Annotated in this window: 52 protein-coding genes (1 of these 52 running past the window's edge); 16 read left to right on the forward strand and 36 right to left on the reverse strand. The window is 74.1% G+C overall.

The genetic code is table 11. From position 1 onward, the window contains the following. The first annotated feature begins 10 nt into the window (after positions 1-10). The gene (locus ACI79E_RS12665) at positions 11-1,342 is read left to right on the forward strand and encodes an SLC13 family permease (protein WP_456932900.1); all 1,332 of its coding nucleotides are present in this window, start codon (positions 11-13) and stop codon (positions 1,340-1,342) included. A 28-nt stretch (positions 1,343-1,370) separates the two neighbouring features. Continuing rightward, positions 1,371-2,363: a hypothetical protein gene (locus ACI79E_RS12670; RefSeq protein ID WP_456932901.1), complete on the forward strand. Its 993-nt coding sequence runs from the start codon at positions 1,371-1,373 to the stop codon at positions 2,361-2,363. Positions 2,364-2,647: 284 nt separating this feature from the next. Here the strand turns inward: ACI79E_RS12670 and ACI79E_RS12675 are convergent, their stop codons facing one another. The 5 genes from ACI79E_RS12675 to ACI79E_RS12695 form a co-directional block, all read right to left on the reverse strand. Continuing rightward, a complete protein-coding gene (locus tag ACI79E_RS12675) occupies positions 2,648-3,616 on the reverse strand; it encodes a pyridoxal-phosphate dependent enzyme (protein WP_456932902.1) in 969 nt (322 codons plus the stop codon). A gap of 232 nt (positions 3,617-3,848) precedes the next feature. Further along, positions 3,849-6,713, reverse strand: a complete 2,865-nt coding sequence (locus ACI79E_RS12680; RefSeq protein WP_456932903.1) for a vitamin B12-dependent ribonucleotide reductase — start codon at positions 6,711-6,713, stop codon at positions 3,849-3,851. A gap of 96 nt (positions 6,714-6,809) precedes the next feature. Then, a complete protein-coding gene (gene nrdR / locus ACI79E_RS12685) occupies positions 6,810-7,367 on the reverse strand; it encodes a transcriptional regulator NrdR (RefSeq protein WP_456932904.1) in 558 nt (185 codons plus the stop codon). A gap of 413 nt (positions 7,368-7,780) precedes the next feature. Then, entirely contained in the window at positions 7,781-8,410 is a 630-nt protein-coding gene (locus ACI79E_RS12690) for a hypothetical protein (RefSeq protein ID WP_456932905.1), read from the reverse strand. 172 nt (positions 8,411-8,582) lie between these two features. Further along, on the reverse strand, positions 8,583-8,879 hold the full coding sequence (locus ACI79E_RS12695) for a LysM peptidoglycan-binding domain-containing protein (RefSeq protein ID WP_456932906.1): 297 nt from the start codon (positions 8,877-8,879) through the stop codon (positions 8,583-8,585). A 606-nt stretch (positions 8,880-9,485) separates the two neighbouring features. On the opposite strand from ACI79E_RS12695, the gene lexA reads away from it, so the two are divergent. Further along, positions 9,486-10,235, forward strand: a complete 750-nt coding sequence (gene lexA, locus ACI79E_RS12700) for a transcriptional repressor LexA (RefSeq protein ID WP_456932907.1) — start codon at positions 9,486-9,488, stop codon at positions 10,233-10,235. 168 nt (positions 10,236-10,403) lie between these two features. Here the strand turns inward: lexA and ACI79E_RS12705 are convergent, their stop codons facing one another. The 3 genes from ACI79E_RS12705 to hflX all read right to left on the reverse strand — a co-directional run bounded on the left by ACI79E_RS12705 (position 10,404) and on the right by hflX (position 13,801). Further along, positions 10,404-11,393, reverse strand: coding sequence for a hypothetical protein (locus ACI79E_RS12705; RefSeq protein ID WP_456932908.1), 990 nt, complete (start codon positions 11,391-11,393; stop codon positions 10,404-10,406). A 40-nt stretch (positions 11,394-11,433) separates the two neighbouring features. After that, complete coding sequence (locus ACI79E_RS12710) at positions 11,434-12,183, reverse strand: phosphatase PAP2 family protein (RefSeq protein WP_456932909.1); 750 nt, start codon at positions 12,181-12,183, stop codon at positions 11,434-11,436. Positions 12,184-12,310: 127 nt separating this feature from the next. Next, positions 12,311-13,801, reverse strand: a complete 1,491-nt coding sequence (hflX, locus tag ACI79E_RS12715) for a GTPase HflX (RefSeq protein WP_456932910.1) — start codon at positions 13,799-13,801, stop codon at positions 12,311-12,313. Positions 13,802-13,955: 154 nt separating this feature from the next. Here hflX and ACI79E_RS12720 point away from each other — a divergent pair, with 154 nt between their 5' ends. After that, positions 13,956-14,186: a hypothetical protein gene (locus ACI79E_RS12720; protein ID WP_456932911.1), complete on the forward strand. Its 231-nt coding sequence runs from the start codon at positions 13,956-13,958 to the stop codon at positions 14,184-14,186. 43 nt (positions 14,187-14,229) lie between these two features. Here the strand turns inward: ACI79E_RS12720 and dapF are convergent, their stop codons facing one another. Genes dapF through ACI79E_RS12735 form a run of 3 tightly spaced genes read right to left on the reverse strand, consistent with a single transcriptional unit; the run spans position 14,230 to position 16,735 of the window. Continuing rightward, complete coding sequence (dapF, locus tag ACI79E_RS12725) at positions 14,230-15,099, reverse strand: diaminopimelate epimerase (RefSeq protein WP_456932912.1); 870 nt, start codon at positions 15,097-15,099, stop codon at positions 14,230-14,232. Next, entirely contained in the window at positions 15,096-16,019 is a 924-nt protein-coding gene (gene miaA / locus ACI79E_RS12730) for a tRNA (adenosine(37)-N6)-dimethylallyltransferase MiaA (RefSeq protein WP_456932913.1), read from the reverse strand. The genes dapF and miaA overlap by 4 nt, the downstream gene beginning before the upstream one ends. After that, a complete protein-coding gene (locus ACI79E_RS12735; RefSeq protein ID WP_456932914.1) occupies positions 16,016-16,735 on the reverse strand; it encodes a hypothetical protein in 720 nt (239 codons plus the stop codon). Before ACI79E_RS12735 ends, miaA begins: the two co-directional genes overlap by 4 nt. 40 nt (positions 16,736-16,775) lie before the next feature. Between ACI79E_RS12735 and ACI79E_RS12740 the strand changes: the two genes are divergently transcribed. Beyond that, a complete protein-coding gene (locus tag ACI79E_RS12740) occupies positions 16,776-18,311 on the forward strand; it encodes a DUF349 domain-containing protein (RefSeq protein ID WP_456932915.1) in 1,536 nt (511 codons plus the stop codon). A gap of 16 nt (positions 18,312-18,327) precedes the next feature. Next, positions 18,328-19,032, forward strand: coding sequence for an alpha/beta fold hydrolase (locus ACI79E_RS12745; protein ID WP_456932916.1), 705 nt, complete (start codon positions 18,328-18,330; stop codon positions 19,030-19,032). 46 nt (positions 19,033-19,078) lie between these two features. Here ACI79E_RS12745 and miaB read toward each other — a convergent pair whose 3' ends face one another. Then, complete coding sequence (miaB, locus tag ACI79E_RS12750; RefSeq protein WP_456932917.1) at positions 19,079-20,545, reverse strand: tRNA (N6-isopentenyl adenosine(37)-C2)-methylthiotransferase MiaB; 1,467 nt, start codon at positions 20,543-20,545, stop codon at positions 19,079-19,081. Positions 20,546-20,668: 123 nt separating this feature from the next. Here miaB and ACI79E_RS12755 point away from each other — a divergent pair, with 123 nt between their 5' ends. The 5 genes from ACI79E_RS12755 to ACI79E_RS12775 all read left to right on the forward strand — a co-directional run bounded on the left by ACI79E_RS12755 (position 20,669) and on the right by ACI79E_RS12775 (position 24,578). Continuing rightward, positions 20,669-21,424 carry an amino acid ABC transporter ATP-binding protein gene (locus tag ACI79E_RS12755; protein ID WP_456932918.1) on the forward strand — a complete coding sequence of 252 codons (756 nt, stop codon included), beginning with the start codon at positions 20,669-20,671 and terminating at the stop codon, positions 21,422-21,424. Between the two features lie 22 nt (positions 21,425-21,446). Then, positions 21,447-22,337 (forward strand): glutamate ABC transporter substrate-binding protein, encoded by an 891-nt coding sequence (locus ACI79E_RS12760; protein ID WP_456932919.1) that lies wholly within the window; start codon positions 21,447-21,449, stop codon positions 22,335-22,337. 70 nt (positions 22,338-22,407) lie between these two features. Beyond that, positions 22,408-23,058 (forward strand): amino acid ABC transporter permease, encoded by a 651-nt coding sequence (locus ACI79E_RS12765; protein WP_456932920.1) that lies wholly within the window; start codon positions 22,408-22,410, stop codon positions 23,056-23,058. Then, positions 23,055-23,957, forward strand: coding sequence for an amino acid ABC transporter permease (locus ACI79E_RS12770; protein ID WP_456932921.1), 903 nt, complete (start codon positions 23,055-23,057; stop codon positions 23,955-23,957). Before ACI79E_RS12765 ends, ACI79E_RS12770 begins: the two co-directional genes overlap by 4 nt. A gap of 198 nt (positions 23,958-24,155) precedes the next feature. Beyond that, positions 24,156-24,578, forward strand: a complete 423-nt coding sequence (locus tag ACI79E_RS12775) for a hypothetical protein (RefSeq protein WP_456932922.1) — start codon at positions 24,156-24,158, stop codon at positions 24,576-24,578. A 118-nt stretch (positions 24,579-24,696) separates the two neighbouring features. Here the strand turns inward: ACI79E_RS12775 and ACI79E_RS12780 are convergent, their stop codons facing one another. The 6 genes from ACI79E_RS12780 to ACI79E_RS12805 form a co-directional block, all read right to left on the reverse strand. Further along, positions 24,697-25,269, reverse strand: a complete 573-nt coding sequence (locus tag ACI79E_RS12780; protein ID WP_456932923.1) for a regulatory protein RecX — start codon at positions 25,267-25,269, stop codon at positions 24,697-24,699. Between the two features lie 151 nt (positions 25,270-25,420). After that, on the reverse strand, positions 25,421-26,455 hold the full coding sequence (gene recA, locus ACI79E_RS12785; protein WP_456932924.1) for a recombinase RecA: 1,035 nt from the start codon (positions 26,453-26,455) through the stop codon (positions 25,421-25,423). 177 nt (positions 26,456-26,632) lie between these two features. Beyond that, the gene (locus tag ACI79E_RS12790; protein WP_456932925.1) at positions 26,633-26,827 is read right to left on the reverse strand and encodes a DUF3046 domain-containing protein; all 195 of its coding nucleotides are present in this window, start codon (positions 26,825-26,827) and stop codon (positions 26,633-26,635) included. 159 nt (positions 26,828-26,986) lie between these two features. Then, positions 26,987-28,261, reverse strand: coding sequence for an MFS transporter (locus ACI79E_RS12795; protein ID WP_456932926.1), 1,275 nt, complete (start codon positions 28,259-28,261; stop codon positions 26,987-26,989). Between the two features lie 24 nt (positions 28,262-28,285). Further along, the gene (locus ACI79E_RS12800) at positions 28,286-29,431 is read right to left on the reverse strand and encodes an acyl-CoA dehydrogenase family protein (RefSeq protein ID WP_456932927.1); all 1,146 of its coding nucleotides are present in this window, start codon (positions 29,429-29,431) and stop codon (positions 28,286-28,288) included. 48 nt (positions 29,432-29,479) lie between these two features. Continuing rightward, complete coding sequence (locus ACI79E_RS12805) at positions 29,480-30,283, reverse strand: glycoside hydrolase family 16 protein (RefSeq protein WP_456932928.1); 804 nt, start codon at positions 30,281-30,283, stop codon at positions 29,480-29,482. Between the two features lie 55 nt (positions 30,284-30,338). On the opposite strand from ACI79E_RS12805, the gene ACI79E_RS12810 reads away from it, so the two are divergent. Next, entirely contained in the window at positions 30,339-34,946 is a 4,608-nt protein-coding gene (locus ACI79E_RS12810) for an ATP-dependent helicase (RefSeq protein ID WP_456932929.1), read from the forward strand. A gap of 8 nt (positions 34,947-34,954) precedes the next feature. On the opposite strand, the gene ACI79E_RS12815 is transcribed toward ACI79E_RS12810, so the two are convergent. Next, positions 34,955-35,539 carry an antibiotic biosynthesis monooxygenase gene (locus ACI79E_RS12815; protein ID WP_456932930.1) on the reverse strand — a complete coding sequence of 195 codons (585 nt, stop codon included), beginning with the start codon at positions 35,537-35,539 and terminating at the stop codon, positions 34,955-34,957. 88 nt (positions 35,540-35,627) lie between these two features. Between ACI79E_RS12815 and ACI79E_RS12820 the strand changes: the two genes are divergently transcribed. Then, complete coding sequence (locus ACI79E_RS12820) at positions 35,628-36,482, forward strand: DNA-formamidopyrimidine glycosylase family protein (RefSeq protein ID WP_456932931.1); 855 nt, start codon at positions 35,628-35,630, stop codon at positions 36,480-36,482. Between the two features lie 9 nt (positions 36,483-36,491). On the opposite strand, the gene ACI79E_RS12825 is transcribed toward ACI79E_RS12820, so the two are convergent. The 3 genes from ACI79E_RS12825 to ACI79E_RS12835 all read right to left on the reverse strand — a co-directional run bounded on the left by ACI79E_RS12825 (position 36,492) and on the right by ACI79E_RS12835 (position 38,742). Further along, positions 36,492-37,112 carry a hypothetical protein gene (locus ACI79E_RS12825; RefSeq protein ID WP_456932932.1) on the reverse strand — a complete coding sequence of 207 codons (621 nt, stop codon included), beginning with the start codon at positions 37,110-37,112 and terminating at the stop codon, positions 36,492-36,494. Positions 37,113-37,177: 65 nt separating this feature from the next. After that, complete coding sequence (locus tag ACI79E_RS12830) at positions 37,178-37,720, reverse strand: cupredoxin domain-containing protein (protein WP_456932933.1); 543 nt, start codon at positions 37,718-37,720, stop codon at positions 37,178-37,180. Positions 37,721-37,902: 182 nt separating this feature from the next. After that, positions 37,903-38,742: a PspA/IM30 family protein gene (locus ACI79E_RS12835; protein ID WP_456932934.1), complete on the reverse strand. Its 840-nt coding sequence runs from the start codon at positions 38,740-38,742 to the stop codon at positions 37,903-37,905. A gap of 141 nt (positions 38,743-38,883) precedes the next feature. Between ACI79E_RS12835 and ACI79E_RS12840 the strand changes: the two genes are divergently transcribed. Next, positions 38,884-39,900, forward strand: a complete 1,017-nt coding sequence (locus ACI79E_RS12840) for a carbohydrate kinase family protein (RefSeq protein ID WP_456932935.1) — start codon at positions 38,884-38,886, stop codon at positions 39,898-39,900. Continuing rightward, entirely contained in the window at positions 39,897-40,364 is a 468-nt protein-coding gene (locus ACI79E_RS12845; protein WP_456932936.1) for a GNAT family N-acetyltransferase, read from the forward strand. The genes ACI79E_RS12840 and ACI79E_RS12845 overlap by 4 nt, the downstream gene beginning before the upstream one ends. A gap of 29 nt (positions 40,365-40,393) precedes the next feature. On the opposite strand, the gene ACI79E_RS12850 is transcribed toward ACI79E_RS12845, so the two are convergent. The 10 genes from ACI79E_RS12850 to ACI79E_RS12895 form a co-directional block, all read right to left on the reverse strand. After that, on the reverse strand, positions 40,394-41,671 hold the full coding sequence (locus ACI79E_RS12850; RefSeq protein ID WP_456932937.1) for an ABC transporter ATP-binding protein: 1,278 nt from the start codon (positions 41,669-41,671) through the stop codon (positions 40,394-40,396). A gap of 45 nt (positions 41,672-41,716) precedes the next feature. Then, positions 41,717-42,550, reverse strand: coding sequence for a carbohydrate ABC transporter permease (locus ACI79E_RS12855; protein WP_456932938.1), 834 nt, complete (start codon positions 42,548-42,550; stop codon positions 41,717-41,719). Continuing rightward, on the reverse strand, positions 42,550-43,506 hold the full coding sequence (locus tag ACI79E_RS12860; RefSeq protein WP_456932956.1) for a carbohydrate ABC transporter permease: 957 nt from the start codon (positions 43,504-43,506) through the stop codon (positions 42,550-42,552). The genes ACI79E_RS12855 and ACI79E_RS12860 overlap by 1 nt, the downstream gene beginning before the upstream one ends. Positions 43,507-43,508: 2 nt before the next feature. Further along, positions 43,509-44,783, reverse strand: a complete 1,275-nt coding sequence (locus tag ACI79E_RS12865) for an extracellular solute-binding protein (RefSeq protein ID WP_456932939.1) — start codon at positions 44,781-44,783, stop codon at positions 43,509-43,511. Positions 44,784-45,036: 253 nt separating this feature from the next. Beyond that, a complete protein-coding gene (locus ACI79E_RS12870; RefSeq protein ID WP_456932940.1) occupies positions 45,037-46,269 on the reverse strand; it encodes a DUF4032 domain-containing protein in 1,233 nt (410 codons plus the stop codon). 102 nt (positions 46,270-46,371) lie between these two features. After that, positions 46,372-46,860 carry a TetR family transcriptional regulator gene (locus ACI79E_RS12875; RefSeq protein WP_456932941.1) on the reverse strand — a complete coding sequence of 163 codons (489 nt, stop codon included), beginning with the start codon at positions 46,858-46,860 and terminating at the stop codon, positions 46,372-46,374. 165 nt (positions 46,861-47,025) lie between these two features. Then, the gene (locus ACI79E_RS12880) at positions 47,026-47,415 is read right to left on the reverse strand and encodes a helix-turn-helix domain-containing protein (RefSeq protein WP_456932942.1); all 390 of its coding nucleotides are present in this window, start codon (positions 47,413-47,415) and stop codon (positions 47,026-47,028) included. Positions 47,416-47,606: 191 nt separating this feature from the next. After that, positions 47,607-48,272: a CDP-diacylglycerol--glycerol-3-phosphate 3-phosphatidyltransferase gene (gene pgsA, locus ACI79E_RS12885; protein ID WP_456932943.1), complete on the reverse strand. Its 666-nt coding sequence runs from the start codon at positions 48,270-48,272 to the stop codon at positions 47,607-47,609. Further along, entirely contained in the window at positions 48,269-49,696 is a 1,428-nt protein-coding gene (gene rimO / locus ACI79E_RS12890) for a 30S ribosomal protein S12 methylthiotransferase RimO (RefSeq protein ID WP_456932944.1), read from the reverse strand. Before rimO ends, pgsA begins: the two co-directional genes overlap by 4 nt. Positions 49,697-49,799: 103 nt before the next feature. After that, positions 49,800-52,337 carry a DNA translocase FtsK gene (locus tag ACI79E_RS12895; protein WP_456932945.1) on the reverse strand — a complete coding sequence of 846 codons (2,538 nt, stop codon included), beginning with the start codon at positions 52,335-52,337 and terminating at the stop codon, positions 49,800-49,802. Positions 52,338-52,411: 74 nt separating this feature from the next. Here ACI79E_RS12895 and ACI79E_RS12900 point away from each other — a divergent pair, with 74 nt between their 5' ends. Further along, complete coding sequence (locus ACI79E_RS12900) at positions 52,412-54,358, forward strand: prolyl oligopeptidase family serine peptidase (RefSeq protein WP_456932946.1); 1,947 nt, start codon at positions 52,412-52,414, stop codon at positions 54,356-54,358. Positions 54,359-54,415: 57 nt separating this feature from the next. On the opposite strand, the gene ACI79E_RS12905 is transcribed toward ACI79E_RS12900, so the two are convergent. The 4 genes in view from ACI79E_RS12905 to ACI79E_RS12920 are tightly spaced (at most 13 nt apart) and all read right to left on the reverse strand, a layout consistent with a single transcriptional unit that may run on beyond the window. Continuing rightward, complete coding sequence (locus ACI79E_RS12905) at positions 54,416-56,116, reverse strand: ribonuclease J (protein WP_456932947.1); 1,701 nt, start codon at positions 56,114-56,116, stop codon at positions 54,416-54,418. Next, positions 56,113-57,009, reverse strand: a complete 897-nt coding sequence (dapA, locus tag ACI79E_RS12910) for a 4-hydroxy-tetrahydrodipicolinate synthase (RefSeq protein ID WP_456932948.1) — start codon at positions 57,007-57,009, stop codon at positions 56,113-56,115. Before dapA ends, ACI79E_RS12905 begins: the two co-directional genes overlap by 4 nt. A gap of 9 nt (positions 57,010-57,018) precedes the next feature. Beyond that, on the reverse strand, positions 57,019-57,540 hold the full coding sequence (locus ACI79E_RS12915; protein ID WP_456932949.1) for a dihydrofolate reductase: 522 nt from the start codon (positions 57,538-57,540) through the stop codon (positions 57,019-57,021). Positions 57,541-57,553: 13 nt separating this feature from the next. Further along, positions 57,554-57,671: the final stretch of a thymidylate synthase gene (locus ACI79E_RS12920; protein ID WP_456932950.1), read on the reverse strand. 701 nt of this gene lie beyond the right edge of the window; only the last 118 of its 819 coding nucleotides appear in the window; its start codon lies off the right edge, out of view — the gene reads right to left on this strand; it ends in the stop codon at positions 57,554-57,556.

Consider the following 57,671-nt stretch of genomic DNA (forward strand, 5'->3'; position numbering starts at 1 on the left):
CGGAGGCAACGTGTCCATCGACGTCCTCGCTGTCGTCGTGCTGCTCGCCGTGTTCCTCGTCGGCACCGTCAGCACGGTCAACATCGGCGCACTCGCGCTCGTCGGGGCCTTCGCCCTCGGCACGCTGGTGCTCGGGGAGGACCTCCCCACGATCCTGTCGGGGTTCCCCGCCAACCTGTTCATGCTGCTGTTCGGCATCACCTACCTGTTCTCCGTCGCCGCGGCCAACGGCACGACGGAGTGGCTGGTGATGTCGATGGCCCGGCTGGTGCGCGGCAACGCCCGCGTCGTGCCGCTACTGCTGTTCGCGGTGACCGCCGCGGTCACCTCGGCCGGCGCGCCGGGTCAGGCCGCTGCCGGGATCATGGCGCCCATCGGCATCAGCCTGGCCCGTGAGTTCGGCATCCGCCCGCTGCTGGCCGGCCTCATGGTGGTCACCGGGGTCGGGGCCGGGACGTTCTCGCCCCTGTCGACCCTCGGCATCATCGCCAACGAGGCCGTGGCCAGCGAGGGCTTCGACGTCGGCCCGGTCACCCTCTGGCTGGGGACCCTGGCGTTCAACGTCGTCCTCGCCGTCGCCGTGTACCTCGTCCTGGGCGGGCTGCGGGCCACCGGCGAGCGACTGGACGACGCGGTCCGCGCCGCCGACGGCGGCGGGACCCCGCTGGAGTCCGCGCCGTCCGCCGGCACGGGCGGCGGAGGGGCGGCGACGGCCGTCGGGACGGCGCCGGTGTCGGTGCGCCCCCGGCTGGACGCCGCGCGGGTCACGACGCTGGTCGCGATCGCGCTGGTGGCGCTGGGCTCGCTGGTGTTCGACCTGGACATCGGGATGCTGGCCATCGTCGCCGCCGTCGTGGTGCACACCGTGTTCCCGCGCAAGGAGAACACCGCGCACATCAGCTGGAACGTCATCCTGCTGGTCTGCGGCCTGGTCACGCTGATCGAGGTGCTCGACCGCGCCGGCACGATCACGCGCATCGGTGAGGGCGTCGCCGGCGTCGGCTCCCCGGTGGTCAGCGCGCTGCTGCTGTGCGGGGTCGCCGCGCTGGTGTCGGCGTTCGCCTCCAGCACCGGGGTGATCGGCGCGATCGTGCCGCTGGCCATCCCCCTCATGGCGCTGGGGCACCTCTCCCCCACCGCCCTGCTGATCGCCATCGCGCTGTCCGCGACGGTCGTCGACGCCAGCCCGTTCTCCTCGGTCGGCGCCCTGGTCGTGGCCAGCGCACCCGAGGACCAGCAGCGCGCGGTCTCGCGCAAGCTGCTCACCTTCGGCCTGGTGATGATCGTCGTCGCGCCGCTGGCCTCCGTCCTGCTGTTCGTCCTGCCCGCCCAGCTGGGCTGATCCCACCCCCGAGAGAGGAGTGCGCACCATGGCCGCACCCGTGTTCACGATGGCCTGCCAGGCCTACGACCGCATGCAGGCGCTGCGCGACGGCAGCGTCCGCGTCGGCGGCGCGGAGCTGAACTTCCTGGACCTGCCGGTCGAGGAGACGTTCTTCCGGATGCTGAAGTTCGGTGAGTTCGACATCGCCGAGCTGTCGCTGTCCAGCTACGTGATGACGCTGAGCCGGGGGGCGCCGTACGTGGCGGTGCCGGTCTTCCCCTCGCGGGCCTTCCGGCACAGCGGCATCTACGTGCGGGCGGACTCGCCGATCAAGGACCCGTCCGAGCTGGCCGGTGCGACCGTCGGGGTGCCCGAGTACCAGATCACCGCGTCGGTGTGGATCCGCGGGACCCTCGCCGAGCACCACGGCCTGCCGGTGGAGTCGGTGCGCTACCGCACCGGCGGCCTGGACGAGCCGGGCCGCACGGAGAAGGTCCAGCTCGAGCTGCCGCCCGGTGTCGAGGTGACCCCGATCGGCCCGGCCGACACGCTGTCCCAGCTGCTCCTCGACGGCGAGCTGGACGCCGTCTACAGCGCCCGCAACCCCGGGCCGTTCAACACCCCGGGTGGCGGCGGCATCCGCCGGCTGTTCGGCGACGCCGCGGAGGTCGAGGGGCAGTACCACGCCCGCACCGGCATCTTCCCGATCATGCACACCCTGGTGATCCGCCGGGAGGTCTACGAGCAGCACCGCTGGCTGGCCCGCGAGCTGGTCAAGGCCTGCGGCGCGGCCAAGGACGTCGGCCTGGCCGGCATCGGGGAGACCGCCGCGCTGCGCTACGCCCTGCCGTGGCTGTGGGCCGAGGTCGAGCGCACCCGCGCCGCCCTCGGTGAGGACTGGTGGCCCTACGGCCTGGAGACCAACCGGACCACGCTCGAGACGTTCCTGCGCTACCACCACGAGCAGGGGCTCTCGCCGCGGCGCTACGAGCCCGAGGAGCTGTTCGCGCCGGAGTCGCTGGCCGCCGTCGTGGTCTGAGCGCCCGGACCGGTGCCCCGGTCCCGTCGTGGGGCCGGGGCACCGCGGTTCCGGGCGCTCCCGTCGTCGCGGTCAGGCCGCGCTGGTGAGCACCGCCCGGGCGTTGCCGGGGCGGACGCGGGCCGCACCGGGCCGCCCCGGCCGGATGTCGACGACCGGGGCGAGCGGCGCCGCCGTCCACCTGGTGCCGTCCTTGACGCGGGTGCGCAGCGGGCCGGCCAGGGCGGTGCCGTCTCCGCTGTCGATGCCGGACTCCGGCCGGGGAAGGCGGGACCGGCCCGCGCTCAGCCGAGCATCGCCTCCGCACGCCGGACCGCCGCCGCCGAACCGAAGAGGCCGGGCAGGCCACCGGAGTGCAGGAACACCGTCAACTCGCCCCGCCGCACGTCCCCGGCGGCGACGGCGTCCACCAGCCCGGCCAGCGCGCGCCCGGTGTAGACGGGGTCGAGGACGACACCCTCGCACCGGGCGGCGCTGACCAGCGCGGCCACCACCGGCTCCGGCAGCGTCCCGTAGCCCTCGCCCACCTGGTCCAGTCGCAGCCGGAGGCCGCCGGGGTCGCAGTCCGCACCCGTCAGCTCCGCCACCAGGCCCGCGACCGTCCGCGCGGGGTCGGCGACCGCGCCGACGTGCACGCCCAGCACCCGGTCGGCACCCAGACCGGCGACCAGGCCGGCCATCGTGCCGCCCGAGCCGAGGGCGGTGACCACGGTGCGCAGGTCCGGCGCCTGCGCCAGCAGCTCCGTGGCGCACTCCCGGTAGCCGCGGGCGCCGACGGCGCTGGAGCCGCCGAAGGGGACGACGGCGGGCCGGCGGCCGGCGCGGACGAGATCGGCGACGACCTCCTCGGCAGCGGCGGACAGTCCCACGTGGTCGGCCTTCCCGGCCCAGACGACGCGGACCCCGAGCAGGCCGTCCAGCGCCAGGTTGCCCGACGTGGCCGCCCCGGCCTCCCCCGCCAGCACGAGGACGACGTCGAGGCCCAGCCGGGCCCCGGCGGCCGCGGTCAGGCGGGCGTGGTTGCTCTGCGCAGCACCGGTGGTCACCAGGACGTCGGCGCCGTCGTCCAGGGCCGCGCCGATGATCCACTCCAGCTTGCGCACCTTGTTGCCCCCGCCGCCGAGGCCCACCAGGTCGTCGCGCTTGAGCCACAGGTCGCTCTCGGCCAGCCCGATCGCACGGGCCAGGCGCGGCGCGGGTTCCAGCGGCGTCGGCCAGGTCGCCAGCCGCACGCGGCGCGATGCGGACGTCATGCGGTGATCATGGCACCTCACCGCCTCGGCCCCGCTGAGTCGGGACGGCAGCGGCCCCCGCCGGCCCACTCCGCGCCGGACACGACCAACGGCCCGGTCCCTCGAGGAGGGACCGGGCCGTTGGACGGATCGGGCTGACCAGGAGTGTCCCGATGACCGCACCCCGGACGATGCCGACGGAGGTCAGGACATCGCCGACCGTGCCGACGGGGACATCTCCTGGCCGTCCACGTCAGCTGCAGCCGCTGGTGGAGCCGCACCCCTCGCACACGTAGCAGCTGCCGGCGGGACGCATCTTCGTGCCGCAGGTCATGCACAGCGGCGCGTCGGTGGCCGTCCCGGTGACGAGCTCGAGCAGCTCGGCCGAGGAGTGGGCCTCCTTGACCGACTTCCCCGCCTTGGGCTCGGGCTTGGCCGGGGCCTCGGTCGGCGCGGAGCCACGCAGCGCCTCGAGGTCGACCTCCTCCTCCTCGACGACCGTGGCGGTCGACGCGGAGGTGTCGTAGCCGGAGACCTGGGCGGCCCGCTCCTCGGCGCTGAAGATGCCGAGGTTGGCCCGCTTGTCGACCGGCAGGTGGTCCAGCGCCAGGCGACGGAAGATGTAGTCCATCACCGACTGGGCGATCCGGATGTCCGGGTCGTCGGTCATGCCGGCCGGCTCGAAGCGCATGTTGGTGAACTTCTGGATGTAGGTCTCCAGCGGCACACCGTGCTGCAGCGCGATGGACAACGAGATCGAGAAGGCGTCCATGACACCGGCCAGGGTCGACCCCTGCTTGCCCAGCTTGAGGAAGACCTCACCGAGGCTGCCGTCGTCGTACATGCCGGCGGTCATGTAGCCCTCGGCGCCCGCGACGCTGAAGGAGGTGGTGACGCTGGTCCGCTTCTTCGGCAGCCGCTTGCGCACCGGGTGCGCCAGCAGTGCCGGGGCGGCCACCTCCACCTCGGCCTTGGCCTCGGCCTTCTTGGCCTTGGCGTCGGACAGCGGCTGGCCGACCTTGCAGTTGTCGCGGTAGATGGCCAGCGCCTTGAGCCCGAGCTTCCAGCCCTGGAAGTAGATGTTCTCGACGTCCTCGACGGTCGCCGTCTCCGGCATGTTGACCGTCTTCGAGATGGCGCCGGAGATGAACGGCTGGACCGCGGCCATCATCCGGACGTGGCCCATCGGGGAGATGGCCCGCTCGCCCATCGCGCAGTCGAAGACCTCGTAGTGCTCCGGGCGCAGGCTCGGCGCGTCGACGACGTGGCCGTGCTCGGCGATGTACTCGACGATCGCCTCGATCTGCTCGTCCTGGTAGCCCAGGCTCTTCAGCGCCCGCGGGACCGTCTGGTTGACGATCTGCATGGACCCGCCGCCGACCAGCTTCTTGAACTTGACCAGCGAGAAGTCCGGCTCGATGCCGGTCGTGTCGCAGTCCATCATGAAGCCGATGGTGCCGGTGGGGGCGAGCACCGAGGCCTGCGCGTTGCGCCAGCCGAAGTCCCCGCCGATCTCCAGGCACTCCTGCCACTGGGCGGTCGCGGCCTTGAGCACGTCGGCGTCGTCGGCCCCGACCGGGCGGATGGCGTCGTTGGCCGCGGCGTGCTTGCGCATGACCCGGGCGTGGGCGTCGGCGTTGCGGGCGTAGCCCTCGTACGCACCGACGATGCCGGCCAGCTCCGCCGAGCGGCGGTAGGCGGTGCCGGTCATCAGCGAGGTGATCGCCGCGGCCAGCGTCTGGCCGCCGCGCGAGTCGTACGCGTGGCCGGTGGCCATCAGCAGGGCGCCGAGGTTGGCGTAGCCGATGCCCAGCTGGCGGTAGGCGCGGGTGGTCTCACCGATCGGGTCGGTCGGGAAGTCGGCGAAGCAGATCGAGATGTCCATCGCGGTGATGACCAGCTCGACGGCCTTCACGAAGGTCTTCGCGTCGAACGTGCCGTCGTCCTTGAGGAACTTCATGAGGTTCAGCGACGCCAGGTTGCACGAGCTGTTGTCCAGGCTCATGTACTCCGAGCAGGGGTTGGACGCGTTGATCCGCCCGGTCTCGGGGTTGGTGTGCCAGTCGTTGATCGTGTCGTCGTACTGGATGCCCGGGTCGGCGCACTCCCAGGCGGCCTGGGTGACCTTGCGGAACAGCGACTTGGCGTCGACGGTCTCGATGACCGTGCCGTCGAGGCGGGCCCGCAGGCCGAAGTCGGTGCCGTCCTCCACCGCACGCATGAACTCGTCGGAGACCCGGACGGAGTTGTTCGCGTTCTGGTACTGGACGCTGGTGATGTCCTTGCCGCCGAGGTCCATGTCGTACCCGGCGTCGCGCAGCGCGCGGATCTTGTCCTCCTCGCGCGCCTTGGTCTCGATGAACTCCTCGATGTCGGGGTGGTCGATGTCGAGGACGACCATCTTCGCCGCACGCCGGGTGGCGCCGCCGGACTTGATGGTGCCGGCGGAGGCGTCGGCGCCGCGCATGAAGGAGACCGGGCCCGAGGCGGTGCCGCCGGAGGACAGCAGCTCCTTGGAGGAGCGGATGCGGGAGAGGTTCAGCCCGGCGCCGGAGCCGCCCTTGAAGATCAGCCCCTCCTCCCGGTACCAGTTGAGGATCGAGTCCATCGTGTCGTCGACGGCGAGGATGAAGCACGCGCTGACCTGCTGCGGCGCACTGGTGCCGACGTTGAACCAGACCGGCGAGTTGAAGCTGAAGTACTGGTGCAGCAGCATCCAGGTCAGCTCGTGCTCGAAGATCTCCGCGTCGCCCTCGGTGGCGAAGTAGCCGTGCTCCCGGCCGGCCTGGCCGTAGGTGAGCACCACCCGGTCGATGAGCTGGCGCAGGCTGCTCTCCCGCTGGGGCGTGCCCACGGCACCGCGGAAGTACTTCGTCGTGACGATGTTGGTGGCGTTGATGCTCCACTCGGCGGGGAACTCCACGCCGCGCTGCTCGAAGTTGATCGAGCCGTCCCGCCAGTTCGTCATGACGACGTCCCGGCGCTCCCAGGTCACCTCGTCGTACGGGTGCACACCGGCGGTGGTGAAGACCCGCTTGACCTTCAGGCCCTTCCCCCTGGTCGGCGCCTTGGCGGCGCGACGCGTGCGGCCCGACAAGCGGTCCTCGGTCTCGGTCACGGAGCTCTCCCTGTGTTGTGGGCCCTGGTTCGTGGGCAGTCGCGGCGGCTGGGGAAGAGAGCCGCACTCTGTTCTAACGGGTGGTGCTGACAGTTCTCAGGTGCCGGCGACGCTGCCGTCGGGGGCGGCCTGGGCCCGCCCCGCACCCCGCCGGCGGACGACCGGCGGGTCGTTCTGCATCCCAGGGAGCGGCAGGGTGCCGGCGGCGATGTGCCGGGCCCGCAGCTCGGTGATCTCCTTCTCGAAGTCCTCGAGCGAGGTGAAGGCGCGGTAGACGCTGGCGAACCGCAGGTACGCGACCTCGTCGAGCTCGCGCAGCGGTCGCAGGATCGCCAGGCCCACCTCGTTGCTGGGCACCTCCGCGGCCCCGGTGGCCCGGATGGCGTCCTCCACCTGCTGGGCGAGCTTCTGGAGCTGGTCCTCGTCGACCGGTCGGCCCTGACAGGCCCGACGGACGCCGGCGATGACCTTCGTGCGGTTGAACGGCTCGCTCACGCCGCTGCGCTTCACCACGGCGAGGACGGCTTCCTCGACCGTCGTGAACCGCCGGCCGCAGGCCGGGCACGACCGCCGACGACGGGTGGTCGCGCCCTCGTCGGCCTCGCGCGAGTCGATGACCCGGCTGTCGGCGTTGTGACAGAAGGGGCAGCGCACCGCTCCTCCCCCTCTCCGGCGCGGCTCTCACCCGCCCCGCCGACGAACCGCGGCACGGGCGGCCACCACGCCTCCCCGGACCGGCTGTGGACCCTCCTGGGGACATCCGGTGGACGCCGCGGGGAGAACCTGAGGACCGGTCTGTGGACGGGCTTACATCCGTGCAACTACTAGATGTAGGGGAACCCTAGGACCACCCCCACTAGATGTGCAAGCCGGGACACGCCCCGCGTGTTCCGGTCCGGCTCGCGCGTGACCAGCAGCGTCCTCCTGTCCCAGCCGTCACCGGGACACGCCGCGACACACCGCGCGACGCTCACGCAGTGGCAGGGAATGGGTGTATGGCGGGTCGCCGCGCGGTCGGTCGCGGTACCGGTCGACCGCTCCCGTCTCTGGCGACAGGGCGACGAGGGTCAGGCGCGGATCGAGCCGTCCGGCCGCGGGATGCGGGGGCGGGCGATCCGGTCACCCAGCCGCATGGGCCGGGTCAGGCAGTCGGCCTCGGCGCGCTGCAGCGGCATCGCCGCGGTCCCGCCACCCGGGTGGGACCCCGGCTCGTCGCCCCTCTCGTCGGCGGCGCGGTGCCGGCCGGTGACGGCGGGAGCACGGTGCCGGCCGGTCACGTCCGCGCGGACCGCGGGCTGCTCGGCCGTCACGTCGCCGCCGTGCCGCCGCCGCCGACGCGGCGGCTCGGCACCGGTCGCGACGGCACCGTCACCGGCGGGCCGGAGGCCGGCGACCAGCCGCTCGCGGGCGGCGGCGCGCGTCCAGGACACCGTCGGCGACGCGGCGGCGACGGTGGGCTCCGGGCGCGAGGTGGCGGCCGGCGCGACCGCCTCGGGGAGGCGCAGGTCGGCCAGGTCGGTCCACGACTCCCGGACCGAACCGGCGACGGTGACGCGCACCCGGACCTCGCAGGCGCCGCCGGAGTCGTGCCGCCAGCCCAGGATCACCCCCGGCCGCCAGGCGCCGTCCACGTGGACCTCGACACCCGGCGACTGCTCGGCGAAGACCGCTTCCCGGCGGACCGACATCCCTGACACGCCCCAGACCGTAGGTCGCCGGACGACCACTGACCGTGAACGACCGGGCGCACAAGCTTGACGAACATGGGCCGCGGGTCTTGTCGCTCCCTGGCCCCACGGCAGCGTCCCCGCAGGTGGACGGGCCACCCTGGGCAGCACCGCACCCGGGCCGGCTCCCGGCGCCGCTCACTCAGGGCAGCCGCAACACCTGGCCGGGGATGACGACGGCGCCGTCGAGACCGTTCAGCTCCTCGATGGCGTCGACCACGGCGCGCACGTCCTGCTCCCCCCCGGCCACGTCACCGGCGATGGACCACACGGTCTGCCCCGGCTGCACGACGACACTGCGCTCGCCCACCAGCCGGAGGTCACCGGACCCCCCGTCCAGCAGCGGGGCGACCCACGAGCCCAGGGCCAGCCCCACCCCCAGCGCCAGGACCACCGAGAGGCGGCGGGCCCTGCGGGTCAGCCGCACCCCGGGGCGCACCGGCCGGCCCGCCGGGCCACAGCCACCCCGTGCCGGACGGCCAGGTGCCGACGAGGCCCCACGGCCGGGCACGGGCCGCGTCGGCCGCGCGCCCGGACGGACGCCGCCCGCCGCGCCGGAGCGCCCCCCACCGGCCGGGGCCGGTCGAGTCGGCACCACGGCCGGTCGAGTCGGCACCACGGGCGGACGGGCCGGACCCGCCGCGGGCCGGACCGGCCCCGCCGATCGCGCCGCGCCCGCCACGGATCGAGCCGCCCCGGCTCGCGACGGGGCGGGACCGGCCGCGGAGCGGTGCGGCGGGCGCGGCGAGCCGTGCCCGCCCGGCGCGGGGACCGCCCGGAGGCGGGGCCGCCAGGGCACCTGCACCGCGTCGTCGAACTCCAGGACCGCCTGCTGCACGCCTGCCACGACCGCTCCTCTCACTGATCCGGACCATCGAACAGGTGTTCGACCCGGATGTCTGTGCGATGTCTACCGGATGGCTCCGACGAAAGCCACCGCACCCACCGGCCACTTCGAACACGTGTTTGATCCGATGCGTCCGGCGCGCTACGGTCGCCCGGAAGGACGAGACGCGCTGCGCGGGCAGCCGGCGAGGAGGCGACGGTGGCGGAGAAGAGTGGTGCGTCGGGGAGCCGCCGGAGGGCGGCGGGCCGGCCCGCGACCACCGAGACGGCAGCCGTGCGCACGTTCCCCGACCGGGGCGAGGCCGGCGACGGTCTCACCCAGCGTCAGCGGCGCGTGCTGGAGGTCATCCGCGACTCGATCGAACGCCGCGGCTACCCGCCCTCGGTGCGGGAGATCGGTGAGGCGGTCGGGCTCTCCTCCGCGTCCTCCGTCGCCCACCAGCTGACGGTGCTGCAGAAGAAGGGCTGGCTGCGCCGTGACCCGAACCGGCCGCGGGCCCTCGACGTCCGCCTCCCCGGCGACACCTCCGGAGAGGCCCCGCAGCCGGCCGCGACCGGCTCCGACGAGACCCCGGCCCCGACGTACGTGCCGCTGGTCGGGCGGATCGCCGCCGGTGGTCCCGTCCTGGCCGAGCAGGCGGTCGAGGACGTCTTCCCCCTCCCCCGCGAACTGGTCGGCGAGGGCACGCTGTTCATGCTCAAGGTCGCCGGCGACTCGATGGTCGAGGCCGCCATCTGCGACGGCGACTGGGTCGTCGTGCGTCAGCAGCCGACCGCCGAGAACGGCGAGATCGTCGCCGCGATGCTCGACGGGGAGGCGACGGTGAAGACCTACAAGCGCCGCGACGGGCACGTGTGGCTGCTGCCGCACAACCCGGCCTACGAGCCCATCCCCGGCGACGACGCCACCATCCTCGGCCGCGTCGTCACGGTGCTGCGCCGCGTGTGACGCCCGGCTCGGACCGGTCTGCCGGAGCCTGACGGTCCCGGCGGACCGGCACCCGCGTCCCACCCGGGCAGCCGGGGTCCGGGCCACCGTCCTCGCGGCCCCGACCGGCGCCCGCGGTCGACCCGATCGACGGGTGCCGTGCACGCCGGCCCACCCGCCGGGAATGGGTCAGGTGCGGCGGCGCAGTCTCCCGCCCACCCACACGAGGGCCGTGGCGACCAGCGCGGCGACCACCGCGGCCGGGACCAGCGGGATGCCTCCGTCCGACGTGGTCAGCAGCCCCGGCAAGCCGCCGTCCGACGCCGATGCCGCAGCCGGACCGGCGGAGGCGCTCCCCTCGGGGATCGGGACGACCGTGACGTCGGTCGGCACACCCTCGCCCGCGACGACGACGCCGCTGCCGTCGGCGGTGAAGCTGATCGCCTCCCCCTGGGGCGCGTCGGGCAGCGCCATGCGCACCGGCTCCCCCTCCAGGGCCCCGGCGACGTCCGAACCCGACAGCGGCCACACGTAGGCGTCGGTGTAGGTGCGCAGCGCCACCCGGCTCCCGTCGGCCGACACCGCTCCTCCGGTGACCATGAGCTGCCCGGCGCGACCGACCGGCCCACCGGTGGTGCCGGTGAGCGTGAACTCCACCCCGGCCACCTCGGTGAGCGCCACCGTCCCCGACTCGACCAGCGCGGTCACCGGTCGGTAGACCTTGCTGGCCCCCAGGACCTCCTTGGAGACGAGGTGGGGCGTGCCGTCGGGTGCCAGCAGGAGCGCCTCGACGTCCCGCGGGCCGTCGGGATGGGCCAGCCGGTAGAGCCCCGTGCTGCCGTCGGGCCGCAGCGCGAGCAGCGCCACCGTGTCGCGGGTGCCCTCGTTGTCCCCGGTGTCGGCCAGCCACACCGTGCCGTCCGCGCCGACGGCGAGGTCCTCGGGGTCGTAGGGGTCCACCGGCGCGCTGCGCACCGTGAGCACCCGGCAGGTGGCGTCCAGGACGAACACGTCGATCTGCTGGCCGCCGTCGTTGATCGCCAGCATCCGGTCACCGACCACGACCAGCCCGGACAACTCGGGCAGGCGGGGGTCGGTGATCTGGCACTGCGTCGACGGGCCGGACTGCGCCGCGTCCTCGGCGGACGCCGGCAGGGCGGTACCGAGGACGAGCGCCACCGCGAGGGCGGCCCCCGCCGGACGTCGCCCTACGGCACCGCTACGCGGACGGCCGGCCAGCTCGGGCACCCACCCAGCGTGACAGCACGACTGCGTCCAGCCCGTGAACCACGCCCAACAGCAGGATGCCGACCGACGCACCCACGACGGCGTCGGTGACCCAGTGGAAGTCCAGCGACACCATGGCCACCCCGGTCGCCACGGGGCCCGCGACGCTGAGCAGCCGGAACGTGCGCTGGACGGCGGGGGCGAGCCGGAACTCGACGGCCTGCCAGCGGGCCACGCCCCACATGAGGACGGCGTTGGCCACGTGCCCGGAGGGGTAGGACGCGCCGTCCCGGTAGAAGAACGACCCGGGGTAGGCCGGCGCGGTGCGGCCGGTGCCGTACTTGAACCCGTAGACCACGACGGTCAGCAGGGCGAGTGCGACCAGCACGCGCAACAGCGGGACGACGGTGCGCCGGCGCCAGACGAGGTGGCCGACGAGGACGGCGAGGACGATGAGGATGAAGCCGCGCCCACCGAGCTGGGTCACCGCCCACACCGGCCAGTAGGCGGCGGAGTCCTTGAGGTCCCAGGCGCTGACCACCTCGGAGACCCGCAGGTCCATCCGCTCCAGCGTGCCGCGGCTGAGCAGGTCCACGGTCACGCCCACGGTCACGAGCAGGGCGGTGGTGAGCAGCCACCACGGTGGGCGCCCGGGCGCGACGACGCGCGGGTGCGGCGCGGGCCGGGCGCCGTCCCCGGACAGCTCGGCCCCGGGCCGCCGCTGTACCGCGCCGCTGGTCACGCGCCTCACGGTACCGGCCCGTGACGTGTTCGTGACCTCGCCCGACCGGGCGAGGCGCGCCGGCCGAGGGGCCCCGGACACGCCCGTGGCACCGGCCGGGCGGCCGGTGCCACGGGGTGGGCGACGGTCAGGCGACCGGCGCGCTGAACTCCTCGAGGGCGGCGGAGAGGGCGCCGTCCACCCGCGCGGTCAGGCGGGTGCCCCCGTCCTCGTGCTGCTCGCTGAGGACCTCGCCGTCCCGGTGCACCCGCGCGACCAGGTCGCCGCGGTCGTACGGGACGAGCACGTCGACCTCGACGTCGGGGTGCGGCAACCGGGCGGCGACGATCTCCCGGAGCTGCTCGATCCCCTCGCCGGTGCGCGCCGAGACCCACACCGCGCCCGGCAGCGCCCGCCGCAGGGTCAGGACGTCGTCCTCGGTCATGGCGTCGACCTTGTTGACCACGATGAGCTCGGGCACCGCGGCGGCGTCGATCTCCCCGAGGACCACGTGGACGGCGTCGATCTGACCCAGCGGGTCGGGGTCGGAGCCGTCGACGACGTGCAGCAGCAGGTCGGCGGCGGCCACCTCCTCCAGGGTCGACCGGAACGCGTCGACCAGCTGGTGCGGCAGGTGGCGCACGAAGCCCACCGTGTCGGTCAGCGTGTACTCCCGGCCGTCGGGCGACTGCGCCCGGCGGACGGTCGGGTCGAGTGTCGCGAACAGCGCGTTCTCCACGAGCACGCCGGCGCCGGTCAGCCGGTTGAGCAGGCTGGACTTGCCGGCGTTGGTGTAGCCGGCGATCGCCACGCTCGGGACGGCGTTGCGCCCACGGCTGGACCGCTGCGTGGCCCGCGCGGTCGCCATGCCGGCGATCTCCCGGCGCAGCTTGCTCACCCGCGCGCGGATCCGCCGCCGGTCGGTCTCGATCTTGGTCTCACCGGGACCGCGGGTCCCGATGCCGCCACCGCCGGCGACGCGGCCACCGGCCTGGCGGGACAGCGACTCACCCCACCCACGCAACCGCGGCAGCATGTACTGCATCTGGGCGAGCTCGACCTGCGCCTTGCCCTCCCGGCTCGACGCGTGCTGGGCGAAGATGTCGAGGATCAGCGCGGTCCGGTCGACCACCTTGACCTTGAGGATCTTCTCCAGCTGGTTGAGCTGGCCGGGCGTCAGCTCGCCGTCGCAGATCACCGTGTCGGCGCCGGTGGCGGCCACGATGTCGCGGATCTCCGCCGCCTTGCCCGACCCCACGTAGGTGCCGGCGTCGGGCTTGTCCCGGCGCTGGCTGACCGCCTCCAGGACCTGCGACCCGGCGGTCTCGGCCAGGGCGGCGAGCTCGGCGAGGGAGCGGTCGGCGTCGGCTTGCGTCCCCTCGGTCCAGACCCCGACCAGCACGACGCGCTCGAGGCGCAGCTGGCGGTACTCGACCTCGGTGACGTCGGCGAGCTCGGTGGACAGGCCGGCGACCCGGCGCAGCGCACCGCGCGCCTCGAGCTCGTAGGAGCCGGTCGTGTCGTCCGGCTCGTCCCACTGGCCGGCGGGTGCGGGACGGGTCGACTCGTCGACGGGGGTGGGCCGCAGGGCCCGCTCCCCGGCGTCGTCCGAGACGGCGCGGTTCTGTGCTGTCGTCATCGTCTCCAGCGTGGCACGGCCCAGCAGACTGGGCACCTGAGTTGTCATCGCCGGGTACAACACCGCGGCGCCCCGGGACCATCCCGGTGCAGGTGACGCGTGGCCGGGGCCGGTCCGGGTAGGGGCGGACGACGACCACGCGAGGAGGCCACAGATGACCGAGAGCGGCAGCAGCAGCCTGGGCGCGAACGAGGAGATCGACGACCCCGGCCGCGACCCCAAGGGCCTCAACCCGCCGCGCAACCCCCTGTCCGGCGGCCTGGGCAGCACCACCGGCGGGCCGGACCAGGACAGCGGCCGCGGCGAGCCCGAGGGCAGCCCCGGCACCGCCGGTGAGTCGATGATGCCGGAGGCGCCGGAGGAGTCGGGGAACACCCGGGGCTGAGGCCGGGCCCCCACGGGGCTGCCGGTGGGCCACCCCGGGGTGGTCAGCTCCGGAGCCACTCCGGGGTGAGCTCACCGGCAGCGACCACGACCGCCGGACCGGTCAGCACCGTCGTCGTCGCGTCGACGGTGACGGTGAGCCGGCCGCCGGGGACGTCGACGGTCACGGTGCCGGTCGCCGCGCCGCCGGCCTCCAGCGCCGCCCACGCCGCGGCGCAGGCGCCCGTGCCGCAGGACCGCGTCTCCCCCACCCCGCGCTCGGACACCCGCAGCCGGACGTGGGCGGCTGGCTCCAGCACGTTGACGAACTCGACGTTGACGCCCTCGGGGAACAGGTCGGCGTCCACGGCCGGCGCGGTCGTGAGGTCGAGGGTGGCCACGTCGACGTCGGTCAGGCACGCCAGGTGCGGGTTGCCCATGGAGACGGCGCGGCCGGGGAACGCCGTCCCGCCCAGCAGCGCCTCCCCCTCACCGAACGGCCGGGCCGGGCCCATGTCCACCCAGTAGCCGCCGTCCGCCGCCGCACCCACCCGGCGCGGGCCGCCGCGGGTGCCGACCCACACGCCGTCGGCGCAGGCCGAGCGGTCCAGCAGGCCCTCGGTGACGAGGACGTGCAGGAACAGCCGGATCCCGTTGCCGCACATCTCCGCGTGCGACCCGTCGGCGTTGCGGTGGTCCATGAACCACTCGCACCGGCCCAGGGCCTCGCCCAGCACGGCGGGGGCGTCGGGCACGTGCACGCTGCGGACGACGCGCAGCACGCCGTCGCCACCGAGCCCGGCGCGGCGCTCGCAGAGCCGGGTGACCATCGCCGCGTCCAGCCGGTGCTCCGGCCAGACGGTGCCGTCGGGGTCGGGCAGGACGACGAAGTCGTTCTCCGTGCCGTGGCCGATGAGCACCCGGTCTGCGTTCACCCGGCGATCGTATGTGCGCCGATCACGGCCTCCGCCGCCTCCACCAGGTCCGGCCGGGCGGCGTCCAGCCACGTCGTGGCCGGGTCCCGGCGGAACCAGGACCGCTGCCGCCGGACGAAGCGGCGGGTCGTGGCCACCGTGCGCTCGCGCGCCTCCGCCGCCGTCACCAGCCCGTCGAACTGGGCCAGCACCTGGGCGTAACCCAGTGCGCGCGACGCCGTCGGCCCCTCCCGCAGGCCGTCGGCGGCCAGCGCCTCGACCTCGGCGACGAATCCGGCGGCCCACATGCGGTCGACGCGGGCGGCGATCCGCTCGTCGAGCTCGGCCGGCTCGCGGTCCAGCCCCACCACCACCGCCGGGTAGTGCGGGCGCGGCTCGGGCAGCGTGGCGCGGAACGGGCCCCCGGTGATCTCCACGACCTCCAGGGCGCGCACGATCCGCCGTCCGTTGCTGGGCAGGACCGCCGCGGCCGCGGCGGGGTCGACGGCGGCGAGCCGGGCGTGCAGCGCGGCCGGCCCGACGTCGGCCAGCTCGGCCTCCAGCCGGGCCCGCACCGCGGGGTCGGTGCCGGGGAAGTCCAGGTCGTCGAGGACGGCGCGCACGTAGAGCCCCGACCCGCCGACGAGCAGCGGCACCGTGCCGGCGGCCCGGAGCCGGTCGATCTCGGCGCGGGCCAGCCGGCGGTACTCGGCGACCGAGGCCGCCTCCCGGACGTGCCACAGGTCCAGCAGGTGGTGCGGCACGCCGTCCCGCTCGGCGGCGTCGGGCTTGGCGGTGCCGATGTCCATGCCGCGGTAGAGCTGCATGGAGTCGGCGTTGACCACCTCGCCGCCCAGCCGCTTGGCCAGCGCGACGCCCAGCGCCGTCTTCCCGGTCGCGGTGGGCCCCACCAGGGCCACCACCGGGGGCGCGGCCGTCACGGCGCGAGCCAGTCGGCCACGAGGTAGCCGACCCCGAACGGCGCCTCGTGGGCGTGCAGCCGCGCGCGGACCGTCCGGCCGGCCAGCACGGCCCCGACCGCCCGCCACGTCGGTACGCCCGCGGCGAGCAGCCGTTCCCCCTCGGCGGCGTCCAGCGCGGCCAGCGCGGCGGCGTCCCCGGCGGCCAGCGCGGCCGCCACCGCCTCGTCGAAGGGGCCGGCGGCCTCGTCCAGGTAGCCCGGCGCCTTCACCGTGCGCCGCGCGGAGCCGTCGCCCATCGCGAGCACGGCGACCGGTCCCGCCAGGCCGGCGAGGGCGTCGGCGAGGTCGGCGGGGGCCACGCCCAGCCGGAGGCCGGCGTACCCCACCTCCTCCAGCAGCCAGGCGCCCACGGTGTGCGGCAGGGGCGTGCGCCGTCCGTCCGGCTGCACCGGTCCGGCGAACGGCACCTCCAGGTCGACGCCGAACCCGCGCAGGTCCCCGCCGTCGCCGGGACCGAAGCGGCCCGCGGCCCCGTCGCCGACCACCACGACCGCCTCGGGGCGGGCCGCCAGCGCCGCGTCGAGGGCCTCGGCACAGGCGGCGCGCAGGCCGGCGGTGTCCGCGGCGGCGCGGCCCGCGACCGCGGGGAGCAGCAGCGGCGGGCACGGGCAGAAGGCCACCGAGACCGCTCCGCGGGGCCCCGGAGTGCGCGGCTCGGCCGCGGAGGTGCTCACCGCAGCAGTGTCCCGGATGCGGCGTGGGACACTGCGGTGCGTGTCGAGCACGGAGAACGCCGCAAGCACCTCCCAGCAGGTCCCCACGCCGGAGACGGCCGGGTCCGAGGCGGTCACCCCCGAGGCGGGGACGGCGGCCGCGCCCTCCCCCGGTGACGCCGCGCTGGCCGATCCGACGGCGGGGGCCACCGGGTCCACCGACCAGCCGGACGTCGTGCCCCCGGAGGCCACCACCCCCGAGGTGGTCGCGCCGGTGCCCGACCTCCCGGCGCCCGCCGCGGCCGAGGCCCCCGCACCGGCCGAGGCCCCCGCGCCGGCCGAGGCCCCCGCACCCGCCGTGGCCGAGCAGCCCGCCGCCCCGGCGTCGGACCCCGCCGAGTGGGGTCGGGTCGACGAGGACGGCACCGTGTACGTCCGCACCGCCGACGGCGAGCGGGCCGTGGGCTCGTGGCAGGCCGGGGAACCGGCGGAGGGCCTGGCCCACTACGCCCGGCGCTACGACGACCTCGCCACCGAGGTGTCGCTGCTCGAGGCGCGGCTCAGGGCGCACACCGGCAACCCGAGCGAGATCAAGGCCAAGGCGCAGGCCCTCGCCGACTCCATCCCGACCGCCACCGCCGTCGGCGACCTCGAGGGGCTGGCCGCCCGCGCCCGCGCGATGGTCGAGACCGCCGACTCCGCGGCCGCCGAGTCCCGGGCGGAGAAGGCCGCGGCCCGCGCGGCGCAGATCGCCCGCAAGGAGACGCTGGCGGCCGAGGCCGAGCAGATCGCCGCGGAGTCGACCTCCTGGAAGGCCGCCGGCGACCGGCTCAAGGCCATCGTCGAGGAGTGGAAGACCATCCGCGGCATCGACCGCAAGACCGACGAGGCGCTGTGGTCGCGCTTCGCCGCGGCGCGGGACGCCTTCGGCCGCCGCCGGGGCGCGCACTTCGCCGCACTCGACGCCCAGCGCAGCGAGGCCCGGGCGGCCAAGCAGGAGCTGATCGCCGAGGCGCAGCGGCTGTCGTCCTCGACCGACTGGGGCGCCACGAGCGCGGCGATGCGCTCGCTGATGGACCGCTGGAAGGCCGTCCCCCGCACCGGCCGGGACGGCGACGACGACCTCTGGAAGCAGTTCCGCGCCGCCCAGGACGTCTTCTTCACCGCCCGCTCGGAGCAGGACAAGGCGCGCAACGCCGAGCAGGTGGCCAACCAGCAGGCCAAGGAGGAGATCCTCGCCGAGGCCGAGAAGCTCGACCCGTCCACCGACCTGCGCGGCGCCCAGAACGCGCTGCGCAAGCTGCAGGAGCGCTACGACGCCATCGGTCACGTGCCGCGCGGCGTGATGCGGCAGCTGGAGGACCGGATGCAGGCCGTCGAGCAGCGGGTCCGGGGCGCGGTCGACTCCACGCGGGCCCGCGTCGCACCGGAGAACCCGATGGTCACCTCGATGCGGCAGGCGGTCACCAAGGCCGAGGAGCAGCTGGCCAAGGCCGAGGCCGCCGGCGACGCGCGGCGGATCGAGGAGGCCCGGGCCAACCTCGCCACCCGCCGCGAGTGGCTGGCGGAGGCGGAGAAGACGGCGTCGCGCCGCTGAGCACCGGGACGGCGCCGTGACGACGTTCGTGCTCGTGCACGGCGCCTGGGGTGGGGCGCACGGCTTCCGCCACGTCCGGCGGCTGCTGGGCGCGGCCGGCCACGAGGTGTTCACCCCGGCCCTGACCGGGATCGGCGAACGGTCGCACCTCGCCAGCCCGCAGGTGGACCTCACGACCCACGTCACCGACGTGGTCCACCAGGTGCTCTACGAGGACCTCGACGACGTCGTGCTGCTCGGCTTCTCCTACGGCGGCATGGTCGTCACCGGTGCGCTCGACGCGATCGGCGACCGGGTCCGGTCGCTGGTCTACCTCGACGCCTTCGTGCCGGCCGACGGCGACTCGCTGTACGGGCTGCTCGGGGTGCCGGTGCCGCCCCGCACCCTCGGGGCGCCGTGGCTGGTCGAGGGTCCCGTGCGCGTGTACGAGGACCCCGCCGAGGAGGCGTTCAGCACCCCGCGCCGCACGCTGCACCCCGTCGGCTGCTTCACCGAGCCCGTGCGGCTGTCCCGCCCGCTGGAGGAGTGGCCGTTCGGACGCACCTACGTGCGCGCCACCGTCGACGAACCCGGCATCCCACCCAACCCGGCCTTCGCGGCGGCGGCCGCACGGGCGCGGGCCTCCGAGGCGTGGGTCCACCGCGAGATCGCCACCACGCACCTGGTCCCGCAGAACCGCCCGCGCGAGCTGACCGACCTCCTGCTCGACCTCGCGCCCTGAGGGCCCGCCCGCCCGCGCCCGCGGCAGCCCTGGCCGGCGCCGAGCGCTAGGCCGGGGCGCCGACCCGCGGCATGCCCAGCAGGACGCCGGGCGTGTTGGGGCGGGTGCCGGCCTCGGAGGCGTCGCCGGCCCGGGTGCGCCGGTGCGACAGCAGCGCGCCGTCGGCCACCAGGTGGTGCGGGGCGGCCTGCGTGACGACGGTCTCGACGACGTCGCCGGGCCGGACACCGGCTGCTGCGTCCTCCCCGCCCGCCCGGAAGTGCACCAGCCGCCCGTCCCGGGCCCGACCGCTCATCCGGCCCCGCGCGGCGTCCTTGCTGCCCTCCCCCGCGGCGACGAGCAGCTCCACACGGGTGCCGACCAGCGCCCCGTTCTCGGCCCAGCTGATCTCGTCCTGCAGCGCGGTCAGCCGCAGGTACCGCTCCTGCACGACGTCCTTGGGCAGCTGACCGTCCATCTCGGCGGCCGGCGTCCCCGGGCGCTTGGAGTACTGGAAGGTGAAGGCGCTGGAGAAGCGGGCCTGGCGGACCAGGTCGAGGGTCTGCTCGAAGTCCTCGTCGGTCTCGCCGGGGAAGCCCACGATGATGTCGGTGGTGATCGCGGCGTCGGGCATCGCCGCGCGCACACGGTCGAGGATGCCGAGGAACCTGTCCCGCCGGTAGGCCCGGCGCATCCGCCGCAGGACGTCGTCGGACCCCGACTGCAGCGGCATGTGCAGGGCGTGGCAGACCGCGGGCGTCTCGGCCATCGCGGCGATGACGTCGTCGGTGAACATCGCCGGGTGCGGGCTGGTGAACCGGACCCGCTCCAGGCCCTCGATCCGGCCGGTGGCGCGCAGCAGGTCGGCGAAGGCGCCGCGGTCCCCGAACTCCGCGCCGTAGCTGTTGACGTTCTGGCCGAGCAGGGTCACCTCGAGCACGCCCTGGTCCACCAGCGCCTGCACCTCGGCCAGGACCTCGCCGGGACGGCGGTCCTTCTCCCTGCCGCGCAGCGCGGGGACGATGCAGAACGTGCAGGTGTTGTTGCACCCGACGCTGATGGAGACCCAGCCGGAGTAGGCGGAGTCCCGCTTGGCCGGCAGCGTCGAGGGGAAGACCTCGAGGGCCTCCTTGATCTCCACCTGCGCCTCGGCGTTGTGCCGGGCCCGCTCCAGCAGCGCCGGCAGGGAGCCGACGTTGTGCGTACCGAAGACGACGTCCACCCACGGGGCGCGGCGCACGATCTCGCCGCGGTCCTTCTGCGCGAGGCAGCCACCGACGGCGATCTGCATGCCGGGGTGGGCGTCCTTCACCGGCCGCAGGTGACCGAGGTTCCCGTAGAGCCGGTTGTCGGCGTTCTCCCGCACCGCGCAGGTGTTGAGGACGACGACGTCGGCGTCCTCCCCGTCGGGGGCAGCGGCGTAGCCGGCGGCCTCCAGCAGCCCGGACAGGCGCTCGGAGTCGTGCACGTTCATCTGGCAGCCGTACGTGCGGACCCGGTAGGTCCGACCGGCGCTCTGGAGCTCGGTACCCATGTCGCCTGCGAGGGTACGGCGACCCGGACGGGTGTTCCGCCGCTCACAGGCCCCGCGCGTTCGTTACTGCTTCGTGATCGCCCCGTTCGGCCGCTGCCGCCTCCCGGCCCTAGGGTCGCTCGGGTGACCAGCGCTGCGAAGGGAGAACCTCTCGTCCGCCTCTCCGGCGTCAACAAGTGGTTCGGCGAGCTGCACGTCCTGCAGGACATCGACCTGTCGATCGACCGCGGCGAGGTGGTCGTCGTCATCGGCCCCTCGGGGTCGGGCAAGTCGACCCTGTGCCGGACGATCAACCGGCTGGAGACGATCCAGCAGGGCGAGATCACCATCGACGGGCAGCGGCTGCCCGAGGAGGGGAAGGCCCTGGCCCGGCTGCGCAGCGACGTCGGCATGGTCTTCCAGAGCTTCAACCTCTTCGCGCACAAGACGATCCTGGAGAACGTCACGCTGGGGCCGGTCAAGGTGCGCGGGAAGTCCCGGACCGAGGCGCAGCAGCGGGCCCGCGAGCTGCTGGACCGGGTGGGCGTGGGCGCGCAGGCCGACAAGTACCCCGCACAGCTGTCCGGCGGCCAGCAGCAGCGCGTCGCGATCGCCCGCGCGCTGGCGATGGACCCCAAGGTCATGCTCTTCGACGAGCCGACCTCGGCCCTGGACCCCGAGATGATCAACGAGGTCCTCGACGTCATGACGTCGCTGGCCCGCGACGGCATGACGATGATCGTCGTCACCCACGAGATGGGCTTCGCCCGGCGGGCCGCCAACCGCGTGGTCTTCATGGACGGCGGCCGCGTCGTCGAGTCCGCAGACCCCGAGACGTTCTTCACCCGCCCCCAGTCGGACCGGGCCAAGGACTTCCTCTCGAAGATCCTCAACCACTGAGCCCGCAGGAAAGGACACACACATGCGGATCACCCGATACGCCGCCGCCGTCGCGGCCGCCGGCGTCGTGCTCACCGGCTGCAGCAGCGAGGCCGGGACGCAGGCCGAGGACGCCGCCGACAGCGGCACCGAGGTCGCCGAGGACGTCTCGTTCGAGGCCGGCACCACGATGGCCGAGCTGAACGAGGCCGGCTCGATCACCATCGGCACCAAGTACGACCAGCCCGGGTTCGGCCTGCTCAACCCCGACGGCGTGCCCGAGGGCTTCGACGTCGAGATCGCCAAGATCGTCGCCGCCGAGCTCGGGATCGCGGCCGAGGACATCGAGTGGACCGAGACGGTGTCGGCCAACCGGGAGCCGTTCATCCAGAACGGTCAGGTCGACATGGTCGTCGCCACGTACACGATCAACGACACCCGCAAGCAGGTCGTCGACTTCGCCGGGCCGTACTACGTGGCCGGGCAGGACATCATGGTCGCCGCCGGCAACCCCGAGTCCATCCAGGGCCCCGAGGACCTCGCCGGCAAGACGGTCTGCTCGGTCGAGGGCTCGACCCCGGCCCAGAACATCCGGGACAACTACCCCCAGGCCAACCTGGTGACCTACGACGTGTACTCCAAGTGCGCCGACGACCTGGCCAACGGCAACGTCCAGGCCGTGACGACCGACAACGTCATCCTCACCGGCCTGGTCGCCGGCAACCCCGAGGGCTTCGAGCTGGTGGGCAACCCGTTCACCGAGGAGCCCTACGGCATCGGCCTGGCGCTCGGTGACACCGAGTTCCGCACCTTCATCAACGACGTCCTCGAGGAGTCCTTCGAGGACGGCCGCTGGGCCGACGCCTGGGACCGCACCGCCGGTGCGATCACCGGCGAGGAGGCCCCCGAGCCGCCGACGGTCGACCGCTACTGAGTCCCCGCGACGCCGCCGGGTGGGCGACCACCCGGCGGCGTCGTCCCGTCACTGACGTCGAGAGGGCGCGGTGCAGTTCATCAGCGACAACATCGACCTGCTGTGGCGGGCGTTCCTGACCACGCTGTCGCTCGCGGTCACCAGCGGCGTGTGCGCGCTCGTCCTCGGCACCGTGCTCGTCGGCATGCGGGTGAGCCCGGTGGCCCCGCTGCGCGGGCTGGCCACCTTCTACGTCGAGGTCTTCCGCAACACCCCGCTGACGGTGGTGTTCTTCTTCCTCTTCTTCGGCCTGGTCTACGTCGACCTGCAGTTCCCCAGCCGGTTCATCACCGCGGTGGCGGCGCTGTCGCTGTACACCGCGTCGTTCGTGTGCGAGGCGCTGCGGTCGGGCATCAACGCCGTCCCGCCCGGGCAGGCCGAGGCGGCGCGCGCCCTCGGTCTGGACTTCGGGCAGACGCTACGCACGATCGTGCTGCCCCAGGCCTTCCGCACCGTCGTCCCGCCGCTGGGCAACGTCTGGATCGCGCTGGCCAAGAACACCTCGATCGCCGCCGGCTTCGCCGTCACCGACCTGACCGCGGCCCTGCAGCGGCTGGCCAACGCCAACGCCGACCAGCTCCTGGCGGTCTTCGCCGCCGTCGTCATCGGCTACCTGGTGATCACGCTGCCCTCGGCGTGGCTGATCCGGGTCGTCGAGCACCGGGTGGCGATCGTCCGATGAGCAGCAGCAGCGTCCTGTTCGACCTGCCGGGGCCGCGCGCCCGCCGCCGGCAGCGCATCGGCACCGTGGTCGGCGTCCTGGTGGTCCTCGGGTTGATCGCCCTGGCGCTGTGGCGGCTGGGCATCAACGGTCAGCTGGAGGCCCAGCGGTGGGCGATCCTGTTCGACCCGGCCGCCGGGGTGCCCCAGGCGCTGGGCGAGGCCCTGCTCAACACCCTCGCCGTCGCCGCGGTCGGCATGGTGGCCGCCACCGTGCTGGGCGCGCTGCTCGCCGTGGGGCGGTTGTCCGACCACGCGTGGGTGCGCGGGCCGGTCGCCGTCGTCATCGAGTTCTTCCGCGCCGTGCCGCTGCTGGTGCTGATCCTGTTCTGCCTGCTGTTCCTGCCGACCGTCGGCATCCCGATGACGGCGTTCCGCGCGCTGGCGCTGGGGCTGACCCTCTACAACATGGCCGTCCTGGCCGAGATCTTCCGCGCCGGGATCCTGTCCGTTGACCGCGGTCAGCGGGAAGCGGCCTTCGCCCTCGGCATGCGCAAGACGCAGGTGATGACGCTCGTGCTGCTCCCGCAGGCGGTGCGGCGGATGCTGCCGGTCCTCGTCGCGCAGCTCGTGGTGCTGCTCAAGGACTCCTCGCTGGGCTTCATCGTGGGGTACATCGAGCTGCTGCGGCAGGCGCGCAGCCTGGTGGAGTTCTTCAACTTCCAGTTCGGCAACACCTACACGTTCCAGCTCTACGTCGGCGCCGCGGTGATCTACATCGTGGTCAACGTGCTGCTGTCCCAGATCGCGCGCATGGTCGAGGCGCGCACCCGGCGCAACGCGAAGACCGCGGCCACCGGCAAGACCGAGCTGCCCGCGGACGTCCAGATGGGCGGGGGCGGAGGCGCCGTTCCCGTGTGACCTGGGCGCCGTGCTCCGCGGGGGCGCCGCGCTCCCCGGGGCGTCGTGTGACCGGGGGCGTCGTCCTCCCCCCGGGGCGTCGTCCTCGGGCGACCCGCGGCGTCGCTGCCCTCGGGGGTGGTCTGTGATCTCGGCGCCTCGTGGGACGGCTGGGCCTCGACGGTCACGCCGGCGCTCGCGACTGCCGAGATCACGGGCGTGGACACCGCCCTGCGCCCCGCCGTGCCGCCGCTGCCGCCCCTGGTGCGTCAGCCCGACGCGGTCCGCGACCCCGCTCAGGAGTTCGTGACCCGGATGCGCGCCGCCGCCCCGGACTTCGCCGCCGCCGCGGGGGCGGAGACCGCCGTGGTGCGGGAGGTCGTCCCGCCGGCCCGGCACCGGCGGTCCCGGTGCCGGGTGGTCCTGCGGCTGCTCGGCGGCGAGGAGGCCGACCTGACGTTCCTCGGGCCGGTCAGCCGTACCGCTGCGTCGTCGGAGCGGGCCTTCGACCTGCAGATCCAGGCATACCTGGCCCACGGCCGCAGTGCCGACGGTGCGTGGCTGGTGCCCGACGACGAGGCTCCTGACGGCGTGGCCGTCGACGTCTCGGCCTGGTCGGCGACCGCGCGGGCCTCCGCCTGATCAGCCGGCGTCCGGCCGGTCACGCTCGCTGACCAGCGGTCCAGGGCTCCGGTCTGCCGGGGGTCGCCGGGAGGTGGAGGTGTCGGGGTTCCTGCCGGGAGACCCGCGGTGGGGTCGCTCAGGGCAGCCAGGCGTCCAGACCGAGCTCAGGATGGCGTTCGGGGCCCCGGTTCCCGACATCGACCGGGATGCTGACGTCGAGGTCGTCGTCGAGGGCCTCCTCCGCGGCGTCCACCGCGGCACCGTCCGCGTCCAACGCCTCGCGGACCACCCAGGACGCCAGCCCGCCGCCGTACCCCTTGCGGGCCAGCATGCCGATCAGGCGACGTTCGGCGGTGGCCCGGTCGACGCGACGCAGGCCGGCCACCCGCCGCGCCACGAGCCGTCGTGCCGCGTCCCACTCGTCCTGGTCGTCGACCAGGGTGACCGCCTCCTCGGCGACCTCGCCGTCGATGCCCTTGGCCCGCAGTTCGGCCTTGAGCGCTCGTCGCGACAGGCCGCGGCCCGCCTGACGCGAGGTCACCCAGGCCCGGGCGAAGGCGGCGTCGTCGATGAGGCCGACCTCCCCGAACCGGTCGAGCACCCGTTCCGCGGCGTCGTCGGGGACGCCCCGCTTGGCGAGCAGGTCGGCGAGTTGCTGCCGGGTCTTGGGCGCGCCGGTCAGGGCGCGCAGGCAGATCGAGCGGGCCACCTGCTCGGGATCGCCGGGCTCGTCCTCGCTCGGTGGACCGCCCGGCCGGGCGGCATCCGCACTGTCCGGGTCAGGGGACAGTTGGGGACGCCGCCCGCGCCGGCGGTCGAGACCGGAGCGGCCCCGTGCCTCAGGCCAGCCACTCACCGGCTCAGAAGTCGGGCGTCTCGGCCGCGGCGGGCGCGTCGAGCTGCGGGCCGATGCCGAGCTTCTCCTTGACCTTCTTCTCGATCTCGTCGGCGAGGTCGGGGTTGTCCCGCAGGAACGAGCGGACGTTCTCCTTGCCCTGACCGAGCTGGTCGCCCTCGTACGTGTACCAGGCACCGGACTTGCGGATGAACCCCTGCTCGACGCCGGCGTCGATGAGCCCGCCCTCGCGGCTGAAGCCCTGACCCCAGAGCAGGTCGAGCTCGGCCTGCTTGAACGGCGCGGCCACCTTGTTCTTGACCACCTTGACGCGCACCCGGCTGCCGACGGCCTCGGTGCCCTGCTTGAGGGTCTCGATGCGCCGCACGTCGAGCCGGACCGACGAGTAGAACTTCAGCGCACGGCCACCGGTGGTGACCTCCGGGGAGCCGTAGACGACGCCGACCTTCTCGCGCAGCTGGTTGATGAAGATCGCGGTGGTGCCGGAGTTGTTGAGCGCACCGGTGATCTTGCGCAGCGCCTGGCTCATCAGCCGGGCCTGCAGACCGACGTGGCTGTCACCCATCTCGCCCTCGATCTCGGCGCGCGGCACGAGGGCGGCGACGGAGTCGATGACGATGATGTCGAGCGCGCCGGAGCGGATGAGCATGTCGGCGATCTCCAGCGCCTGTTCCCCGGTGTCGGGCTGGCTGACCAGCAGCGCGTCGGTGTCCACCCCGATCGCGCGGGCGTACTCGGGGTCGAGCGCGTGCTCGGCGTCGATGAACGCCGCGATGCCGCCGGCGGCCTGGGCGTTGGCCACCGCGTGCAGGGCGACCGTCGTCTTGCCGGAGGCCTCGGGGCCGTACACCTCGATGACGCGGCCGCGCGGCAGGCCGCCGATGCCGAGGGCGATGTCGAGGGCGATGGAACCGGTGGGGATGACCTTGATCGCCTGTGCGGCGTTGTCGCCCAGCCGCATGACCGAGCCCTTGCCGAACTGCTTGTCGATCTGGGCGAGGGCCATGTCGAGGGCCTTGTCGCGGTCGAGCGTTGCCATGGTGCTCACCTTCGGTGGAGTCGCGTGGAAGCGGGTCGGTGCCGACGCTAGAGCGGGGGTCTGACACTTCCGGGGGATCCGGCGGACCTGTGGACGAGCGCCCGGCCTGTGGACTGCGCAGACCAATCTAGCCCGAACGTGTGTTCGAGTGCCAGCATGACACGCCGGTCCCAGGAGTCAGCGGTCCTTGCGCGGGACGTCGTACTCCTCACAGATGGCCAGCCACACGCGGCGCACCGGCAGGCCGGCCTCGAGGGCCTCCACCGCGCTGCGCCCGCCGAGCGAGGAGAAGACGTGGTCCCGCGCCACGCTCTCGGCGCGCATGGAGCCGAACTGCTCGGTGAGTCGGGACCAGAAATCCTGCAGGCGCACGTGCTCGACGCTAGCGCGCGTCGGCGGGCAGCCGGTGGCGACGAGCGCCTCCTACGCTGGCGGTGTGTTCCCCACCACGGGTTCGGCGACCTGGGACCTGGTCCTCGAGATCGGCATCGCCCTCTGCCTGCTGGTGTCCCTCGTCCTGCTGTACCGCAACTACCGGGGCCGCTGAGCGACCGCCTCGGCACCACCGGTGCGGGCCCACACCGCGACGAGGGGCAGGACCAGCGCCGCGGAGACCACAGCCACCAGCCCGTAGCCGCCGAGGGCGAGCAGAGGGCCGCCGACGGCTCCGGCGAGGGCCGCGCCGAGGCCCATCAGCAGGTCCGTCCCGCCCTGTGCGGTCGGCCGCAGCTCCTCCCCCACCGACTCGGTCACCAGCGTGGAGCCGGCGATCAACCCGCAGGACCACCCCAGCCCGAGCAGCAGGAGGGCCACGCCGAGCTGGACGGCGTCCCCGGGCCCGGCAGTGCCGGCCAGCGCCGCGGCGGCGAGCAACAGGCCCGCAGCCAGCGCCACCGTCGTCCGCCGACCGGCTCGGTCGGCCAGCATCCCGACCACCGGGGAGAACAGGTACATGCCGGCGACGTGGACGCTGATCACGACGCCGATCACCCGCAGCGTCGCCCCCTCGGGCCCGCCGGCGTGCCCCATGTGGACCGGCGTCATCACCATGACCCCGACCATGACGGCGTGGGAGACCACCACCGCGGTGACCCCGAGCCGGCCACCGGGGTCGGCCCACACCGCGCGCAGCGCCGCGGCCGTGGCCCGTCGCGGGCGCGGAGCACCTGCGGCCCCGGCCCCGCGCAACCGCCGCGCGAGCAGCAGCGGGTCCGGCCGCAGCAGGAGCAGGACGCCGGCCGCCACCACGGTGAAGACCACGAACGCGATGACGAAGGCGCCACCGAGGGCGGGCAGCCCCAGCGCGGTGCCCAGCCCCGCGCCCGGGCCGGCGAGGTTCGGGCCCAGCACGGAGCCGACGGTCGTCGCCCACACCACGAGCGAGAGCGCGCGCCCGCGGTGCTCGGGTGTGGCGAGGTCGGCCGCCGCGTACCGGGCCTGGAGGCCGCACGCGGTCGACGCGCCGAAGGCGAACAGACCCACGAGCAGCAACGGCAGGGAGGAGACCACCGCCGCGACGATCGTGACCACCGCGCCGAGGACGGCGACGGAGTACCCGGCAGCCAGCCCGGCACGACGACCGGCCCGGTCGCTGATCCGCGCGAGGGGGACGGCGACGACCGCGGCCCCGAGCACGCCGGCCGTCTGTCCCAGCCCGGCGGCGGTGTCGGTGCCGGCGACGTCCCGGGCGAGGAGGCCGCCGACCGTGATGCCCACGGTGACCCCCAGCCCGGCCAGCGCCACCCCGGCGCTGAGCACCCCGACGGTCCGGCGCTGCACGCGGGCCGGGTCGATCATCGACGTCATGGCACGGGTCCCCGGTCGTCGGTGCTACAGGCCGAGGGAGCGGCCGATGATCTCGCGCATGATCTCGTTCGTGCCGCCGTAGATCGGCTGGATGCGGGCGTCGCGCCAGGCCTTGGAGACGGGGTACTCGTCCATGTAGCCGTAGCCGCCGTGCAGCTGCAGGCACCGGTCGGCGACCTTGTTCTGCAGCTCCGTGGTCCAGTACTTGGCCATGGCGGCGTCGACCGGCGTGAGGTCGCCGCTGTTGAGCTGCCGCATGCACTCGTCGATGAACGTCCGGGCGATCGTCAGCTCGGTCTGCAGCTCGGCGAGCACGAACCGGGTGTTCTGGAAGCTGCTCACCGGCTTGCCGAACGCCGTGCGCCCGGTGACGTACTCGACGGTGTGGGCGAGCACCGTCTCGGCCGCGGCGACCGCGCCGACGGCGATCGACAGCCGCTCCTGCGGCAGGTTCTCCATGAGGTGGTGGAAGCCGCGGTTCTCCGTGCCGAGGAGGTTCTCCACCGGCACCCGCACGTCGTCGAAGAACAGCTCGGCGGTGTCCTGCGCCTTGAGGCCGACCTTCTCCAGGTTCCGGCCCCGGGTGAAGCCGGGCATGTCCCGCTCCACGACCAGCAGGCTGAGGCCCTTGGAACCGGGGGCCTCAGGGTCGGTGCGGGCCACCACGATGACCAGGTCGGCGTTGATGCCGTTGGTGATGAAGGTCTTGGAGCCGTTGAGGACCCAGGCGTCGCCGTCGCGGCGGGCCGTCGTCCGGATGCCCTGCAGGTCGCTGCCGGCCGCGGGCTCGGTCATCGCGATGGCGGTGATCAGCTCACCGCTGCAGAAGCCGGGCAGCCAGCGCCGCTTCTGCTCGTCGGTGCCCAGGTCGCGCAGGTACGGCCCGGCCACGTCGTTGTGCAGGGCGAAGCCGACCCCGGTGGCGCCGATGCGCATCAGCTCCTCGTCGATCACCGCCTGGTAGCGGAAGTCACGGACACCCCCGCCCCCGTACTCCTCGTCCATGTCGATGCCGAGCAGCCCCTGCGCGCCGGCCGACGTCCACACCTCGCGCGGCACGATGCCCGCCTTCTCCCACTGCTCGTGGAAGGGGACGACGGTCTTCTCGGCCCAGGCCCGGACCATCTCGCGGAAGTCCTCGTGCTCGGCCTCGTACAGGGAACGGCGCATGGCGGTCAGTCTGCCGGACCCCGGCGCGCTCCCCGGCACATCGGCGCCTCAGGGCCACCGGGGCGCCGTGCCGGCCGGCCGGTACCCCCGGAACCAGTCGACGACGAGCTCCTTGGGCCACGGCCCCGGCGGCGGTGCGCCGTCGGGCCCCGGCAGGGCGTAGACGTCGAGCATGAACTGCATCGGGTAGTCCGGCGACTGGTCCACGACGGTCACCACCTCGTCGTCGACGGAGAAGACGATCCGCTCCGGAGTCCACTCCACGGCGTACACGTGGAAGTCCCGGGCGTCGATCGGGAGGGTGCGGGTGGTGAACTCGTCGGTGATCCGCGGGTCGCCGAAGGGGTGCACGCCCATGCCGACGTCGACGCGGTCCGGCCCGACGGCGCGCCCGAACACCTCGAAGACGCAGATCTCCGCCGACCGTTCCGGGGCGTCCTCGTAGCCGATCATCCACAGCGCCCCCATGGCCGCCGGGTCGTCGTCCACCCGGGCCCGGATCTCGAAGAACCCGTACCGCGGCGTGTACAGACGCGTCGGTCGCTGCTCCTCCCGCACGACGGCGGCGGGGGTGAACCGGTGCTGGCCGACCCCGCTGCCCAGCGGTCCCGCGTACGACCCCGTCTGCAGGGAGGAGACGCGGACCTCCCCGTCGAACTCCGGGCACCACGGCGGCTGGTCCTCCTCCACCACCAGGTGCAGGTGTGCACCGCCGGGGCGGTACCGGGCCGCGGCTGCCGACCGGGAGCTCCAGTGCGGCAGGTAGTAGGGCAGCCACAGGGACGGGTCGGGGACACCGCCGTCGAACGTGTCCTCGACCTCCAGCTCGTACCCCGATCGGGCGCAGGTCATGACCGGTGATCCTGGCAGTCCGGCAGAGTGTCGTACCCCTGTGGAGACTGGGGCCGTGACCGCTCTCGACCGGTTCTCCGAGCCCACCCGGGCGTGGTTCACCGGCGCCTTCGCCGAGCCGACCCCGGCCCAGGCGGGCGCGTGGGAGGCCATCAGCAGCGGTGGGCACGCCCTCGTGGTCGCCCCCACGGGCTCGGGGAAGACGCTCGCGGCGTTCCTCTGGTCCCTCGACCGGCTGGCCAGCACCCCGCCGCCGGCCGACGAGCGTGCCCGCTGCCGGGTCCTCTACGTCTCCCCGCTCAAGGCGCTCGCGGTGGACGTCGAGCGCAACCTCCGCGCCCCACTGGCCGGCATCGGTCAGGCCGCCGCCCGCCTGGGCCTGCCCCGGCCGGAGATCCAGGTCGGCATCCGCTCCGGCGACACCCCGGCCGACGAGCGGCGGGCCTTCACCCGCCGGCCCACCGACATCCTCATCACCACCCCCGAGTCGCTGTTCCTGCTGCTGACGAGCTCGGCGCGGGAGGCGCTGCGCGGTGTCGAGACGGTCATCGTCGACGAGGTGCACGCCGTCGCCGACACCAAGCGCGGTGCCCACATGGCGGTCTCCCTCGACCGGCTCGACGAGCTGCTCGAGCGCCCGGCGCAGCGGATCGGCCTGTCGGCCACCGTGCGCCCCATCGAGGAGGTCGCCACCTTCCTCGCCGGCGGCCGTCCGGTGGAGGTGGTCGCCCCCGGCTCGGCGAAGGAGTGGGACCTCTCGGTCGTCGTCCCGGTCGAGGACATGAGCACGCTGGGTCAGCCGACGGGTGAGCTGGACGGCTCGGCGGCCGGCAACCAGCCGCGGTCGTCGATCTGGCCGGCGGTCGAGGAGCGGGTGCTGGACCTGGTGCAGGCGCACCGCAGCACGATCGTCTTCGCCAACTCCCGGCGGCTGGCCGAGCGGCTGACCAGCCGGCTCAACGAGCTGGCCTACGAGCGGGCGACCGGTGAGACGGTGCCGCCCGGCACCAACGCCGCGGCCCTCATGGCCCAGGCCGGCTCCGGTGGTGGGGTCCCCGAGGGCGTGCAGCCCGTCGCCGCTGCCCACCACGGCTCGGTGTCCCGCGAGCAACGGGCCGTCGTCGAGGAGGCACTGAAGTCCGGCCGGCTGCCGGCGGTGGTGGCCACCTCCAGCCTCGAGCTCGGCATCGACATGGGCGCGGTCGACCTGGTCGTGCAGGTGGAGGCGCCGCCGACCGTGGCCTCGGGCCTGCAACGCGTGGGCCGGGCCGGGCACCAGGTGGGCGCGGTCAGCCGCGGCGTGCTGTTCCCCAAGTACCGCGGCGACCTCGTGCAGTGCGCGCTGGTCGCCGAGCGCATGAAGGCCGGCGCCATCGAGTCCATCCGCTACCTGCGCAACCCGCTGGACGTCCTCGCCCAGCAGGTCGTGGCGATCGTCTCCGAGCGGCCCCGCACGGTCGACGAGGTCGCCGGGCTGGTGCGGCGGTCGGCGCCCTTCGCCTCACTGCCGGAGTCCGCGCTGCACGCCGTCCTCGACATGCTGGCGGGGCGCTATCCCTCCGACGCGTTCGCCGAGCTCCGTCCCCGGCTCACCTGGGACCGCGTCACCGACACCCTCACCGCCCGCAGCAGCGCGCAGCGGCTGGCGGTGACCAGCGGCGGCACCATCCCCGACCGCGGGTTGTTCGGCGTCTTCCTGGTCGGCGGGGAGGGGTCCGGCGGACGGCGGGTCGGCGAGCTGGACGAGGAGATGGTCTACGAGTCCCGGGTGGGCGACGTCTTCCTGCTCGGCTCCTCCTCGTGGCGGATCGAGGAGATCACCCACGACCGGGTGCTGGTCAGCCCCGCCCCGGGCCAGCCCGGCAAGATGCCGTTCTGGCACGGTGACGCCCCCGGCCGCCCCCTGGAGCTCGGCCGGGCCCTGGGCGCCTTCCTCCGGGAGGTGGGTTCCGCCACCCCCGCGGCCGGCCTGGACCGGGCACGGGCCGCCGGGCTGGACGAGTGGGGCGCGGCCAACCTGCTCACCTACCTCACCGAGCAGAAGCAGGCCACCGGCCACCTGCCCGACGACCGGACACTGCTCGTCGAGCGCTTCCGGGACGAGCTCGGCGACTGGCGTCTGGTCGTGCACTCCCCCTTCGGGGCGCAGGTCAACGCCCCGTGGGCACTGGTGCTGGCCGCCCGCCTGCGGGAGCGCTACGGCGTCGACGTCGCGTCGATGCACTCCGACGACGGGATCGTGCTGCGGCTGCCGGACACCACCGGTGAACCGCCCGAGGCCGATCTCGCCGTCCTCGACCCCGACGACGTGGAGCGGGAGGTGACCGCCGAGGTCGGCACCTCCGCCCTGTTCGCCAGCCGGTTCCGCGAGTGTGCCGCACGGGCGCTCCTGCTCCCCCGGCGCGACCCACGCCGCCGCACCCCCCTGTGGCAGCAGCGGCAGCGAGCCGCGCAGCTGCTGGCCGTGGCGAGTGAGTTCTCCAGTTTCCCGATCACGCTGGAGGCCGCCCGCGAGGTGCTGCAGGACGTCTACGACGTGCCGGGGCTGGTCGAGCTCATGAGCGACGTGCGGGCCCGCCGGGTGCGCGTGGTGGACGTGCAGACCCAGGCCGCCTCACCCTTCGCCCAGTCGCTGCTGTTCGGTTACGTCGGGCAGTTCCTGTACGAGGGCGATGCTCCGCTGGCCGAGCGGCGGGCCCAGGCGCTCGCCCTGGACACCGGCCTGCTCGCGGAGCTGCTCGGCCGTTCCGAGCTGCGGGAGCTGCTCGACGCCGAGGCCCTCGCCGAGGTGGAGTCCGAGCTCCAGCGCCTGCCGGCGGACCGGCACCCCCGCGGTTTGGACGGCGCGGCCGACCTGCTGCGCCTCGTCGGAGACCTGACCCCCGCCGAGGCCGCCGCCCGCGGCGTCCCCCGGGAGTGGCTCGACGAGCTGGTCGCGGCCCGGCGCGCGCTCGTGGTGCGCATCGCCGGTGAGGAGCGGCACGTGGCGATCGAGGACGCCGGCCGCCTCCGCGACGCCCTGGGCACGGCCCTCCCCGTCGGCGTGCCCGAGGTCTTCACCGAACCCGTGCCGGACCCGCTGGGTGATCTGGTGGGCCGCTACGCCCGCACGCACGGCCCCTTCCAGCCCGGCGAGGTCGCCCAGCGACTCGGCCTGGGCGTCGCCGTCGTCACCGCGACGGTGCAGCGCCTCGTGGGCACCGGCCGCCTGGTCACCGGCGAGTTCCGGCCCGGGGGCACCGGGCAGGAGTGGTGCGACGCCGACGTGCTGCGCTCCATCCGCCGGCGCAGCCTCGCCCGGCTGCGCCAGGAGGTCGAGCCGGTGCCGGTCGGCACGCTCGCGCGGTTCACGCCCTCCTGGCAGTCGGTGGGCAGCCGGATGCGCGGGCCGGACGGCGTGCTGGCCGTCGTCGAGCAGCTGGCCGGCGCACTGGTGCCGGCCAGCGCGCTGGAGTCCCTGGTGCTGCCGGCCCGGGTGCGCGACTACTCGCCCGCGATGCTCGACGAGCTCACCAGCGCCGGCGAGGTGTTGTGGGCCGGAGCCGGCGGGCTGCCCGGCGGCGACGGGTGGATCAGCCTCGTCCCGGCCGACCTCGCGCCGCAGCTGCTGCCCGAGCCACTGGAGCTGGGTGGGGTCGGCGACGACGGTGCGGGCGGCCTCGGCTCTGCGGTCCTCGAGCGGCTGGGGGCAGGGCAGGCGCTGTTCTTCCGCGGGTTGTCCGACCTCGTCGGCGCCACCGACGACACCGCGCTGGCCGACGTCCTCTGGGACCTCGTCTGGGCCGGGCTGCTCACCAACGACACCCTGGCCCCGTTGCGCACCCGGCTGTCCGGCGGCGGCACGCACAAGCGGCAGCCGGCACCGCCGCGGGCCCGGCTGGACCGCACCCGCTACGGGCGTCCCCGGCTGGGCCGGCCGGCGATGCCCACCCGTACCGGGCCGCCGACGGTCGCCGGGCGCTGGTCCCGGCTGCCCGACCGCGACGACAACCCGACCAGGCGGACGACCGCCCGCGCGGAGGCGCTGCTCGAACGGCACGGCGTGCTCACCCGCGGCGCGGTGATGGCCGAACAGGTGCCCGGCGGCTTCCCCGCGGTCTACCCCGTGCTCCGGGCCTTCGAGGAGAACGGCCGGGCCCGGCGCGGCTACTTCGTCGAGACCCTCGGCGCCGCCCAGTTCGGCACGCCGGGGTCGGTCGACCGGCTGCGCAGCTTCGCCTCACCCGACCGGGTGCCCGGCGGCGCGGTGGTGCTGGCCGCGACCGACCCCGCCAACGTCTACGGCGCCGCACTGCCCTGGCCGGAGCGCACCACCGGCGGAGACGACGAGGCCGTGGACGTCGGCGAGGGCATCGGTGCCCGCCGGCCCGGGGCGGGCCACCGGGCCGGGCGCAAGGCCGGCGCACTGGTGGTGCTGGTCGACGGCGAGCTGGTGCTGTACGTCGAGCGGGGCGGCAAGACCCTGCTGTCCTGGACCGAGGACGAGACGGTGCTCAAGGAGGCCGCGACGGCGCTCTCCGGTGCCGCGGCCGCCGGCGCGCTCGGCCGGATGGTGGTGCAGAAGGCCGACGGGGCGTCGGTGCACGAGTCGACGCCGCTGTCGGCGGCGCTGCAGAGTGCCGGGTTCGCCGCCACCCCCCGCGGGCTGCGCCTGCGGGCCTGACCGCGGGGTCAGCGGTCCGGTCGCAGCCAGCGGGCGAACAGGCGGGTCAGGGTGGGCATCACGACGAAACCGAGCAGCACCACGACGATGCACGCCGACAGCAGCAGCCGCAGGGGCCAGGGCCATCCGGCGATGTGCGGCATGACCAGCACCTGCAGCGTCGAGGTGATCAGGAAGACCGCGGCGATCGTGAGCACCGTGGAGCGCCACCGCGGCCCCGGCGTCGCCGGCCGGGTGAAGAAGCTGTCCAGCCCCGCGACCCGCGCGTACCGCTCCTCGTCGATCATCTCCTGCATCCGCGCCAGCGCCTGGTGCCGCTGCTCGGAGGCCTCCCAGGCGGCCAGCGAGGCGTCGTCCCGGAAGCGGTAGACCAGGTGGTACTCCGAACTGCCGAGCCCGGGCTTGAGCAGGGTGCCGCCGAGGTTGCCGGGGTAGGTCGCGGCGAGCGCGAGCACGTCGGCGGCCCACCGCTCGAACGCCTGCCGGCGGTGCGGTCGGACCACCCGCGCGACGGTGACGGTCACCGGCTCGGGGCTCCGGCCGGCCACCTCACGCCGGGGCAGGCGGGCGCGGATCAGGGTCGGGACGGCCACGGATACCTCAGCACTGAGAGACCCCGCCGTCATCCCGGCTGTCAGCGGTCTCACAGCAGGTCCCGAGCGCGCAGGGGACACTGGCGGCGTGCCCGAGGGAGACACCGTGTGGCTGGCAGCCAAGCGCATGCACACCGCGCTCGCCGGGGCTGCGCTGCGCCGTGGGGAGCTGCGGGTGCCCCAGCTGGCGGCGACCGACCTCGCCGGGCGGTCGGTCACCGAGGTGGTCCCCCGCGGCAAGCACCTGCTCATCCGGTTCGCCGACGGGTGGACGCTGCGCACCCACTTCCGCATGGACGGCAGCTGGCACATCTACCGCCCCGGCTCCCGGTGGCGCGGTGGTCCGGCCTTCGACGTCCGGGCGGTGCTGAGCACCGAGCAGTGGGAGTGCGTCGGCTACCGGCTGCACGACGTGGCCCTGGTGCGCACCGCGCACGAGGACCAGCTGGTCGGCCACCTCGGCCCCGACGTCCTGGGCCCCGACTGGGACCTGGACGAGGCGCTGCGGCGGCTGCGGTCGCACCCCGACGAGCAGATCGGCGTCGCGCTGCTCGACCAGCGCAACCTCGCCGGCATCGGCAACCTCTACAAGGTCGAGTCCCTGTTCGTCTGCGGCGTGCACCCCTGGATCCGGGTGGCCGACGTCCCGGACCTCCCCGGACTGGTCGACCGGGCCCGCACGCTCATGCTGGCCAACCGTGAGCACCCCGAGCAGAGCACCACCGGGAGCCTGCGCCGCGGCGAGGACCACTGGGTCTTCGGTCGCAAGGGCCGCCCCTGCCGGCGCTGCGGCACCCCGGTCCTGCTCGGTGAGCAGGGCCCGGATCTGCAGGAACGCGTGACGTGGTGGTGCCCTCGCTGCCAGGCGGCCCGCTCCCCGGTCGACCCCACCGCCCGCACGGGCGAGCCCGGCCGGCCGTCCCCGGCCGCGACCCGGTACTGACGTCCCGCGTCACGGGACGACGACCAGCGGGACGTCGTCGCCGGACGTCCCCGCAGCGGGGCACGTGTCCGCCACCGGCGTGGCGTCGGTGCCCGTGAAGGCGTACCAGCGCCACCCCTCCCCCAGGTCGTCCAGCACGGCGGCGGGGAAGGCGGCGTGGACCTCGGCCCCCTCGACGTGCACGGTCCCGGTGAGCACCTGCGGCTCGGCGGTGGGCGAGGCGGCCACGTAGGCCGCCACCGGCTGCCCGGCGAGGAGCTCGACGCCCAGTTGGTGGGCGGTCGAGCCGTCGGCGCTGCGCAGCTCGACGGTGAGGAACGCCCCGCCCTGCGGCGCCGGCGGCGCCCCGAGGGCGAAGGCCGTGACCAGCACGTCGCCCTGCCGGACGAGCACCGCGCCGGCCAGGTCGAGGGCGGCGGCGTCGGCGAGGTCGTCGGAGCAGCGGGTCAGCAGGTCGCCGGTCGTCGGGGCGGCCGTCGGGGCCCCGACGGCCGCGGCGACGGACGGTGCCGCGCTCGCCGCCGCGGGCGGTGCGGTCGCAGCACCGGCGGTCGCGACCGGGTCGGCGGTGGAACTGCCGCAGCCGCACAGCAGGGTGGCGACGGACAGGACGAGGAGTGGGCGACGCACGGAGGGCCTCCTGACGGGCGGGCCGAGCCGCCGACCACGGGGCCGACGGCTCGGCGATCGGTGGGTCAGTCCGCCTCGACCGTCACGACCGTCCGCATCCACGGGTGGATGAGGCACTGGAACAGGTGCCTGCCGACCGTCGGCGTGACCGCGGTGCTGGTGTTGCCCTGCAGGACGAGCGTCTGGCCGAACTCGGCGAAGTCACAGACGTCGGGCTGCCCGGGCACGGCCTGGTTCCACTCCGGGACGCAGCCGGCGCCGAACTGCGACACCTCGGTGAAGGTGTGCACGATGCCGCCCACGTTCGTGGCCTGGAGACGGTCACCCTTGTCCAGGGTGATGTCCCGCTTGCGGTTCCACCACGCGCCGTGGCCACCGTCGGCGAGCTCTGCACGGAACTCCGCCAGGGAGACGCTGCCGTCCCGCGACGGGTCGGCGTAGGCGCAGAAGCCCGCGCCGAACTCGGCGTCGAAGCTCGCGCGCTCGCACTGGTCCCGGAGCTCGATGGTCTCCGTCCTGGGCCCCTTGGCCTGCGCCGTACTGCTCAGGAGTGGGACCACCACGAGCGCGAGCGCCAGTGCGATCACGATCTTCCTCAGTTGCTGCATCGCTCCTCCTCTGAAGCGGGTACCTGGCATACTTGAGACTTCAGGTATTCACCCGATCGAGGGCAGTCCCCCATGGTGGGGAGGCCAGAGGAACGACTGGGTGTCGTGACCGCGGGTCACCACAGCACGACGGGCCGGGCGCTGTACGCGGCCGGCCCGTCGAGGTGGAGCTGGAGGGTGGGTCAGGCGGTGCTCTCCGGGCGCTCGGCCGGCTGGGCGGCGGGCTGCGCCTCCGGCGTGGGCACCGACGGCGCCCCCTGCTCCAGCGCGGGGTTCGCGGCGCCGCCGGTGACCGCCGTCTGGCCGCCCATCGACGCCCGGATCTGGTCCAGCCGCGAGGCCCCCGCGACGTCGAGGGTCGCCTTCTGCACCTCGAGCATGCGGCCCTCGACCGAGGTCTGGGCCAGCTCGGCCTGCCCCAGGGCGTTGGCGTACCGCGCCTCGATCTTGTCGCGGACCTCCGAGAGGCTGGGCGTGTTGCCCGGCGCCGACAGCTCGTTGACCTGCTTGAGGGAGGCGGCGACGTGCTCCTGCATCCGCGCCTGCTCCAGCTGGCTCATCAGCTTGGTGCGCTCCGCGAGCGTCGTCTGCAGGCGCATCCGGCTCTGCTCGACCGCGCCGCGGGCCTGCTCCGCGGCCTGGAGCGCCTCGTCGTGGCTGCGCTTGAGGTCCTCCATCGCCTGCTCGGCGGCGACCAGCTGGGTGGCGAACGCCTGGGCGGCGTTCTCGTACTCGCTGGCCTTGGCTGCGTCACCACCGGCCCGGCTGTTGTCGGCGAGCACGAGCGCCTGCCGGGCCGAGGCCTGCAGCTTCTCGACCTCGCCGAGCTGCCGGTTGAGGCGCATCTCCAGCTGCCGCTGGTTGCCGAGGACGGCCGCCGCCTGGTTCGCCAGGGCCTGGTGCCGCTGCTGCTCGGCCTCGATCGCCTGCGCGATCTGGATCTTCGGGTCGGCCTTCTCGTCGATCTTCGCGTTGGCGGAGGCCGTGAGGTACTTCCACAGCTTGACGAACGGGTTGGGCATGGGTCCTCCTGCTCGGCGCGGATCGTCCACCGGTCACCCCGGCGGGCCGCAGCGATGGTCGTCGTCGCCCATCGTCCCAGGTGCGCCGGTCCGTGAGCCACCAGGGACGCCCCGGAGGCGTTCCCCCGTTAGTGTCTCGGGGTGTCCACCGAGAACCGGGTGCTGAGCGTCCTGGGGGAACTGGTCGTCGACCTCCTCCCCGTGCCCGAGGCCGGTGCCGGCCCGCAGGGCACCGCCCCGCACTACGTCGCCCGGCCCGGGGGCAACGCCCTCAACGTCGCCGTCGCCGCGGGCCGGCTGGGCGCCCCGGTGCGGCTGCTGGCCCGGCTGGGCACCGGCCCCCTGGCGCCGGCCCTGCGCCGGCACGCCGAGCAGTCCGGCGTGGACCCGGCCGGTTTCGTGCCCGCCGGTGAGCCGGTCAGTCTCGCCGTCGTCGGGCTCGGTCCCGACGGTGCGCCGGACTACGGCTTCCACGTGCAGGGCGCGGCCGACTGGCAGTGGACCGACGACGAGCTGGCCGCCGTCCTCCCCGCCGGGACGGCGATCCTGCACGTCGGCTCGATCTCCAGCTGGACCCCGCCCGGCTGCGACCCGATCGCGCGGCTGGTGGAACGCGTGGCCGCCTCGGGCCGGGCCCTGGTCAGCGTGGACCCCAACATCCGGCCGATGCTCGCCGACGGCCCCGTCGGGACGGCGCTGGGCAACAGCCGGGCCGCGGTGCACGCCCGGCTGGACCGGCTGCTGGCGCAGGCCGACATCGTCAAGGTCAGCGCGGAGGACCTCGCCTGGCTCGAGCCCGGCGCCGCGACCGACCTCGACGCGACCGCCGTGCGCTGGGCCGAGCGGGGCGCTGCGCTGGTGCTGCTCACCGACGGCGGTGCCCCGCTGCGCATCGCCCGCCCCGGTCGCACCCTGCTGCACCGGGAACCGCCCCGGGTGGACGTCGTCGACACGGTGGGCGCCGGCGACTCGCTCGCCGCCGGGTTGTTCGCCGGGCTCCTCGCCGCCGGGACCACCACCCGCGCCGCGCTGGAGGGCATCTCCGACGAGCAGCTGCTCGCGGTCGTCGACGACGCCGCCCTCGTCGCGGCGCTCAACTGCACCCGCGTGGGCGCGGACCCGCCGACCCGCGCGGAGCTCGCGGCGGCCCGTCGGTGAGCCCGGAGGTCACCCTGGTCGGGCTCGCCGAGCTGTCCGCCGGCGTCGTCCGGGCGCGACTGCTGGCCGAGCACGACCGGTTCTGGGACGTCGACACGCGGGCCCTGCACGACCCCGTCTGGTTCGACCAGTTCGGCGGGTTCGGGGTGCTGGCCCGGTCCGACGACGGCGGGGACGCCGGATACCTGCTCGGCACCGTCACCGCCGACCGGCTGGCCTACGTGCACCTGCTGGCGGTGCGGGACGACCGGCGGCGCACCGGCCTCGGCCGCCGGCTGGTGGCCTGGTTCGACGAGCTCGCGGTCAGCACCGGCGCGCGCGTCGTCCAGGCGGTGGCCCGGCCGGACGACGCCGCGACCATCGGCCTGCACACCTCGCTGGGCGCGACCGGTCACCTCTCCGCCGACCGCGCGGGGCCGGGGCAGGACCGCCTGGTGCTGACGCGGTCCCTGCCCCGGCCCTGAGCCGACGCTGACGCTGAGGACGGGTCCGCTCAGGCCGCTCCGGCCCGGTGCGATCCGCCGCCGACGGTCTGCCCGCGGGTCTGGGCGTCCTCGACCTGCTCGAGGCGGTCCTCGGTGGCCATCTGGGTCAGCCGGGCACCGGCCTCGGCGTCCCGGGTGAGGTTCTCGCCGGTCTGCGGGTCGAACACGTGCACCTTGCGGCTGTCCAGCCAGAACTCCGCCTCCCGACCCTCGCGGATCCGGCTGGTCGCGTCGATGGAGACGATCGCCTGGGTGCGCAGCTCCTCGGCGTCCAGCTCCCGGGAGAGGTCCCGGAGCTGGGTGGTGATCGCCTCCGGGGCCTCGTACGGGATGTAGGCGTACTGGGAGTCACCCAGCCACTCGGTGACGTCGACCCGCGCGCGGAACACCGATCCCAGCGGCCGCTTGGCCTCGTCGACCAGGGAGGCGTCCTCGAAGTACTCCGGACGGATGCCGACCAGCAGCAACTCGTGGCCGGCGAGCTTCCCGGCCCGGGCCGGGTCGATCTCGATGACTCCGAACGGCGTGTTCAGCCGGTTGCCCTGGGGGGTCGCCGGCAGGAAGTTCATCGGCGGCGAGCCGATGAAGCCCGCGACGAAGAGGTTGACCGGCTGCTCGTAGAGCTCCCGCGGCGAGGCGACCTGCTGGATCCGGCCCTTCCGCAGGACACAGACCCGGTCCCCGAGGGTCATGGCCTCGGTCTGGTCGTGGGTGACGTAGACGGTCGTGATCCCGAGGCGGCGCTGCAGCCGGGAGATCTCGGTGCGCATCTGACCACGCAGCTTGGCGTCGAGGTTCGACAGCGGCTCGTCGAAGAGGAACGCCTCGGCCTCGCGGACGATGGCCCGTCCCATCGCGACCCGCTGCCGCTGCCCACCGGAGAGGTTGGCCGGCTTGCGCTCGAGGTGGTCCTTGAGCTCCAGCACCTCGGCGGCCTCGGTGACGCGGCGGCGCACCTCGTCGTCCGGCGTCTTCGACAGCCGCAGCGGGAAGGCGATGTTCTCGTACACCGTCATGTGCGGGTACAGCGCGTAGTTCTGGAAGACCATCGACAGGTTGCGGTCCCGGGGTGCGAGGTCGTTGACCCGCTTGCCGCCGATGATCATGTCGCCGCTGGTGATGTCCTCCAGCCCGACGATCATCCGCAGCAGGGTGGACTTCCCGCAGCCGGACGGGCCGACGAGGATCATGAACTCACCGTCGGCGATGTCCAGGCTGACGTCGTTCACGGCCGGGAACCCGTCGCCGTACTGCTTGACGATGTGCCGCATCTCGATCGATGCCATCTCAGATTTCCCCTCGCTGGGTGGGTGACGTGTGCAGCACCGTGATCAGCCCTTGACCGCGCCGTTGGTGAGGCCGGCGACGATGCGCTTCTGGAAGAGGAGGACCAGCACCACGACGGGGATGGTCACGATGACCGCCGCCGCGGAGATGGCCCCGGTCGGCTCCTCGAACTGCGAGGCGCCGGTGAAGAGACCGAGAGCCGCCGGGACCGGCCGAGCCGCGCTGGTCGAGGTGAGCGAGATCCCGTAGATGAAGTCGTTCCAGGCGATGAAGAACGCGATGATCGCCGTGGTGAAGACCCCCGGGGCGGCGAGCGGGACGATCACCTTGCGGAAGGCCTGCCACGTCGTGGCGCCGTCCACCTGGGCGGCCTGCTCCATCTCCCAGGGGATCTCGCGGAAGAACGCCGACATCGTCCAGATGGAGATCGGCAGGGTCAGCGACAGGTACGGGATGATCAGCCCCGGCCAGGTGTCGTACAGGCCGATGTTGCGCCACAGGTTGAACAGCGGCGTCACGATCGAGATGACCGGGAAGATCGCCACACCCAGGGCCGTGGAGAGGATCAGCTTCTTGCCCGGGAAGTCCAGCCGGGCGATGGCGTAGGCGGCGAACATCGCCAGCAGGCAGGAGATCGCCGTGGCGATGAGGCAGATGCCGAAGGAGTTGCGCAGCGCCGGCAGGAAGAGGTCGCTGGCCCCGCCGCTGAGGATCAGCGAGTAGTTCTGCCACGTCGGTTCGGAGGGGAGGAACGACCCGTTGGCCAGGTCGCTGGGCGCCTTGAACGACACCGACACGATCCAGGCGATCGGGAACAGGCAGTAGACGACGATCAGGATCCCGCCGACGATCCACCAGACCTTGAGCTTCGTGGACATCACTCACCCCTCGCCTGGGCCAGGTCGACCTTGAAGCCCTTGATGAAGATGAAGGCGATCAGCACGACCGCGAGGAACAGCAGGACCGAGACCGCGGACCCGAGCCCGATCTCCAGCCGGGCGATGGTCTGCCGGTAGGCCAGGAACGACACCGACTCGGTGCCGTTGGCCCCGTTGGTCATCACGAAGATGCTGTCGAAGATGCGGAAGGCGTCCAGCGTCCGGAACAGCAGGGCGACCATGATCGCCGCCTTCATGTTCGGGATGGTGACCCGCCACATCCGCTGCCACCAGGTCGCGCCGTCGACCTGCGCCGCCTCCTGCAGGACGTCGGGCACCTGTGCCAGACCGGCCAGCAGCAGCAGCGAGATGAACGGCGTGGTCTTCCAGATCTCGGCCAGGCAGATGACGAACAGCGACGTGCCGGTGCCACCGAACCAGTCGGTGTCTGCCGAGATGCCGGGCAGCCAGGCGAACCAGGAGTTCACGAACCCGGAGTCGATGTCGAAGGCGAACTGCCAGGCGAAGGCCGACACGACGGTGATGACCGCGTACGGGATGAGGATCGCCGCGCGCACCACCGGCCGGATCGACGCCAGTGCCTTCGCCATGACCAGGGCGAGGGCGAAGCCGAGGACCAGTTCGACGGCGACGGTGACGAACGTGATCAGCAGCGTCACACCCAGGGACCGCCACCAGAGGGCGTCGGTGAGGATGACCCCGTAGTTGCTGAGCCCGGTGAACGAGCGGTTCTCGGGGTCGGTGAGCCGGAAGTCGAACAGCGAGTCGTAGACCGCCTGGAGGATCGGGTAGGCCGTCACCAACAGCATGACGAGGAAGGCCGGCCCCGCCAGCAGCCAGCCCAGCCGCCGCTCACCCCGCGACCGGTCGCTGATCCCAGGAGCGGGCCCGGCGGCGGCCTCGCGGGTCTCGCCGGGCGCCAGGGTGGTCTGCATGCTCACAGCAGTTCCTCCTTCGCGAGGACCGCGGAGATCAGGTCGGTGGCCTCTTGACCCGTGGACCCGGGGTCGACCGACGACGGCGGGTGGTAGGTGCGCTGGATGCTGACGGAGATCTCGTTGTAGTACGGCGTCTGCGGCCGCGGCGCGGCCAGTTCCAGCGACTCCCGGATGACCGGCGCCTGGGGGAATTCCTCGACGACCTCCGGGTCGTCGTAGACCGAGGCCTTGGACGCCGGGTTGCCGTTGGTGATGAAGTAGTACGCCTGGTTCTCCTCGGAGACGATGCACTCCGCGGCCTCGAGGGCCAGGTCCACGTTGTCGCTGAAGGCCCCGATGCCGAGGTTGATCCCGCCGTAGGGCGGTGCCGACGGCTGGTCGGCGTCGACCCGCGGGTAGATGGTCCAGCCGTAGTCGTCGGGGACCGACTGGTCCAGGCTGCCGGCCTCGACGGCCGCCAGCGCCCGCGGCCAGATGAACGGCCAGTTGACCAGGAAGCCGCCGTCCTCGCTCTCGAACCCGGTGGCGCCGGCGTCCTCGTTCTCCGTGGAGAAGGCGGCGCTGGTCACCCCGCTGGTGGCCACCGCCTGCATCACCTCGGCCGCCCGCTCACCCTCGGGGCTGGCCAGGCCGAGCTGGATCCCCTCGGGGTCCTCGGCGTTCTCGGCGATGATGGAGCCACCGGCGGACTCGATGAGCGCGTTGAGCCACACCGTCAGCGACTCCGCCCGCGTGCCCTGGGCGCCCAGGAGCTTGCCCTGCGACTGCGCCGCCTCGATGAGCTGGTCCCAGGTGACCGGCTGGGTCATGTCCAGCCCGGCGGCCTCGGCCACCGACTTGCGGTACCAGAGCAGCTGGGTGTTGGCCCAGAACGGCACGGTGACCAGTTCGTCGTCCCAGGTGGCGCCGTCGATGGCGCTCTGCACGACGTCCTGGGTCACCCGCTGCTCGACGTCGTCGGGGATGTCGGCGAGGAAGCCGGCCTGCGCGAACTCGGGGATGAACGGCGGGTCGAGGCTCATGAGGTCGATCGACGCGTCGTTCGCCGCGAGGCGCCGGATGAGCTGCTCGCGCTGGCCGTCGGCCTGCCGGGGCAGCAGTGAGGTCTCGATCGTGTAGGCCCCGCCCGAGGCCTCGCTGCAGCGGGCGGCGATCTCCGTCTGCCCCCCGGAGTCGGGGTTGATGTACCAGTTCAGCGTCGGCGGGCCACCACTGTCACCCCCACACGCGGCCAGCGTGGACGCCAGGACCAGCCCCGCCGCCGCGCCCCCCACCGTCCGGCGGGACCGCCGCGCCGGTGTCCCCGTGGGAGCGGACCGCTCCCGGGACCTCACCCTGCCTCTGTTCGACAACCGTCATCGCCTCCGTTGGCGAGCGGCGACCCTCCGGCCGCCGCGGTTTTCGTACCGTGGCCCAGGCCACAGGGGCTGTCAACTCGAACGAAACGGGGTCGTTACCTGCCCTGATCTGCGCGTTTCGCCCCTGGTCAGAGGGGGAACCGGACGCCTGGCGCGCGTCCGGCGGGGGTCAGCCCTGCTGGCCCACGATGGCCGACGGCGTGGTCACCTCCTTGGGTGTGCGGGGCAGCACGGTGTCGAAGTAGGCGCGCGCCGCCGCCGGCGTCCCGACGTCCCGGCCGGCCTTCTCCGACAGGAACCACCGGTGCTCCAGCACCTCGTGGAACACCTCGGCCGGCGCCAACCGCCCGACGAGGTCCGGCGGGATCGCGTCGACCACCGGCTGGTAGGCCTCCTCCAGCCACCGGTAGCCGGCGACGGTCTCGGGGACCGGCCGGCCGGTCTTCTGCTCCAGGTGCACGCGGAAGGCCCGCAGGTCGTTGAGCAGCCGCCGGGCCTGCCGCTCCTGCGCCTCCAGGCCGGTCAGCCGGAACAGCTCCCGCCGGTTCTCCCCCGGCTCCGCCACCCGCGTCTCCACCCGCAGCCTGGCCCCCTCCGGGGAGGTGACCAGCTCGACCTCACCGACGTCGAAGCCGAGGTCGTTGAGCCGCTGCAGGCGGTCGGTCACGCGGTACCGCTGCTCGTCGGGTGCGAAGACCTCCTCCCGGTTGACCTCCTCCCACAGCGCCTCGTAGCGCGGCGGCAGGCTGTCGGCCACCTCGATGGGGTCGACGTCGGCGGGCAGCAGCCCGCCGAACTGCAGGTCCAGCAGCTCCGCGCCGACCCGCTCGCGGGCCAGGTCGACGTCGTAGCGGCGCTGTCCGTCGCTGAGCCGGGGGTGGCGCTCGGCGGTCTCGGCGTCGACCAGGTAGGCGGCGAAGGTGCCCGCGTCCAGCCGGAAGAGGGTGTTCGACAGCGAGCAGTCGCCCCAGAACACCCCGGCGAGGTGCAGCCGGACCAGCAGCACCACCAGGGTGTCCAGCAGCTGCTCGGCGGACTGCTCGCCGTGGGGCCGGGAGAACAGGTACCGGTAGGACATCGAGTACTCGAGGTACCGGGTGACCAGGATGGCGTCCTGGCCGCCGGGCCGGTCGACGCAGATGCCGAGCACCGAGACCGCCGGCAGCCCCTCCTCCTCGAACTCGCCGAGCAGGGCGTACTCGTGGCGGGCCAGCGGTTCGGCGATCTCCTTGAGGGCGTACACGTGCCCGTCCTGGGCCACGAACCGGACCACGTGCCGGGAGATGCCGCGCTGTGGCACCTCGAGCAGCAGGTCGGGGTCCCACTCCTCGAGCGGGACGTGCCAGGGCAGGGTCAGCAGGCCCGCCCCGTCGGCGGCCGGTGGCCGGAAGAGGTACCGCACGGCGGACTCCGTTGGTCGCAGCAGCAGCCACCCGCCCGTCCCGGGCGGCGTCGGGTCGTCACCATCCCACGCCGGTCCGCCCTGCCGCGCGGCCGGGCAGGATCAGTCGCGCCCGAGGACGGCGGCGAGGTGCGCCGCCCCCGCACGCCGGGCCGCGGCCCCGCCCGGCTGGAGGACCAGCCCCACCAGCCAGCGCGCCACCGTCTCCGCGGCCTCGGGTCCGGTCCGCAGCGCCGCCGCCACTCGGCCGACCAGGTCCGTCCAGCGCTCGGGCGGCGCCGTCAGGAGGGCGACGAGCACGGCGGGCTCGTCCTCGGCCAGCCGGCGCAGCACCGGGTGCCCGGCGACCTCGTCGGCGAGGCCGGCCAGCGCGGCCTCCGTCGGCGAGGCCGCGGCCAGCGCGGTCAGCCGGTCCAGCTCGGCGGCCAGCAGCGCGCGGGCGACGTCGTCCTTGGTGCGGAAGTGGTTGTACAGGGTCGCCTTGGCCACCCCGGCCGCAGCCGCGATCGACTGCATCGTGCTGCGCCGCAGGCCCCGGTCGGCGAAGGCCCGGGCGGCGCCCTCGAGCAGCCCGGCACGGGTCCGGGTCATGGCGTTGCCGCTGCGGGTGTGCGTGCCCGGCACGTGCACCGGGGACGGCGGTGCCCACCCCGGCGGCGGGGCGGGAGGACCGGCGGTCACCGCGCGCCCCGTCCGGCACCACGCACGGCAGGTGTCACCGACGGCCGGGCCCGGGCGTCGGCCGTGTCGCGGACCTCAGGCCGCCAGCGACACCGCAGCGCGGGACGCGGGACGGGCGGGGGCACCGACGAGCGCCAGCGCCGGCTCGGCGGCGGACTCGTCCACGGCGTCCTCGGTCGGCGGCTCGGCGGCGACGGCACCGGGCGTGGGCGTGAGCGGGCGGACGCCGCCGTCGGCGTGCCGCAGCTCGAGGCTGACCTCGGCGAGCAGGTCGGCGAGCTCCAGGTCGAGGGCCTCGCAGATGGAGGCGAGCAGCTCGGAGGAGGCCTCCTTCTGGCCGCGCTCGACCTCGGAGAGGTACCCCAGGCTCACCCTCGCGGCTCCGGAGACGTCCCGCAGCGTCCGGCGCTGACGCAGCCGGTGGCCGCGCAGGGAAGTGCCGAGCTGGGTGCGCAGCAGCGTCATGGCCGTCTCCTGTCCTGCCTGTGCGGAAGCGGCGGCTCCCTCAGGGGCGCCGTGCGCTCACGGTACGCGGAGCCACTGACCGGCACCGCGCCATCCCCGGCGCGTCCGCTCTGGGCGTAACGCCCGGGGCCGTCGGCCCCTTCCCACCGGGCCGGTCCGCCCCCGCGCCCGACCTGCGGCGGAGCCGTCCCTCAGGCGGCCGCGTCGGTGCGGGGGCCACCGGCCGGGCCGGTGGCGCGGCGCGCGGCCGCCGCCTGCATCGCCCGCGCGCTCGTGCGCCGCAGCGTGAGGGCGCGGTAGACGTAGTCCAGGCCGGTCACGACGGTCAGCAGCAGCGCCACCGCCATGACCCACCAGCGGGCGCTGGCCAGCAGCCCCTCGAGCGGGAGGATGTAGAGCCCGATCGCCAGCGCCTGGACGACGGTCTTGGCCTTGCCGCCGCGGCTGGCCGCGATCACCCCGTGCCGGATCACCCAGAACCGCAGCAGGGTGACACCGACCTCCCGCACCAGGATCGCCAGCGTCACCCACCACGCCACCAGCGAGAGCACCGACAGCCCGATCAGCGCGGTGCCGGTCAGCGCCTTGTCGGCGATCGGGTCGGCCAGCTTGCCGAACTCGGTCACCTGGCCGCGGCGCCGGGCGATCATGCCGTCGTAGCGGTCGGTGATGATCGCCAGCGCGAAGAACAGCGTCGCCCAGTAGCGCTGGGCCTCGTCCGTGCCGCCGTCGGTGAGCAGCAGGACGGCGAACACCGGCACGACGGCCAGCCGGAGCACGGTCAGCGCGTTGGGCAGGTTGAGCACCCGCACCGACTGCGGCGGGGTCGCGGCCGGGTCCGCGGGTGCCGAGCTCATGCGGTCACCGCGGGTACCAGCGCGGCGGCGACGAGGTCGACGCCCTCGGTGCCGACCACCTCCGCGGCCACCAGCTGCCCGGCGACCGCGCCGTCCGGGACGCCGGTCACCGTCGTCGTCCCGTCGGCCTCGGGGTCCTGGTGGGCCGCGTGGCCCAGCCAGGTGCCGGCGCCGTCGGTGCCGGAGAGGCCCTCGGTGAGCAGGACCTCGACCCGGTCCCCGATGCGGTCCTCGGCACGCTGCGCGGTGAGCTCCTCCACGAGGTCGGTGACCCGGCGGACCCGGGCGTCGATCTCGGCCTGGTCGAGCTTGCCGGGCAGCCCCGCGGCCTCGGTGCCCTCCTCGTCGGAGTACCCGAACACCCCGACCGCGTCGAGCCGGCCCTCGACGAGGAACCGCTCGAGCTCGGCGACGTCCTCCTCGGTCTCCCCGGGGAAGCCGAGGATGACGTTGGTGCGGAAACCGGCGCCCGGGGCGAGCGTGCGGGCCCGCTCGATCAGCGCGAGGAAGTCGTCGGTGCCGCCGAAGCGGCGCATCCGGCGCAGCAGCTGCGGGGAGGAGTGCTGGAAGGACAGGTCGTAGTACGGCGCGACACCGTCGGTGCCGGCGATGACCTCCAGCAGGCCGGGCCGCATCTCGGCCGGCTGCAGGTAGGCCACGCGCACCCGGGCGATGCCCTCGACGGCGGCCAGCTGCGGCAGCAGCCGCTCCAGCGAGCGCAGGTCGCCGAGGTCCTTGCCGTAGGAGGTGGAGTTCTCGCTGACCAGCACCAGCTCCGTGACGCCCTGCGAGGCCAGCCACTGCGCCTCGCCGAGGACCTCGGCCGGCGGCCGGGAGACGAAGGCGCCCCGGAAGGCCGGGATGGCGCAGAACGCGCACCGGCGGTCGCAGCCCGAGGCCAGCTTCAGGGCCGCCGACGGGCCGGACGCCAGCCGCCGCCGCTGCAGCCAGCCGTGGCCCGGGATGGCCGGTGCGTCGTCCGCCGCGACCGCCGCGGTGCGGGCCACCGGGCTGATCGGCAGGAGGGTGCGGCGGTCGCGCGGGTCGTGCGGCACCAGCGGCCGGCCGGTGAGGACGTCGTCCAGCCGGTCGCCGATCGCGGTGTAGTCGTCGAAGCCGAGCACGGTGGCCTCGGGCAGCGCGCCGGCGAGCTCGGAGCCGTACCGCTCGGCCATGCAGCCGACGGCCACGACCTGCGCACCGGAGTCGGTGGCGGCGAGGATCGCGTCGACGGAGTCCTTCTTGGCCGACTCGATGAACCCGCAGGTGTTGACCAGTACGGCGTCGGCGTCCTCGGCGTCCTCGACGAGCTCGTAGCCGCCGGCGGCCAGCCGGCCGGCCAGCTCCTCCGAGTCGACCTCGTTGCGGGCGCACCCGAGGGTCACCACCGCCACCTTGCGGGCAGGGTCGGGCAGGGCTGTCACCGGTCCATCGTAGTCGGCGCGTCGAGCCCGGACGGGAGCCCGCGAGTGACTCCGCCCTCCCCCACCGGCCCCCTCCCGGAGTCCGCGGAGGGCGGGTCCTGCCTCAGGCCTCGCTCAGGGTGCCGCCGCGCAGCGTGAACAGCACCGACTCGAGCTCGTCGGGCTTGACCAGCACGTCGCGGGCCTTGGAGCCCTCGGACGGTCCGACGATGCCGCGGCTCTCGGCGAGGTCCATCAGCCGGCCGGCCTTGGCGAAGCCGACCCGCAGCTTGCGCTGCAGCATCGAGGTCGAGCCGAACTGGCTGGTGACGATCAGCTCGACCGCCTGGCACAGCAGGTCGAGGTCACCACCGATGTCCTCGTCGATCTCCTTCTTCTCGCCGCCGCCGGCGGTGAAGACCTCCTCCCGGTACTCGGGCTCGGCCTGCCGCTTGGTGAACTCGACGACCGCCTCGATCTCGCCGTCGGAGACGTAGGCGCCCTGCACGCGCATCGGCTTGCCGGCGCCGATCGGCAGGAACAGGGCGTCGCCCATGCCGATCAGCTTCTCCGCGCCGGGCTGGTCGAGGATGACCCGGCTGTCGGTGAGGCTGGAGGTGGAGAACGCCAGCCGCGACGGCACGTTGGCCTTGATCAGGCCGGTGACGACGTCCACCGACGGCCGCTGGGTCGCCAGCACCAGGTGGATGCCGGCGGCACGGGCCTTCTGGGTGATCCGGACGATCGACTCCTCGACGTCGCGCGGGGCGACCATCATGAGGTCGGCGAGCTCGTCGACGATGGCCAGGATGTACGGGTAGGGCCGGTACACCCGCTCGCTGCCGGGCGGGGCGGTGATCTCGCCGCGCTCCACCTTGCGGTTGAAGTCGTCGATGTGCCGGACGCCGGTCGCCCGCATGTCCTGGTAGCGCTGCTCCATCTCCTCGACCAGCCAGGCCAGCGCGGTGGCCGCCTTCTTCGGGTCGGTGATGATCGGCGTGATCAGGTGCGGGATGCCGTCGTACGGGGTGAGCTCGACCATCTTGGGGTCGATCAGGATCATCCGCAGCTGGTCGGGCGTGGCCCGCAGCAGCAGCGAGGTCAGCAGCGAGTTGACGCAGCTGGACTTACCGGCACCCGTGGCACCGGCGACCAGCAGGTGCGGCATCTTCGCCAGGTTGGCGCAGACGAAGCCGCCCTCGATGTCCTTGCCCAGACCCACCAGCATCGGGTGGGGGTCCTGCTTGGCCACCTGAGAGCGGAGGACGTCGCCCAGGCTGACCATCTCGCGGTCGACGTTGGGCACCTCGACGCCGACCGCCGACTTGCCCGGGATCGGCGCGAGGATGCGGATGTTGTCGTTGGCGACCGCGTAGGCCATGTTCTTGGTCAGCGCGGTGATCTTCTCGACCTTGACCGCCGGGCCGAGCTCGATCTCGTAGCGGGTCACCGTCGGGCCGCGGGTGAAGCTGGTGACGGCGGCGTCGATGTTGAACTGCTCGAGCACGCCGGTGATCGCCTCGATCGCCGCGTCGTTGGCCTTGGAGCCCTTCTTCGGCGGGTCGCCGGGGCGCAGCACGCTGACCGAGGGCAGCGTGTAGGCGCCCTCGACCGGCTCGATGCGCAGCTGCTCGGGCTCGGTGACCGGCTCGAGCTCCTCCGGCGGGGCGGTGCGGTCGACCACCGGCCGGCGCGGCGCGGGAGGCGGCTCGGGCGCCCGCTCGAGGCGCACGGCCTCCGGCGCCTCGTCGAAGGCGGCGTGGTCGATGGCCGGCAGCGTCTCCACCGGGCCGGTGTCCATCAGGTCGTCCGACAGCGAGCGCCGGCGGACGCGGCGCGGGGTCGGCGGGGCGACCGGCTCGTCGTCCTCGTCGTCCCAGTCCTCGTACGCGTCGTCGTCGTGTGCCTGGCCGAGCAGCCGGTCCCCCAGCTCCCGCAGCCGCTCGGGGATCTGGTGCACCGGCGTCGCGGTGAGCACCAGCAGGCCGAAGAACGCGAGCAGGACCAGCAGGACGACGGCGACGACGCTGCCCACGCCGGCGACCAGCGGGGTGCCCGCCGCCCAGCCGATGAGGCCGCCGGACCCCGGCCGGCCCTCGCTGGGGACGGCGCCCTCGCCCACGACCTGGGCGATGCCCAGCACCGACGCGACCGCGCACAGCCAGCCGATCACCAGCCGGCCGCGCGTCTCGGGCCGCGGGCCCCGGCGCAGCAGGCGCAGGGCGGCGAGGAACAGCACGACCGGCAGCACCATGACCAGGGAGCCCACGATCCAGCGCACCGCGTCGGCGAGCGCGGCGCCGACCGGGCCGATGCCGTTGGTCCAGGCGGCCGCCCCCAGCACCACGGCCAGCCCCAGGACGGCGAGGCCGACCCCGTCGCGGCGGTGCTCGGGCGCGAGCGGCTCGGCCTCCTCCGGGCGGGCCACCGAGCGGGCCAGCCCGCCGGCGCCACGGGCCAGCAGTGACCAGCCGCCGCTGATGACGCTCCAGAGACCGGGGCCGGACCCCTTCGCCGCGGACTTGCGGGCGGCGGGCTTGCGGCCGCCGGAGGCGGGTCGCTTCGCGGGCGGTCGCTTCCGGGACGCGGTCGACCCGGAGCCGGAGCGGCCGCGCGCGGACGACCGACCCGACGGCCGGGTCGTCGTCGTGCGAGCAGGCATGCGTCAGACGGTAATGGCCGGGGAGGTCCCGTGACGGCAGGCGGAGGGACGTGTCCGCCACCTACGGTCATGGCATGCCGACGACCCCGTACGGGAGCTGGCCCACCCCGATCACCTCGGAACTCGTCGTCCGGGCCGCCGCCCGGCTGGGCGAGGTGGCGGTGGACGGGGACGACGTCTGGTGGTCGGAGTCGCGCCCCGGCGAGGGCGGCCGCTCCGCGCTGGTCCGCCGCACCCCCGACGGCCGCACCACCGACCCCCTCCCGCCGCCGTGGAACGCCCGCACCCGGGTGCACGAGTACGGCGGGGGTGCGTGGACGGTCTCCGAAGGCGTCCTGTGGTTCGCCGAGTTCGCCGACCAGCGGCTGTACCGCCTCGACCCCGGTGCCGCCGAGCCGGTCGCGGTCACGCCCGAGCCGCCGGTGCCCTCCGGCGTGCGGTACGCCGACCTGCAGGTCGTCCCCGGTGGCGTCCTCGCCGTCCGGGAGACGCACCCGCCCGGCGGTGCGGCCGCCGACGTCGTCAACGAGATCGTGCGGATCGGCACCGACGGCACCGCCGAGGTGCTCGTCACCGGTCCCGACTTCGTCTCCGACCCCCGCCCCTCCCCCGACGGCCGGCACCTGGCCTGGCTGCAGTGGGACCACCCCGACATGCCGTGGGACGCCGCGGCGCTCGTCGTCCGGGCCGCCGACGGCACCGAGACGGTGGTGGCCGGCGGCCGTTCCGCGGACGGGCGCGCCGAGTCCGTCGTCCAGCCGGTCTGGGCCGCCGACGGCAGCCTGTGGTTCTGCGCCGACCGCACCGACGTGTGGGCGGTGTACCGGTGGCGGCCCGGGGAGGACGTCGAGCCGGTGCTGGACCTCGGGGTCGACGTCGCCGGCCCGCAGTGGGTGTTCGGCGCCCGCCGGTTCGCGGTGCTGCCCGACGGCCGGGTCGTCCTCGCCTGCGCGGGATCGGGCGCCGACCGGCTGGTCGTGCGGGAGGCCGACGGCGCCCTGCGCGACCTCGACCTGCCCTACGCGGCGTTCCGGTACGTGACCGCCGCCGGCGGGTCGGTGGTCTGCGTCGCCGGCGGCCCGGCCGCCGAGCCGGTCGTGCTGCGGATCCGGGTCGACGACGCCGCCGCCGACGTGCTGCGCCCGGCCCGCGACCTGGGGCTGGACCCGGCGTGGTTCTCCCGGCCCGAGCACGTCTCCTTCCCCACCCCCGAGGACGGGACCGGCATCGACGCCGCGCACGCGCTGGTCTACCCGCCGACGAACCCGCAGGCCTCGGCGCCGGAGGGCACCCTGCCGCCGCTGCTGGTCCTCGTGCACGGCGGCCCGACCTCGGCCACCTCGGCGGTGCTCGACCTGGGGGTGCAGTACTGGACCTCCCGCGGCTTCTGCGTCGCCGACGTCGACTACCGCGGCTCGACCGGCTACGGACGCCGCTACCGGGAGGCGCTGCGGGGCAACTGGGGCGTGGTCGACCTCGACGACGTGGTCGCCTGCGCACGGTTCCTCGCCGACAGCGGCCGGGTGGACCCCGCCCGCATGGCCATCCGCGGCGGCTCGGCCGGGGGCTACACCACCCTGGCCGCGCTCTGCCTGCGGCCGGGGGTCTTCTCCGCGGGCGCCAGCCACTTCGGCGTCGCCGACCTCGGCGCGCTGGCCGCCGACACCCACAAGTTCGAGTCCCGGTACCTGGACTCGCTCGTCGCGCCGTGGCCGGAGGGGGCTGCCGTCTACGCCGAGCGCTCCCCGATCTCGCACGTGGACGCCTTCGACACCCCGCTGGCGGTGTTCCAGGGCGAGGAGGACCGAGTCGTCCCGCCCGAGCAGGCCGAGGCGATCGTCGGGGCGCTGCGGGACAAGGGGGTGCCGCACGCCTACCTGCTGTTCCCCGGTGAGCAGCACGGGTTCCGGCGGGCGGAGAACATCCGCGCGGCGCTGGACGGCGAGCTGTCGTTCTACGCGCAGGTGTGGGGCTTCGACCTGCCCGCCGGCGAGCAGATCACCCCGATCGAGCTGCGGTGACGGGATCGGCCCCGCTGCAGGGTCCCGCGCCGAGCGTGGGGGGCAGCGGGTCCTCTCTCACACCTCGAGGACCGTGGGGATGATCATCGGGCGGCGGCGGTGGGTGTCGGACACCCACTTGCCGATGGTCCGCCGGATCACCTGGGAGAGCCGGTGCGCGTCGGTCTCGCCGTCGGCCAGCGTGCGGCGCAGGGCGTCCTCGACCAGCTCCAGGACCGGGTCGAAGACGGTGGGGTCGTCGGCGAAGCCGCGGGCGGACAGGTGCACCGGCCGCACGATGGTGCCGGTCGAGGGCTCGATGACGACGGTGAGCGCCACGAACCCCTCGTCCCCGAGGATCCGCCGCTCCTGCAGCGACTCCTCCCCCACGTCGCCGACGTTGAGCCCGTCCACGTAGACGTCACCGACGGGCACGCTGCCGACGATGGAGGCCTTGCCGTCGACGAGGTCGACCACCACGCCGTTCTCGGCCAGCAGCACCCGGTCGGCGGGCATGCCGGTCTGCTCGGCCAGCGCGGCGTGGGCCCGCAGGTGCCGCCACTCCCCGTGCACCGGCATGAGGTGGCGGGGCTTGGCGACGTTGAGCAGGGTGCGCAGCTCCCCCGCGGGGGCGTGCCCGGAGACGTGCACCATCGCCGTCTCCTTGTGGACGACGGTCGCGCCGAGGCGGGCCAGCCCGTTGATGACCTTGTAGACGGCGGTCTCGTTGCCCGGCACCAGGGAGGAGGCCAGCACGATGGTGTCGCCGGCCTCGATCGTGACCTGGTGGTGCTGCCCGCGGGCCATGCGCCCCAGGGCCGACAGCGGCTCGCCCTGGGAGCCGGTGCTGACCAGCACCACCTGTTCGGGCGGCATCGACGTCGCCTCGTCCAGCGACACCATGAGCCCGGGCGCCACGCGCAGGACGCCGAGGTCGCGGGCGACGCCCATGTTGCGGACCATCGACCGCCCGACGAAGGCGACCTTGCGGCCGTGCACCTCCGCGGCGTCGAGCACCTGCTGGATGCGGTGCACGTGGCTGGCGAAGCTGGAGACGATCAGCCGCTGGGTGGCCCGGCGGAAGACGTCCTCGAGCACGGGGCCGATCGCCCGCTCGGAGGTGACGAACCCGGGCACCTCGGCGTTGGTCGAGTCGGCCAGCAGCAGGTCGATGCCCTCGAGCCCGAGCCGGGCGAAGGCGCCGAGGTCGGTGAGGACGCCGTCCAGCGGCAGCTGGTCCATCTTGAAGTCGCCGGTGTGCACCAGGACCCCGGCCGGCGTGTGGACGGCGACGGCCAGCGCGTCGGGGATCGAGTGGTTGACCGAGATGAACTCGCAGTGGAACGGCCCGGCCACGTGGTCCTCGCCGGCGGCCACCTCGACCAGCACCGGGTCGAGCCGGTGCTCGCGCAGCTTGGCCCGGACCAGCGCGAGGGTGAACCGGGAGCCGACCAGCGGGATGTCCCCGCGCATCCGCAGCAGGTACGGGATCGCGCCGATGTGGTCCTCGTGCCCGTGGGTGAGGACCACCGCGGCGACGTCGTCCAGCCGGTGCTCGATGACGCCGAAGTCCGGGAGGATGAGGTCCACGCCGGGCTGCTCGGCCTCCGGGAACAGGACGCCGCAGTCGATGACCAGCAGCTTGCCGTCGAACTCCAGCACGGCCATGTTGCGGCCGATCTCGCCGAGCCCGCCGAGCGCCATGACGCGCAGCCCGCCGGCCGGCAGCGGCGGCGGGACCTGCAGGTCGAGGTGGGGCTGGACGGCGCCCGCCGTCACAGGGCCACCCCACCGGCCACGAGGTCCTCTCGCAGCCTGGTGACCTGCTCGGGGGTGGCGTCGACCAGGGGCGGGCGGACCGGGCCGGCGGGCAGGCCGAGCTCGCGCAGCGCGGCCTTGACCAGGATGACGCCCTGCGTGCGGAAGACGCCGGTGTAGACCGGGAGCAGGCTCTCGTTGACCGCCCGGGCCTTGACCAGGTCGCCGGACTCGACCGCCGCGATCAGCTCGGCCAGCCGCGGACCCACCAGGTGCCCGACGACGCTCACCACGCCGACCGCGCCGATCGCCAGCAGCGGCAGGTTCAGCATGTCCTCGCCGCTGTAGTAGGCCAGGTCGGTGCGGGCGAGGGTCCAGGCCACCGCGCCGAGGTCGCCCTTGGCGTCCTTGACCGCGACGATCCGCGGGTGCTCCGCGGCCCGCACCAGCGTCTCCACCTCGATGGGGACCACGGTGCGCGGCGGGATGTCGTAGAGCAGCACCGGCAGGTCGGTGGAGTCGGCGACGGCGGTGAAGTGCCGCAGCAGCCCGGCCTGCGGGGGCTTGTTGTAGTACGGCGTCACGACCATGAGGCCGTGCGCGCCGAGCCGCTCGGCGTCGCGCGCCTTCTCGATGGAGTGGGCGGTGTCGTTGGTGCCGACACCGGCCACGACGGTGGCGCGGTCGCCGACGGCGTCGAGCACCGCCTCGAGGACGGCACGCTGCTCGGCGTCACTGAGCGTCGGCGACTCCCCCGTCGTCCCGGCGACGACGAGGCCGTCGTGGCCACCCCGGTCCACCAGGTGCGCGGCCAGTTCCTGGGCCCCGGCGAGATCGATCGAGCCGTCCTCGGCCAGGGGGGTGACCATCGCCGTCAGAACGCGCCCGAAGGGCCGGGCGGGGTCGCTGGTCATGGGGAGAATCTACCGATGCGGGTCCGGCCCGTGCCCCTCCGTGGACCGCCGGTGGTCGGAGATGGCGTAGCGCAGCCCCGTGCTCGACGTCGACCAGCCCTCCGCCGGCCTCCGGGACACCACCCGCCACTCGGCGCCGAGCTCCGGCGCCCAGGTGTCGCCGTCCACCCGGGTGTCGACGTCGGTGACGACCACCCGGTCGGCGAAGGGCAGGAAGGCGGCGTAGACCTGCCCACCGCCGATGACCCACAGGTCGCCGTCCCGCTCGGCGAGCACCTGCGCCACCGACGACGCCCGGTGTGCGTCATCGGCCGCCCAGGACGGGTCGGCGGTCAGGACGACGTTGCGGCGCCCCGGCAACGGCCGGAACCGCTCGGGCAGCGACTCCCACGTCCGCCGCCCCATGACGACGGTGGCCCCGGTGGTGAGGGCGCGGAAGGCCCGCAGGTCCTCGGGCAGGTGCCACGGCAGCGCACCGCCGGCCCCGATGACCCCGCCGTGGGCCTGCGCCCAGACCAGACCGACGGTCACCGCGCCCGCCGCGTCACACCGCCACCGGGGCCTTGATCGCCGGGTGGTGCCGGTAGTCCACCAGAGCGAAGTGCTCGTAGGTGTAGTCGAACAGCGACGGCGCGGGCGCCAGCTCCAGCCGCGGGAAGGGC

This window comes from Geodermatophilus sp. SYSU D00079 (genome assembly GCF_054050635.1).

What these genes read in the sequence shown, in the direction of transcription:
- miaB (WP_456932917.1), bottom strand. Translation starts at nt 20,545, where the DNA reads ATGGGTACCGAGCTCCAGAGCGCCGGTCGGACCTACCGGGTCCGCACG.
- ACI79E_RS12795 (WP_456932926.1), bottom strand. Translation starts at nt 28,261, where the DNA reads ATGACGTCGATGATCGACCCGGCCCGCGTGCAGCGCCGGACCGTCGGG.
- ACI79E_RS12670 (WP_456932901.1), top strand. Translation starts at nt 1,371, where the DNA reads ATGGCCGCACCCGTGTTCACGATGGCCTGCCAGGCCTACGACCGCATG.
- ACI79E_RS12805 (WP_456932928.1), bottom strand. Translation starts at nt 30,283, where the DNA reads ATGACCTGCGCCCGATCGGGGTACGAGCTGGAGGTCGAGGACACGTTC.
- ACI79E_RS12800 (WP_456932927.1), bottom strand. Translation starts at nt 29,431, where the DNA reads ATGCGCCGTTCCCTGTACGAGGCCGAGCACGAGGACTTCCGCGAGATG.
- ACI79E_RS12850 (WP_456932937.1), bottom strand. Translation starts at nt 41,671, where the DNA reads ATGGCATCGATCGAGATGCGGCACATCGTCAAGCAGTACGGCGACGGG.
- ACI79E_RS12900 (WP_456932946.1), top strand. Translation starts at nt 52,412, where the DNA reads ATGCCGACGACCCCGTACGGGAGCTGGCCCACCCCGATCACCTCGGAA.
- ACI79E_RS12770 (WP_456932921.1), top strand. Translation starts at nt 23,055, where the DNA reads ATGAGCAGCAGCAGCGTCCTGTTCGACCTGCCGGGGCCGCGCGCCCGC.
- ACI79E_RS12830 (WP_456932933.1), bottom strand. Translation starts at nt 37,720, where the DNA reads ATGCAGCAACTGAGGAAGATCGTGATCGCACTGGCGCTCGCGCTCGTG.
- ACI79E_RS12860 (WP_456932956.1), bottom strand. Translation starts at nt 43,506, where the DNA reads ATGCAGACCACCCTGGCGCCCGGCGAGACCCGCGAGGCCGCCGCCGGG.
- ACI79E_RS12875 (WP_456932941.1), bottom strand. Translation starts at nt 46,860, where the DNA reads ATGACCCGGACCCGTGCCGGGCTGCTCGAGGGCGCCGCCCGGGCCTTC.
- pgsA (WP_456932943.1), bottom strand. Translation starts at nt 48,272, where the DNA reads ATGAGCTCGGCACCCGCGGACCCGGCCGCGACCCCGCCGCAGTCGGTG.
- ACI79E_RS12855 (WP_456932938.1), bottom strand. Translation starts at nt 42,550, where the DNA reads ATGTCCACGAAGCTCAAGGTCTGGTGGATCGTCGGCGGGATCCTGATC.
- ACI79E_RS12835 (WP_456932934.1), bottom strand. Translation starts at nt 38,742, where the DNA reads ATGCCCAACCCGTTCGTCAAGCTGTGGAAGTACCTCACGGCCTCCGCC.
- ACI79E_RS12880 (WP_456932942.1), bottom strand. Translation starts at nt 47,415, where the DNA reads ATGACGCTGCTGCGCACCCAGCTCGGCACTTCCCTGCGCGGCCACCGG.
- hflX (WP_456932910.1), bottom strand. Translation starts at nt 13,801, where the DNA reads ATGACGACAGCACAGAACCGCGCCGTCTCGGACGACGCCGGGGAGCGG.
- ACI79E_RS12760 (WP_456932919.1), top strand. Translation starts at nt 21,447, where the DNA reads ATGCGGATCACCCGATACGCCGCCGCCGTCGCGGCCGCCGGCGTCGTG.
- recA (WP_456932924.1), bottom strand. Translation starts at nt 26,455, where the DNA reads ATGGCAACGCTCGACCGCGACAAGGCCCTCGACATGGCCCTCGCCCAG.
- ACI79E_RS12895 (WP_456932945.1), bottom strand. Translation starts at nt 52,337, where the DNA reads ATGCCTGCTCGCACGACGACGACCCGGCCGTCGGGTCGGTCGTCCGCG.
- ACI79E_RS12675 (WP_456932902.1), bottom strand. Translation starts at nt 3,616, where the DNA reads ATGACGTCCGCATCGCGCCGCGTGCGGCTGGCGACCTGGCCGACGCCG.
- ACI79E_RS12720 (WP_456932911.1), top strand. Translation starts at nt 13,956, where the DNA reads ATGACCGAGAGCGGCAGCAGCAGCCTGGGCGCGAACGAGGAGATCGAC.
- dapA (WP_456932948.1), bottom strand. Translation starts at nt 57,009, where the DNA reads ATGACCAGCGACCCCGCCCGGCCCTTCGGGCGCGTTCTGACGGCGATG.